Source organism: Vibrio sp. 1159, from assembly GCF_033340395.1.
Taxonomy (GTDB): domain Bacteria; phylum Pseudomonadota; class Gammaproteobacteria; order Enterobacterales; family Vibrionaceae; genus Vibrio; species Vibrio alginolyticus.
Map to the genome: position 1 here is coordinate 1 of NZ_JAWOWL010000027.1, position 57,671 is coordinate 57,671.

Below are 57,671 nucleotides of genomic sequence, written 5' to 3' on the forward strand. Positions count from 1 at the left end.
AAGAATTTGCTTGGCGACCATAGCGTTTTGGACCCACCTGATTTCCATGCCGAACTCAGAAGTGAAACGAAATAGCGCCGATGGTAGTGTGGGGCTTCCCCATGTGAGAGTAGGACATCGCCAGGCTTTAGTTTTATTTTCACTTTTTCGAAAAGTGAAGACAAAAGCGGACACTTGCTTATTAAAGCGAGTGATACCACTGCGGAGTGGTAGTTCAGTTGGTTAGAATACCGGCCTGTCACGCCGGGGGTCGCGGGTTCGAGTCCCGTCCACTCCGCCACTTATTTGAGGGTCGTCTCAATAAACACGAATTACAGGGGTGTAGCTCCAATTGGCAGAGCAGCGGATTCCAAATCCGCGTGTTGGGAGTTCGAATCTCTCCACCCCTGCCATACTCTGAAGCCTCAGCAGTAATGCTGGGGCTTTTTTGCATCTGAAGAAAAGAGAAGCTGACTAGTTGGAAGAGTTGTCGACTCCTCTGATACCAAAGTATCGGGGGATTGAAAGCTCATATCTCCGGGATATTGGTCCACTTCACCTATCCCCCATGTTCATAAGCTCTGGCTTAGGTCAGGGGCTCTTTTATTTCTAACGAATATGTCTTTTATTTCTAACGTATAGTTCCGATGTCAGGTGTATGTTTATCCAGCGAATATGGCATACCTTTGCTTCAGGTAGATTTATTTTCTAGTAATGTAATTACTAAATGTTGATGTATCGCTTTGTTCTTTCTGGTTTACCTTCGAATTTCATAACACTTTTTCTTCGTTATCGAGCACATCTGATTCACAATTTATTGAAAAGTTACTGGTTACATTGACTTGGATGATTACTGACTTGGTTCCTGTTATCATCATGCATTAATGCTAATAATTAGGAAGTAAGTTTATGCCACATTTTCGATTCCGTGCTGTAGAGCCACAAGCTGTTCAGGCATTATCAAAACCCCTTACGGATGAACTTCAGCCTCTAATGGACTGTCCGCGTGAGGATTTTACTTTTGAGTATATCTACACTACGTTTTTCAATGAGGGTGAGGTGAGTGCTGCATATCCTTTTGTCGAAGTGCTTTGGTTCGACCGTGGTCAGGAAGTGCAAGATGAAGTTGCCAAGCTTATTACGCAACAAGTGCGCGGTATCGCTGGTGCCGATATTGATGTTGCAGTTATCTTTTCCGCCTTATCTCCTAAAGCTTATTACGATAATGGCGAACACTACTAAAGGTTAAAGGCTATGAGGCAGAGTTTCATTGTAACTTTGGGTTTATGTTTCTCAGCTTCAGTATGTTCTACTCCTTGGGAGTCTGCGGTTAATCCTACCCGAAACTCTTCCTCCTCTATTGGTAGTTATGCTAACGGTTGTTTAGATGGTGCATTACCCTTGCCTCTCGATGGCGTTGGTTATCAAGTCTTACGTAGTAAAACGAAGCGCTACTATGGGCACCCTAAAACGATAGAGTTTATTGAAAATCTGGCGCTTAAAGCTCACCAAAATCTCAACACCACTCTGCTGATTGGTGATTTGTCTTTACCTAGAGGTGGAAGGTTCTCCTCTGGTCATTCTAGTCATCAAACCGGGTTAGATATCGATATTTGGTTAAGACTTGCTGACCAACCGCTTTCTTATAACGAATTACAACTTCCTAAGCCCATGAGTGTGGTGGATTTAAAAGGTTATTCCATACTTAATCATCGCTGGGAAGAACGACACTTTAAACTAATTCGGTACGCTTCAAAAAGTAAGGATGTTGCACGAATTTTTGTACATCCTGTTATTAAGGAGCAACTTTGCTTGCAAGAAAACGGCAAAGATCGTTCTTGGTTACGTAAAGTGCGTCCATGGTGGGGGCATCATTACCACTTTCACGTCAGGTTGTCTTGTCCTGATTCGAGCGACTATTGTGTTGATCAATCACCACCTCCAGTAGGCGATGGCTGCGGTGCTGAGCTTGCAAGTTGGGCCCCGAAAGCGAAACCTATTGATATCCCTCCACGGGTAAAAACAACCTCTAAGCCCAAACGAAAAAAAGTCGTTCCACCTCAATGCTTGCCGCTTATCAATCCTAATTAGTGTTACTCTTCAGGTTTATCTGTACTTGGTGATCTCTTTTATGAAACTGGAGAAACATCATACTTTTGTCTACATTGAATAGTACCAATACAAAAACTAACCCAATTAGTTTTGGGGACATATTATAGAAATCTAAATTAAACAAAGAGTTGTAGTATGGGGAAGTTGTAACTTCTCTGTTTAGAAAAAGATCTTTCGTCGCGATACTCTGGTTTCTTAGCAATATGTCTGTCAGTTGGCTAAAAAGCGATAACAACGCAGACAAGTGTGTAAGGCAGGGATATGCCCTTTTCCTGTTAGAAGAGTAAATCAAGGACAAAACCATGACTATGATTTGTGCAAAAGAATTTGCAGAGTGGTTAAGACACAGATTTAGCAGTGATACTAAAGGAGTCTCTTTGACTCGAGAGGATGTGAATCACCTGACTGGGCGTCAACGCCTTGATCCGGGTTTTGTTAATGATGTGCATTATGAGCTGATGCAATATGGAATGGCTTTCGTTACTGATACGAGCCGAGAAAACTTTTATTTAATACCTGTTTCTCAAGCGGAAAATTGGCGTGAGAGACTAGAGTATCATTTTGAAAAAGAGCTATTCTGCAATATTATCCCTATTGAAAAATCAGGTTGAGAAAAGGTTCAACTTTGATGTCAAAGTTGAACCTAATTGCTCTTATGCTAACCCTTGAATAATCACGAATTTTTCAAGCAACTGCTCTTCAGTTTCGACATGGTTCGGATCAGTGATTATGCATTTTGTAATTGGACACACTGACTGACAGGTCGGCTTTTCGTAATGCCCCTTACACTCTGTACATAGCGCTGGATCAATTTCGAAAATGCTCTCTCCCATACTGATTGCCCCATTGGGGCATTCGGGATCACACATGTCGCAGTTAATGCATTTATCAGTAATGAGCAAGGCCATGGTTACTTACCAGTCGGGTTACGGGTGTCCTGCCCTGAGTTTAGATTACGCATTAATAGGCCATATTCTAAATCTAGCTCTGCTGGTACTGGAATGAATACAAAGTGACCGTTTCCTTTCGCGTCTTCAATAGACTCTGATTTGCGGTTTTCCATTGCCTCTAGCGTGAAAACAATATTGCCTTTTGGCGTCATTAGCTCAAGGCTATCACCGACAAGAAACTTATTTTTTACTTCTACTTCAGCCATGTCACCACGACGTTTGCCAGTGAATTCACCAACAAACTGTTGAGCATCAGAGACTGAGTAACCGTAATCGTAGTTTTGGTAAGTATCGTGTGTATGACGGCGTAGGAAGCCTTCAGTGTAGCCACGGTGAGCTAGGCTTTCTAGTGTACCCATTAGGCTTTCATCGAATGGTCGACCTGCTACAGCATCATCAATTGCTTTACGATAAACTTGAGCGGTACGTGCGCAGTAGTAGAACGATTTAGTACGACCTTCAATTTTCAATGAGTGAACACCCATCTTAGTTAAGCGTTCAACGTGCTGAACCGCTCGTAGGTCTTTAGAGTTCATGATGTAAGTACCATGCTCATCTTCGTAAGCCGCCATTTTTTCTTCTGGACGGTGCGCTTCAGAAAGCAGAACTACTTCATCTGTTGGTTTGCCGCGACCAATTGTGGTTTCAGGGCGCTCGTCTTGTACTTCGACAGGCTGTGCTTCAGTCGGGTCGAATTTCTCTACGATATCACCAGCGTCGTTTTCTTTACCCTCTTCAACTTTGTATTCCCAGCGGCATGCGTTAGTGCAAGTGCCTTGGTTAGGGTCACGTTTGTTGATATAGCCAGAAAGTAGGCAACGACCTGAGTAAGCCATGCATAATGCACCGTGAACGAATACTTCAAGCTCAGTTTCAGGGCAATGCTCACGAATTTCTTCGATTTCTTCTAGAGACAGCTCGCGAGAAACGATCACACGTTCCACGCCATTCGCTGCCCAGAACTTAACGGTCGCCCAGTTTACAGCGTTTGCTTGTACAGAAAGGTGAATTGGCATTTCTGGGAAAGCTTCACGAACCATCATAATTAGGCCTGGATCTGACATGATCAATGCGTCAGGACCCATCTCTACGATTGGCTTAAGATCACGGATGAACGTTTTTAGCTTCGAGTTGTGTGGTTGAATGTTACATACCACATAAAGCTTTTTGCCTAGGGTGTGGGCTTCATCGATACCGATTTTTAGGTTCTCGTGGTTAAACTCGTTGTTACGTACGCGAAGGCTGTAGCGAGGTTGGCCAGCGTAAACTGCATCTGCCCCGTAGGCGAATGCGTAACGCATGTTTTTCAGGCTGCCCGCTGGAGATAGTAGCTCAGGCACGAATGCTTTCTCAGTTGTCATTGCTCAATTCTCTTTTATCTGATCACAAGTCAGGCCAATTCCACCTAATGGAAATGGGGCGCAAATTTTACGTCAAAATGTGAACTGTGACTAGGGTAATTGTGCTTCAGATAGAAAAACACCCTCAAAAAAAGTGAGGGCGTTATGGTTAACCTTTATACAATATTATGCGTTAGGATTCGGTAAGCCGCCTAGCGCGTCGTATAGGTTGGGAAGGAAAGCACTGAACTCTCCACACATTAGAGAGAAGTCTGCATCAAATCGAGCTGCTTGATCTTCACGTGGAATATCATCGTTTTGATCTTTCAATTCATCAGAGAATTTTAGACGTTTGATGCCCGCATCTTCCGTCATAATGAACTCAATACGATCTTGCCAATTAAGCGCAAGTTTCGTCACGACTTTATCCGCAGCGATGTGGTTGCGGATTTCATCAGTGGTTAGCTCTTGCTTCTTACAGCGAATCACACCACCTTCTTCAAGTACGGATTTTAGCTCAGCTTCGTCCATTATGCTGATACCTTGAGGTGTGTCACCGCTTTTCACCCACTCGGTTAGCGTAGTTTCAATCGCCACTTCTGGAATAGCAGGAACAACAGGTAGACTACCCATGGTTTTACGAAGCAATGCTAATACATCTTCTGCTTTTTTATAGCTGCTTGCATCAACAAGGATAAAACCTTCTTTTGGCATGATGAGCACGTGAGTGTGGCTGCTGCGGCTGAATGCGCGCGGCAGTAAATCCATTACGATGTCATCTTTCAGATTGTCTTTCTCTTTCTTCTTCAGAGGACGACCTTCTTGCGCTTCCATTGCTTCTACTTTTGCATTCAATGATTCTTTGATCACAGAGGTAGGTAGCATTTTCTCTTCTTTCTTGGCGCAAATCAGAATGCGGTTTTCTGACACGTGAGTCATCATATCGCCATGTCTACCCATTGCACTGACCCAGCCAAATTTCTGTTTGTCTTGACTGCCACACGGGGTGAATCGGAATTCAGACAGCTGAGTTTCTAGTTGTTCGGCGTTAAAAGTAACCTCGCGGTTAACGCGGTATACCAGACAGTTTTTAAACCACATAAATCTTCTCTAGGCTTGATGACAAGGGACTAATCATAGGGAATTTTTGTGCTGATGTCTTAATAGAAATGAAAAATATCCGAATGAACCTCAAAAGAAAGTTATATGAAAATTTGTTTTCAAAGGTCACAAAAGTGTCATAATTGGTAGTGATAATGCTTATGCAAAGAGAGGCGCTTTGTCTCTTAAATTCATTAGCTCAACGAACATAAGGTTACTCAATTATGTCTAGAAGGATTCTGGTTGTTGAAGACGAAGCTCCTATTCGCGAAATGCTGTGCTTCGTACTTGAGCAGAAAGGTTACCAAGCGGTAGAAGCGGAAGATTACGATACTGCAGTAACCAAACTGGCTGAACCCTTCCCTGATTTAGTTTTACTGGATTGGATGTTACCAGGCGGTAGTGGCATTAACTTCATCAAACATATGAAGCGAGAGGAATTAACGCGCAACATTCCAGTTGTGATGCTTACCGCTCGTGGTGAAGAAGAAGATAAAGTGCGCGGTTTAGAAGTCGGTGCGGATGACTACATTACCAAGCCATTCTCTCCTAAAGAGTTGGTTGCACGCTTAAAAGCGGTGATTCGTCGCGTTACCCCGACTGCACTAGAAGATGTAATTGATGTACAGGGATTGAAGCTTGACCCTGTATCGCACCGTGTTACGGCTAATGATGCGCCATTAGACATGGGTCCAACAGAATTTAAGATGCTTCATTTTTTCATGACGCATCAAGAACGCGTATACAGCCGTGAGCAGCTATTAAACAATGTTTGGGGCACTAACGTGTATGTCGAAGACCGTACGGTCGATGTTCACATTCGCCGCCTGCGTAAAGCATTGGAAGCTGCAGGGCATGATAAGCTGATCCAAACTGTTCGTGGTGCTGGATACCGCTTCTCGACGAAGGCATAAATGAACACGCAGCTTATCGGTACCATTTCTGGAGTTATGAGTGGTTGAAAGATTAACGTGGAAAAAGCTGGCTTGGGAGCTGGCTTTTTTTTACACCCCATGGGTGATAGTAGGTTGGATATTCGGTTATATGCCGTGGTTGCTTTTGGCTGCTACGGCATTGCAGCTTGTGTGGCATTTGCATAACCAAGTACGTTTATCTTCTTGGTTATGGGATGAAAAACGCCTCACGCCACCGTCAGGTAGCGGTAACTGGGAATCTTTGTTCAATGGGTTGTATCGCTTACAACAGCGCCAACGCCGCAAACGAAAAGAACTTACTAATCTTATTCGTCGATTCCGAAATGGTGCAGAATCGCTACCCGATGCGGTAGTGGTATTCCGTGCTGAAGGAAATATTGTTTGGTGCAACAAGCTGGCTCAGCACTTACTGGGCTTCCATTGGCCAGAAGATTCAGGTCAACCTATCTCCAATCTCATTCGTACACCTGATTTTATCAAGTACCTCAACAAGAAAGACTTCTCAGAGCCATTAGAAATGCGTTCACCACTCAACGTCGAACGCATGCTGGAATTGCGTATCGTACCGTATACCGAGGGTGAGCACTTGATGGTAGTGCGTGATGTGAGCCAATTAAAACAACTTGAGGGAATGCGTCGCAACTTCTTTGCCAACGTATCTCATGAACTGCGTACACCAATGACGGTGCTACAAGGTTATTTGGAGATGACTGAAGACCCTGATATGGTCGTGGGTCCAATGTGGAGCAAAGCTCATGGTGTCATGACGGAGCAGCTTAACCGCATGAACAGTTTGGTGAACCAACTACTGACACTATCTAAAATTGAAGCGGCACCTATGCATGAGCTTGAGGAAGTCGTGAATGTGCCCGCGATGCTTGAAGTGTTAGAAAAAGAGGCGGTTAGCCTTAGTGGGGACAACCAACATCAATTGAAATTTGATGTTGATGCTAGCCTACGCGTGCTGGGCGATGATGACCAGTTACGTAGTGCTATCTCTAACCTCGTTTATAATGCCGTCAAATACACACCACCTGGTGCGAACATTAATGTTCGTTGGTTCCAGACCTCTCAAGGCGCATGCTTAGAGGTGGAAGATAGTGGTGATGGTATTGAACCTCAGCACCTACACCGACTTACCGAGCGCTTTTATCGAGTGGATAAAGCAAGATCACGTGATACTGGTGGAAGTGGTTTAGGGCTTGCCATTGTAAAACACGCGCTGAGTCACCATGACTCTCATTTAGAAATTCACAGTGAAGTAGGCGTGGGTAGTAAGTTTTCTTTCGTATTGCCTGAGCGTTTGGTGGTGAAATAATGGCTTTACGATTGGCAAAAACATTCAGTTTATTCGCGCTTGTTTGTTCCTGTATGGCTGGCGCTCAAGATAAACCATTGCCGACTTATCATAAAACGACGGGGATTGTCGGGAACTTGCTCTCTGTTGGCTCCGATACACTTGCGGGTATGACAACGCTTTGGGTTGAAGAGTTTAAATCCATTTACCCGAATATTAATGCGCAAGTCCAAGCGTCTGGCTCTTCTACTGCCCCTCCAGCATTGACTGAACAAACAGCTCAGTTTGGTCCCATGAGCCGCCCTATGCGTTTAAGAGAGGTTGAAGCGTTTGAACGTGAACATGGCTACAAGCCAACGGCGCTTAGGGTAGCCATCGATGCAATCGGTATTTTTGTTCATCAAGATAATCCAATTCAAGGGCTTAACTTTAGTCAATTAGATGCTTTGTTTTCTGCCACGCTACGCTGTGGTGAAAGTCAATTTGTAACAAACTGGCAGCAACTCGGTCTTGAATCACAGTGGGCAAAGCGAAACGTCCAGTTGTTTGGTCGTAACTCCGTTTCTGGAACTTATGGTTACTTCAAAAGTAATGCATTGTGTGGCGGCGATTTCAAGACTCGAGTTAACGAGCAGCCAGGCTCCGCGTCAGTTGTGCAAGCTGTAGCGTCAACCATCAGTGGAATTGGTTATTCCGGTGTCGGTTATCGAGTGGCAGGCGTGCGCTTAGTCCCTGTGGCTAAAATGGGAAATGACTACGTGACTCCAACGCGAGAACATATTGTTAGTGGTAAGTACCCACTATCACGTTACTTATATGTTTACGTGAATAAGCACCCTGATTACCCATTAACACCAATTGAAGCTGAGTTTATTCGCTTTATCTTTTCTGCTCAGGGACAAGCGTTGGTTGAGAAAGATGGTTATGTGCCCATTACGGCAGACTTTGCAGAAGAAGAGTTAAAAAAAGTCGGCCTGTAAGCCGACTTTTTATTTAGGTATGAAGAGTACGAGATCAGAAAGTGAGTGTCCACTTCGCGCTGTCCCAACGTTCTTGTTCTTCCTGTAAATCCGCGTGAAGTAATTTATTGTTTTCTAGCCATGCTTCATCTGTGCATGTGAGAATCCATTCGTCATTTTTGATAGATAAGGTGATATCAGGCAATGGATCTTCATTACGCTGCCCATTTAATACGATAGAAAGTCGTAATATTTTGATGAGGCTTATAACGTCACTCTGTTTATAGAGGTTGAAATCTGGTAGTTCTTGCAATTTGAGCGCTTTACGCTGGAAGCGAGCTAATGTTGCAAGCACTAATTGCTGCTCACGGTTGAAACCTTGTAGGGTGGAGTGCAACAGAATATAAAAAGAGTGGCGATGGAAACTACGCAAGTTGATACTTAATCCGACTTCATGAAGCAACGCTGCCCATTCTAGTAAGTCAAATAACTCACTCTTTTTCTTAATGCCTAGTTCAGAGCGTACCTGACATAACATCTCACGTGCATGCCCCTTAACACGAGCGGCATGCTCTAAGTCGACTCGGTGCTTGTTGGCTAAATTTTCTGTGGTGCGCATGCGAATATCGGAGCGTGCGAAACGTTCTTCCATTTCGTACAACAGGCCTTCGCGTAGAGCACCATCGGAGAAAAACATTTGCTCAATGCGAAGCGCTTTGAAAATCGCGGACAAAATCGCTACGCCTGCTGCGAATACGGGTTTACGTTCTTCTGTTAGACCCGCCAGCTCAATATCTTCAATGGAATCAAATTTACACAGAGTTTCGATAAGTGTATCCAGTCGACTCGCTGTGATCAGGCCATCTTCAAAACCTAATCCTACTAGCACTTCTTGAATCGCCTTGATGGTTCCTGATGAGCCGAGGGCAATATCCCAGCCCTTTTTACGATATGTTGAAGCGATGGACTCGAGTTTTTGTTCGGCAGCTAACATCGCCTTGCTGAAGTTTTTTCCTGACAGTTTGCCGTTTTTAAAGTATTGCTCTGTAAAACTGACACATCCCATCTGTTTACTGTTGAGAAGCTCAGGCTCAAATTCTTGTCCAATAATCATTTCGGTACTGCCGCCTCCGATATCGATGACTAGTTTGGAGTTGGATTCTACTTGAGTGTGCGCGACGCCTAAGTAAATCAGGCGGGCTTCTTCTTCTCCAGGGATAATTTCTATCGGGAAAGGCATCACTTCTTTCGCACGCTCGATGAAAAGGTGGGCATTTTTAGCGCGTCTTAGTGTGTGTGTGGCGGCGATACGTACATTTGACTCATCAAGCCCTTGCAGCCTCTCAGCGAACATGGCTAAGCATTCTAGCGCACGCTCCATTGCGGCGTGACTTAAGTTCATTTCACTGTCGAGTCCTGATGCTAAGCGAACACGTTGTTTATGACGACTAACCAGTTGTAGGTCACTGCCAACAACTTTGGCCACCACCATATGGAAACTGTTTGAGCCGAGGTCTATCGCGGCAATGTAGCGAGTATCTTGTTCAAGTATTTGAGGCATCTGAATTTTGTTTTCTAGTTTGCTTTTCTATATTTTTAAGATAGTCATAGATAGCGATTTGAGAGCGAACTTTTTTGCGATTACCTCGTGGTACGTAAGCGTTACTCATTTCTTTATCTATTAAACGAGCCTTTACTGTATCGGTAAAATGGATATTCGTTATATCAATAATTCTCTGTTTCAAACGTGGATCACGGACTGGTACTGCTACCTCGATACGGTGATCAATATTTCTTGTCATCCAGTCTGCGGAGGAGATATAAACTTGCGGATCGCCATCATTGTGGGTGATCACCACGCGAGGGTGCTCAAGAAAGCGGTCAACAATACTGATGATGCGAATATTGTCGCTGATCCCCTCAATGCCCGGTACTAATGAGCACATACCTCGAATGATCATGTTTATTTTTACACCGGAAGTACTTGCTCCATAAAGCTTATTGACGATGCCTTTATCGACTAGGTTATTGACCTTGATCGTAAGAGCGGCTTTTTTCCCTAGCTTGGCATTCGCAATTTCATTATCAATTAAGCGGTAGATTTGGGTTCGAGAATTACGAGGAGATACCATAAGGTGATTGAACTTCACTGGTCGGTATGGATTCTCAATGTAACCGAAGACATTACGGACTTCATTAGTGATTTCTTGATCTGCCGTAAGCAGGGAGAAGTCGGTATAAATTCGTGCCGTCTTCTCATGGAAGTTGCCTGTGCCGATGTGTGCGTAGCGAATAATTTCTTCACCTTCGCGGCGGCTAATCATCAGTAGCTTTGAGTGAATCTTAAGACCAGGCGCACCAAAGATGACGTGCACACCCGCTTCGGTTAATACTTTTGACCATTCGATATTGGCTTCTTCATCAAAGCGAGCTTGCAGTTCGACGACCACAGTGACATTTTTGCCGTTGTGCACCGCATCAATTAAAGAGTTCATCAAGCGAGAATCTTTCGCGACGCGATAAATGTTAATCTTGATACTAAGTACTTTGGGATCGAAGGAGGCTTGGCGCACTAACTCACTAATATGGTCAAAAGTGTGGTAGGGATAATAGAGCAGAATATCTTTCGCTTTAATCGCGTCAAAGCTGTTGGCATAACCTTCGAAATCGGCACATTTCATTGGCGGGAGAGGTTTATTTTCAAGATATTCTCGTCCAACATTTGGAAAGCCGATGAAGTCTTTAAAGTTGTGATAGCGTCCGCCGGGGATAAGGTTATCGTAGTTAGAGATATTAAGTTTGTTACACAGAAACTCTAACATTTGAGGCGGCATATCGCGTTCGTAGACGAAGCGAACGGGCTTTGCTGTCAGTCGCTGATTGACACCCTCTGACATTTGTTCAAGCAAGCTGTACTCGATTTCATTGCGTAAATCGTATTCAGCGTCACGCGTCATTTTCATCGCATAGCCGCTAAGCTCATCATAATCAAAAAAGCCTTTGAACAGCTCGTCCAAACAGTGGCGGATAATATTATCAAGTAAGATGATGGTTTTTCGACGCTTTCCTTTCTGTTCTGGTACCATCACAAAGCGGGGAAGGTGATCGGTCGGAATTTCGATCAGAGCGTACTGGTAATGTTCTTCTTTACGCAGTTCTACGGCGATGTAAGCGTACTCGTCTTTGAGAAATTGCAGAACATCGATCTCGTCTTTCATTAGGAGGGGAGTGATATGCGGCATTACCTCTCTACGGAAGTATTTTGCGATCCACTTTTGTTGCGATTCATCCAGTTGTTGTTCGTTGACCAAGAAAATGCGACGTCGTGCCATTTCTCGAATCAATTCGCTGTAAAGCTCATCAAATTGTTCGTTAAGCTTTAGTGCTTTCGACTGCATTTTGGTTAACAGTCGTTTAGGGCTATCACTGCCACCGCGCTCTTGGCTGATTAGGATTCTGCGCTTCACGTCCGCAAAGCGTACTTTGTAAAATTCATCTAAATTGTTGGAAAAGATCCCAAGAAAGCGAATACGTTCGATCAAAGGGACGGTTTTATCGGCAGCTTCTTGTAATACTCGTTCGTTGAAAGACAACCAACTCAGCTCTTTTTCTATATATAGTTTTTCTGCGCTCATAACCTTACCTAGCCAAAAGTGAAGTAATACGTACTCATCTTGGAAAAATGGATGAGTGAGAACATTATGAGATTTTCATTACAGATTTATTTCATACCACGCATTGCATAAGAGTTGTATTCTTTTCAGGTGTTTAATGTGATCTGTAATATAATTGTCATCTTAACGACATATTCTAGTACTAAGTCAAAAAAGGTAGAGATTTAAATGGCACAAGCCGAGTTTTCATTGCAGGAAAAAGATAAGAAACGACTGATAAAAGATCGTTTAGTTCGACTTGCAGTGACATCCGGTGGTGTCGGCGTACTCGCGGCGCTTATTTTGATCTTTGTCTACCTCGCCATGGTGATCATTCCGCTTTTTTCTGATGCGGAGATCAAAACCAACCAAGCCATTCGAGCCACTCATATTGAAACACCACTTGCGATTTCAGTGGATGATTACGCTCAGCTTGCGTTCGTCCTAACCCAAAGTGGTGAGATTCAATATTTGTCGATGGACGATCCTACGAAACCTGCGGTGTATAAACAGCAAATCGTCCAGAAACCCGTCGCTTTCTCTCAATCTGCTCCTGGGCTAGGTTGGTATGGATTTGTTGATGGGCAGGGTAAAGCGAGCCTTTTCAAGCCAGAATTTAATGCCACATTGAGAGAAAATACACGTCCTCCGGAAGTGATTGAGCTAGACACCAGCATGGATCTGACACTAAGTACGCCTCAAGATCCTGTGACTCAGTTTGTATTTGCAGCTTCGACGCCCTTACCAACGGTTGTTTGGCAGACGCAAAGCGGTGAAGTGAAAGCTCGCTGGCAAGTGGCTTCGTCTTTGGGTACGTCTCCTACAACGATCGATTTTACGTTCTCTTCAGGCTTTAATACGCCTCAGCAAATGTTGTTGACACCTGACGGTGAAACGCTTTATTTGCGCGATGGCTCTGAGTTGATCGTGTTAAAGAAAACCGCACGTAAATTTGCTGTGCGAGAGGTGGTCGATCTCACTCAAGGTGATAAGAAGCATTCCGTTCGTACGATAGACTTATTGGCTGGTGCTTACTCGCTTTTGGTGACGCACAACGATGGTCGGGTGTCGCAATGGTTTGATACGCTGCAAGAAGAAAAACGCACGTTAACGCATATTCGTGATTTTAAATTGGCATCAGAGCTTAAGTATTTGTTGCCGGATTCTCATCGAAAAGGATTTTATAGCTTTTACACCAACGGCACGTTGCAAAGCCATTATACAACCAGTGAAAAACTGGTGTTGTTTAAGCGTGCGTACAATCAAGCGCCCGCAATCGCAGCAATGTCTAACAATGAACGCTACTTAATCACTTGGCAAAATAATGCGTTAAATGTTGCGGAAGTGGACAATGCCTATCCAGAAATTTCATTGTCCTCATTATGGCAAGAAGTGTGGTACGAAGGGTATCCTGAGCCTGAATTTGTGTGGCAATCGACTTCGGCGAGCGATAACTTTGAGGCTAAGTTCAGCCTAGTACCTATTGCGTTTGGGACGATAAAAGCGGCGATGTTTGCGATGCTGTTTTCAGTACCGCTCGCAGTGCTAGGTGCTATTTATACGGCTTACTTTATGTCGCCACGCATGCGTCGTGTCGTAAAACCGTCGATTGAGCTAATGGAAGCACTGCCGACGGTGATCATTGGTTTCCTCGCGGGGCTGTGGTTCGCGCCTATTGTCGAAGATCACCTGATTACGATCGTCGTTATGCTGTTTGTTTTGCCCTTGAGCACCATGATTATGGGCGGGCTATGGGCATTAATACCGCAACCTTTGCGGAATCGTCTGCCTAATGGTTGGCATGCTTTAGTGCTCATGCCTGTCATATTGGTACTGATTGGGCTTGGAGTGTGGATTTCGCCTACGATTGAGCAGACGTTCTTTGGTGGCGATATGCGCTTATTCTTAACCGAGCATGGTATTGGTTACGATCAACGCAATGCATTGGTGGTGGGGCTAGCGATGGGGTTTGCTGTTATCCCGACGATTTTTACCATTGCCGAAGATGCCATTTTCTCTGTACCGAAGCATTTATCGGATGGCTCTTTGGCATTAGGGGCCACGCCTTGGCAAACTTTAATCTATGTTGTCTTGCTTACTGCAAGCCCAGGTATTTTTTCTGCCATTATGATGGGCCTGGGACGCGCCGTTGGCGAAACCATGATTGTGTTAATGGCAACGGGCAATACGCCATTAATGGATTGGAATATTTTGGAAGGATTGCGCAGCCTGTCGGCGACCATCGCCGTTGAGTTGCCAGAGTCGGAAGTTGGAAGTTCGCATTATCGCCTGCTATTCCTAGCTGCATTGATTTTGTTTGTGTTTACGTTTGCAGTAAACGCGCTTGCGGAGTGGGTTCGTCAGAGACTGAGAGATAAGTACCGTGCGTTGTAACAATGGTTTGAATAAAGAGCGAGTAATAACGTGTTAAATTGGATTCGTTCTGGCGCACCGTGGATATGGCTAACAGGCGGTGCAGTCAGCATCAGTTTGTTGTCGGTATTAGGGTTGTTACTCCTTATCGGCTGGAAAGGCCTGACTTACTTTTGGCCAGCGCCCTTGTATCAGTGGAATGTTGCAGCGCTGACTCCTGTACAAGGTGAAGTGCTACATGAAAATACTATTCTGATTGGTCAAGTGTATGAGCGCAGCTTTGTACCGAAGAGTTATTTGCCTGAAAGCGCAGCACAACAGTTAGAAGACGATGAAGATTTTGCCACGCGACTCAACATCAAAATCGCTAACCGAGAGTTGTATCCCGCCGATTTTATCTCCGTATTGCAAATGCAGTTGGATGAGCCCACGACGCCAGAAGAGTGGGCGGTGATAGAGCGCAGTAGCGGTGGTTATTTCTTTGGTAAGCTGGTGGCGTTTCAAGATGGTGATAATATATACACCAGTGATATTCAATCGGTACTAAATAAAAAGCTTGATGATGCAGAAACTCTGCGCCATGAGATTGATTCTTTGGTGGTCGATCAGCTTAAAGAGCTTGGTTGGAAGCTAGAGCAGTTGCGATTAGAAAAGCGCAAGCATGAATTGAATGACACGCTGACAGAAAGCTTCTTAAACGAAAACCAGACGAAAAAAGAGCAGATAGAAAAAGCGCTTGCGACGTTAGATTTGCAACTTGATGGTTTACGACTTCAGCTCTCTGACTATGCCTTGATTGTCGAGGATATGACGGGGTCACAAGTATCGATTCCGCTCGAAGACATTTTGGACTACTGGTATCCAAACCAAATGTCACTGCCTGATAAAGTCATGCATTGGGGAAAACAGGTTTGGAAGTTTTTATCTGAAGATCCAAGAGAGTCTAACTCCGAAGGAGGCGTGTTCCCTGCGATATTTGGTACGGTTTTCTTAGTACTCATCATGTCGATCATTGTGATGCCACTCGGGGTGATCGCCGCTATCTATCTACATGAATACGCTAAGAATAACGCTCTAACCAGAGTTATTCGTATTGCGGTTATAAACCTAGCGGGTGTTCCATCGATTGTTTATGGCGTGTTTGGTTTAGGTTTCTTCGTTTATACGATTGGTGCCTCTATCGACAACGTATTCTATGCGGAGAAGCTACCGGCACCAACCTTTGGTACGCCGGGTTTGTTATGGTCTGCACTAACTCTTGCCGTGCTGACGCTTCCAGTTGTGATTGTGACTACTGAAGAAGGTTTAACTCGTATTCCGAGCTCAGTACGACATGGTTCTCTGGCGCTTGGTGCAACTCAGTTCGAAACACTATGGCGTGTGGTTTTACCTATGGCGACGCCAGCTATTATCACAGGTTTGATCCTTGCGATTGCACGTGCAGCTGGCGAAGTAGCGCCACTGATGCTGGTGGGGGTCGTGAAATTGGCATCCAGTTTACCGGTTGACGGACAATTCCCTTATGTGCATTTGGATAGAAAGTTCATGCATTTAGGTTTTCACATTTACGATGTTGGCTTTCAAACCTCCAACATCGAAGCGGCGCGACCATTAGTTTATGCTACCTCTTTCTTACTCGTGACAGTGATTGTCGGGCTAAACTTAACAGCAATCAGTATTCGCAATAATTTACGAGAAAAATACAGAACGTTAGGACAAGATTAAGTATGTTTAATTTTGATAGTACATTAGGTTATGAGCCACCATTGGACGTTCATAATTTAACGGATGAACAAACAGCCATCTCAATCGAGAACCTTAATCTGTTCTATGGTCAAACTCAGGCGCTGCATGATATTTCGATGCGAATTCCCAAAGGGCGAGTCACCGCTTTTATCGGTCCTTCAGGGTGTGGAAAGTCGACGTTATTACGTTGCATCAATCGCATGAACGACTTAGTGGAAGGGTGTCGAGTCACAGGCAAAGTGCGTCTCCATGGCAAGAATGTTTATCATCCTAATGTCGATGTTGCGACACTTCGACGCCGAGTGGGGATGGTGTTTCAAAGACCCAATCCATTTCCTAAGTCTATTTATGAAAATGTAGTTTATGGCTTACGCTTACAAGGTGTAAAAAACAGCCGCAGTTTAGATGACGCAGTGGAGCGATCCTTGCGCTCGGCGGCGTTGTGGGATGAGGTAAAAGACCGCTTGCATGAGAACGCATTTGGTTTATCTGGTGGTCAGCAACAGCGCTTGGTCATTGCGCGTGCGGTGGCGATTGAGCCGGAAGTCCTGTTATTGGACGAGCCAACATCAGCGTTGGATCCAATCTCAACTTTAACTATTGAAGAGCTTATCAATGAGCTGAAGACTCAATATACTGTCGTTATCGTTACCCATAACATGCAACAAGCGGCGAGAGTGAGCGATCATACTGCATTCATTCATATGGGTAAGTTAATTGAATACTCTGACGCGGACTCGATCTTCACTTCGCCAATGAAGAAACAGACCGAAGATTACATTACGGGTCGCTACGGTTAAGTCGCGACTCTATACGGAATAAGGAACATCATGCACTTTGGACGTCATATTTCAGGACAATTTAACGTAGAGCTAGAATCGATTCGTACTCATGTATTAACCATGGGAGGCTTGGTAGAGCAGCAGCTTTCGTATGCTATTCAAGCCTTGCATAAAGAAGACATCGAACTGGCGCGTAAGGTTGTGCGTGACGATCATAAAGTGAATGCGATGGAAGTCTCGATCGATGACGCCTGTACACGCATTATTGCTAAGCGTCAGCCAACGGCAAAAGACTTGCGCTTAATCATGGCTATCATCAAAACGATCACGGATTTAGAACGCATCGGTGATGTGGCGACACGCATTGCTTACGTTGCCATTGAAAGCCCATCATCAAAAGAACGACAATTCCAAGTGTCGTTAGAGCCTCTCTGCCGTCAGGCAATTAATATGCTGCATCAGGTTTTAGACGCGTTTGCCCGTATGGATGTAGAAGCGGCAGCAGAGGTGCACAAACAAGATGACAAACTAGACGCCGAGTATGAAGCGGTGATTCGTCAGTTGATGACTTACATGATGGAAGATCCAAAAAATATCCCTAATATTCTGCAAGTGATGTGGTCGGCACGCGCGATTGAACGCGTGGGTGACCGCTGCCAGAACATCTGTGAATACATTATTTACTTCGTGAAAGGGAAAGATGTACGCCATCTAGGTGATCAAAGTATTGATGACGTACTGAAGTAACTGACTTCAATAAATAGACCAGCTTTTAGGCTGGTCTATTTATTAGAGAGAAGGAAAGCACGTCAATATTTATCAGGAACGAAGGTCTGATCATCAATGGGCGCTCTGACGTAACCTTCTTTATTGAGTTCAGGTAATTCGATGGGTGAGTACTCAAGTGCTTTGTAATCAATCTGGCTTAGTAAATGACTGATACAGTTCAAGCGCGCTTTCTTTTTGTCATCAGAAGGGACGACCCACCAAGGGCAGCTTTTCGTGTCTGTATAGGCAAACATCTTATCTTTTGCTTCCGAATACTCCGCCCAGCGATGACGTGACTCCAAATCCATGGGGCTGAATTTCCAACGTTTGATCGGCGTATTAATTCGACCTAGAAAACGTTTTTCCTGCTCTTCGTCTGAAACCGAAAACCAATACTTAATCAGAATAATCCCAGAGCGTTGCAACATTCTCTCGAATTCAGGGCAAGAGCGTAAAAACTCCTCGTATTCGTCTGGAGTACAGAACCCCATGACTTTTTCGACACCTGCTCGGTTATACCAACTTCGGTCAAATAAAACGATTTCACCAGCAGATGGTAAATGAGCGACGTAACGTTGGAAGTACCATTGCGTTTTTTCTTTTTCTGTCGGTGCAGGCAGAGCTACTACGCGACAAACACGCGGGTTTAGCTTTTCTGTAATTCGCTTTATCACTCCGCCTTTGCCCGCAGCATCACGGCCTTCAAACAGAACCACCACTTTTAACCCTTTGTGTTTGACCCACTCTTGAAGTTTTACGAGCTCAACTTGAAGGTTTTTGAGCTCCTTTTCGTATTCCTTTTTCTTCAATTTAGACATACACCTTTCCTCACTCCTTGATAAACAATATGTTAGCACTCAAAAGCTATGCGCGTGAGGTTACGGTCGTCTATTTGAGAGCTGCTACGACATCGGTAATGGCTTGTGTACTTGTGATGGGGATTAAAAAATCATCGACATCGGATGCGCCCATTTTGCTTTGTTCAGCAACAAAGGTCATTTGGCTAGGGCGTGTGGTTTTGCCTGACAGATGGATTTCAGGAACTTGAGTGTCTTCTACTAACGCACGTACGTTACTCGCATTAACGCCAGCACCCGCCATGATTGCTATGCGTCCTTGGGCTTGCTTAACCAAAGCTCTAAGCACATCGATCCCTTGCGGTGCTGAAGGCGCAAGACCGGAGGTTAAAATACGTTCACAACCTAAGCTGATCACTTCTTCCAAAGCTTTTTCAGCGTCACGACACTGGTCAAAGGAACGATGGAAGGTCACGCCTAAGCCAAGCGCTTGAGCAAATTCACACAGCGCAGCCGCGTAAGGCATATGAATATCACCGTCTTGAGTGAGCACGCCGAACACGACACCGCTCAAGCCTGATTGGTGAGCTGCTTCAATATCCCAACGCATCATTTCGATCTCTTCTTCATTGTAGAAGAAGTCACCTTGGCGTGGGCGGATCATGGCATAAACTGGAACACTAGAAAGCTTAGCCGCTTGCTGCATAAAGCCATAACTGGGTGTTAGTCCGCCTAAAGCCAAAGAGGAGCAAAGTTCAATCCGAGTGGCGCCGCCAGCAATGGCGTAGTGCAGAGATTCAATATTATCAATACAGACTTCTAGGTGAGTAACCACGTTCATTTATCCTGCTAACGTTACAAATAAGTGTTGTGGCTAAGATATTAACAGGGCCAGTAAGCAGAATCTGTATGGAGGGGATGATAAATAGAGGTAAAGTTTACGCTAAAGCGTTACCTCATTTTGGCGGTTTATCTGAAGGAAAAAGAAAGCCCAGAGCAGAGGCTCTGGGCTTTGATAGGACTTTACTTAGACTGATTGGCGTTTGCGGTTTTCCGCATTAGCTTATTGCTTTATATACATCCAACCATCACACCCGTTGAGCTAGGGTGAAGGTCTATTATTTTTTGCCTAGGTCAGCTGCGTGCTCAGATAGGAACGCTGCAACACCTTTTGGAGATGCGTCCATACCTGCTTTACCTTCTTCCCATTGTGCAGGACATACTTCGCCGTGCTTCTGGTGGAAGTTAAGAGCGTCAACCATGCGTAGCATTTCGTCGATGTTACGGCCTAGTGGTAGGTCGTTAACTACTTGGTGACGTACAACGCCTTCTTCGTCGATTAGGAAAGAACCACGGAAAGCAACGCCTGCTTCTGGGTGCTCAACGTCGTAAGCTTTACAGATTTCGTGCTTAACGTCAGCAACTAGTGGGTACTTAACTTGACCGATACCGCCATCTTCGATAGCAGTGTTACGCCATGCGTTGTGAGAGAACTGAGAATCGATAGAAACACCGATTACTTCAACACCTTTAGCTTGGAAGTCAGCTAGACGGTTGTCGAATGCGATTAGCTCAGATGGGCAAACGAAAGTGAAATCTAGTGGGTAGAAGAATACTACTGCTTTCTTACCTTTAGTGAACTCTGCAAAGTTGAAGTTTTCAACGATTTCACCGTTACCTAGAACAGCTGCTGCAGTAAAATCAGGGGCTTGACGACCTACTAGTACCATTTTTTTGCTCCTAAAAAGTATGGTTAGCTCCAAACCGAATTCAGTTGTGTCGGTTTGGTTCGTGTTTGTACGAGACAAACTATAGTACAGATTGTAGTATTGAAAAAAGCGAAATAAATAGATTGAGTTAATCGAAAAAAACGATAATAACAAAACTCTTAACTCGATCACTGGAACGGCGGTAGATACAAATACAATTATGAATAAATGGCCCAGTTTGAAGCAGTTACACTATTTAGTCACACTGCATGAAACAAGACATTTTAGTGACGCTGCAGAGCGTTGTTTTGTCAGTCAGTCGACTTTAAGTAAGGGTATTCAAAACTTAGAGGAGTTGATTGGCTGTCCATTATATGAAAAGAAAGACAAGAAAAGTCCACTGGTTTTTACCCAAACAGGAGAAATGGTAGTAAAGCAGGGGCGAGAGCTGTTAGCAAAAGGGCAAGATTTGGTCGAGCTTGGACGTATGTGCCAAGGCGACGATATGCAAGGCCAGCTAAAAGTAGGATGTATACCAACAATTGCTCCGTTTTTACTGTGTGATTTGGTACAAGAGGTGAACTACCGTTTTCCACAACTGAATCTTTTATTAAGAGAAGACACGACGACAAACTTACTTCAAGCGCTCAGACATGGTGAGCTGGATGTGCTTATTTTAGCGTTACCAGTCGAAATTGATGGCATGGAAAGCCGAGTAGTGGGTAAGGATCCGTTTCGAATGGTTATAAGCGCTAATCAAGCCCAATCGGTCCCTGTGCCGATTCGTTACGCGGATTTACCTGACGAATCCGTCTTTCTACTAGAGAAAGAACATTGCTTAACGGAACATGCGGTATCAGCGTGTAAATTAACAGACAAAGAAAAAATCAATCCGTTTACGGCAACCAGCCTCCATACACTGGTGCAAATGGTTGCGAATGGTTTGGGAACAACGTTCATTCCTCAAATGGCTATCGACCATGGCTTGCTGCATAACCAGAATTTAGTCGTGATCGATCCTCCAGGTAAACAAGCTTATCGCGAAATCGGCTTAGTTTGGCGTCCGAGCTCGTCAAGAACGAAAACATTTAATCAACTTGCAGAAGTCGTTTCAGAGCTGCTTTAGCTATTAGTATTAGCCCTTACTTCTCCATTATTTATCTAAAAGCGCACTGGAAACAGTGCGCTTTCTAGTATTTTATTCTGCTGGTAAACTTTGACTTGTAAAATTTTACAGCTCTTCTTTGATGAAGCTTTCATAAAATAGTGAAATTTCACAATGTTAATTTTACACAAAGCCCTGCATGTCTTGTTTGACCCCTGTTTAAATCCATCTCTTCAGCCCTTGTGAATACAAGGTGTTTGTTTACCTGTCAATATTCATACGCTTGTTTGAAATTATAAAGCGACTTTAAATTTAATGTAATTTTATTACGTAATAACTTACAAAATAAGGCGCTTGATAGATGGTTTTTACCTTGCGGAATAAAACTTTGAATTTTCTGTTTTGTTTATATTAGGGGTTTCACTAAACCCTTTGTTGATATAGCTTATTTAAAGGCCGATACGACTTATGTCTAGATTGAAAATACACGTAGCATTACGCAATCTATCGGCATGGCTAGACGAGTTGAACACAAAGTTAAAGGATGTAATTTGTTGTTCATAACTTACAAATGTAGCTTTACGCTGACTGCCCAAGATTGATAAAGCACGTTAAGGATGAATGATTATGCTTGCTCAGACAGAACAAAAAACACAACAACTAAAGCAAACCCAAGGCATGCTTGAGGTGAATGGAGTCGTTGCTCCAGAACATCAAGCAATTTTCCCTGTTGAAGCCCAAACCTTTTTATCTCTACTGTGTGAAAAATTTGCCGGACGTGTTGAACAGTTGCTGGAAGCAAGAGAAGAGAAGCAAGCACGTATTGATGCTGGTGAGCTACCAGATTTTCTACCAGAGACACAAGACATCCGTGAAGGAAGTTGGAAGATCCTAGGAATCCCACAAGATCTGCAAGATCGCCGTGTGGAGATTACCGGACCAACTGACCGCAAGATGGTGATTAACGCACTGAATGCGAATGTAAAAGTGTTCATGGCAGACTTCGAAGATTCAATGTCTCCTGCATGGAGTAAAGTGCTGGATGGTCAAATTAACTTGCGCGATGCTGTTAATGGCACCATCAGTTACACCAATCCTGGCAATGGCAAACATTATCAGCTGGAAGATGACCCAGCGGTGTTGATCTGCCGTGTTCGCGGCCTTCATTTAAAAGAAAAACACGTTACGTGGCACGGTCAGATCATTCCAGGTGCGCTATTCGATTTCGCTCTGTATTTCTATAACAACTACAAAGCGTTACTTCAAAAAGGCAGCGGCCCTTATTTCTACCTTCCAAAACTGCAATCGCATCACGAAGCGAAGTGGTGGAGCGAAGTGTTCCATTTCACGGAAGACTATTTCGGTTTGGATACAGGCACCATCAAAGCGACTGTGCTGATTGAAACCTTACCAGCGGTATTCGAAATGGACGAGATTCTGTTCTCGCTTAAAGAACACATCGTTGGTTTGAACTGTGGTCGCTGGGATTACATCTTTAGCTATATCAAAACATTGAAAAAACACTCAGACCGAGTACTGCCAGATCGCCAAGTGGTAACGATGGACAAGCCATTCTTAAACGCTTACTCGCGATTATTGGTACGTACTTGCCATAAACGAGGTGCTTTCGCGATGGGAGGAATGGCCGCATTTATCCCAGCTAAAGACCCGAAAGAGAATCAAAAAGTATTAGACAAGATCCAGACTGACAAATCGTTAGAAGCTAACAACGGCCACGACGGTACTTGGGTGGCTCATCCAGGTTTGGCTGACACTGCTATGGAAGTCTTTAGTGCTGTGCTGGGTGAACGCACCAACCAGTTGGATGTGAGCCGTGCAGAGGATGCGCCTATTACAGCAGCTGAACTGCTTGAGCCTTGTGAAGGCGAGCGCACTGAAGGCGGAATGCGCCACAATATTCGCGTTGCGCTGCAATACATCGAAGCTTGGATTTCTGGCAATGGTTGTGTGCCGATTTACGGACTGATGGAAGACGCAGCAACGGCAGAAATCTCACGCGCCTCTATCTGGCAATGGATTCAACACGGCAAGTCGCTAGACAACGGATTAAAGGTCACTAAAGAGCTGTTCGAGCTCTATCTCAAAGAGGAGATTGAAGTCGTGAAGCAAGAAATTGGCGAGCAGCGCTACCATGCGGGTCGATTTGAAGAAGCAGCAGACTTAATGGCAAGGCTCACGACGAGCGATGAACTGACCAACTTTTTGACAGTTCCTGGTTATGACTACCTGGATTAATAAAGAATAACTGTAACACCAATAACGTGAAGGATTTTCAAGGCAGATAGGGAAGTACTGCCTGAGAACGGAAACTCAACGCACACGCATAAAGTGCAAATTATAAAGAGGGATAGACCAATGACTAACTTAACTCGCCGCCAACAAATTGAAGCTCTGGAAAAAGACTGGGCAACTAACCCACGCTGGAAAAATGTGAAGCGTACTTACACTGCCGAGGAAGTGGTGGAACTGCGTGGCTCTATGGTGCCTGCAAACACAATTGCACAACGTGGTGCAGACAAACTTTGGTCACTGGTCAACGGTAGTGCGAAAAAAGGTTACGTAAACTGTCTTGGTGCGCTAACGGGTGGTCAAGCCGTTCAACAAGCTAAGGCAGGTATTGAAGCGATCTATCTGTCAGGCTGGCAGGTAGCGGCGGATAACAACACCGCTTCGACGATGTATCCAGACCAATCTCTTTACCCAGTAGATTCTGTACCGTCAGTAGTAAAGCGTATCAACAACTCATTCCGTCGTGCAGACCAAATTCAGTGGGCTGCTGGTAAGACGCCTGAAGATGAAGGTGGTATTGATTACTTCCTACCTATCGTAGCGGATGCGGAAGCGGGCTTTGGTGGTGTGCTTAACGCTTACGAACTAATGAAATCGATGATCGAAGCCGGTGCCGCGGGCGTTCACTTTGAAGACCAGTTAGCATCGGTGAAAAAGTGTGGTCATATGGGTGGTAAGGTATTAGTTCCTACGCAAGAAGCTGTACAAAAGCTCGTTGCAGCTCGTTTGGCTGCTGACGTAGCGGGAACAACAACATTAGTTATTGCTCGTACTGATGCGAATGCGGCGGATCTCATTACTTCAGATTGCGACCCATATGATAAAGACTTTATTGAAGGTGAGCGCACTCAAGAAGGTTTCTACCGCGTTCGCGCGGGTATCGACCAAGCGATTTCTCGCGGTCTGGCTTACGCACCATATGCAGACTTGATTTGGTGTGAAACGGCTACGCCATGTTTGGAAGAAGCACGTAAGTTTGCAGAAGCAATTCACGCTGAATACCCAGATCAATTGTTGGCATACAACTGCTCGCCTTCATTCAACTGGGAGAAAAACCTAGATGCAGAAACCATTGCTAAGTTCCAACAAGAGCTTGCAGACATGGGCTACAAGTACCAATTCATCACGCTAGCAGGCATTCACAACATGTGGTTCAACATGTTTGAACTGGCACACGCTTACGCTCAAGGTGAAGGTATGCGTCATTATGTTGAGAAAGTTCAGCGTCCTGAATTCCAAGCGGCTGAAAAAGGTTATACGTTTGTTGCGCACCAACAAGAAGTAGGTACAGGTTACTTCGATAGAATGACCAATACTATCCAAGGTGGTAACTCTTCAGTGACAGCATTGACAGGTTCGACCGAAGAAGACCAATTCTAATTGGCAGAGAAACACTTCCTTAATCAGCGTCAGTAATGGCATTTTGAGCGGCAACCCTGCCGCTCTTTTTTCGTTTAACCGGTGTAAAAACGAAACTTACAACAAAGAGAATACGCTTGCGTACTATTCTTCCTGCTCGATTTCTTCAGGTTCCACTTCTTCTTGTAGTTCCAATAAGTTAATCGCAATCGTCACGAAGTCACTATCAGTAATAATGCCGACCAATCGACCTTTGGTGACAACAGGTAGACAGCCAACTTTATGCTTTTGCATATAGATAGCGCTCTCTTTGAGCCCCGCGATAGGCTCTGCCGTCATGATATTGGTGTGCATCATTTCGTAGAGCGGTGTGTCAAAAGTAAAAGATTGTTCAGCCTCATCTGGGTGCAAGCTCGATTCTTGAGCAGCAAGAATGTCGCGTTGAGTCACCAAGCCTTGTAAGTGGTTATTGGCATCAACAACCGGAATGTGTCGAATATCAAGCGCATCCATCATGCTTTTTGCATCACGCAAGGTGTGCGTGCGCAGTAAGGTATGAGGATTACGAGTCATCATGTCTTCAACCTTGATCATAGAGACCTCCAGCGGCATTGTCCTTCTCTTAAATATAGAGAATATTTTTCTGTATATCTGGGAGCTAACTCGTTTTTCATCAATTAAATAGCACAATGCTGATGGGCTGCGTAATCTGTGTTTTATTGGTGTTTTATTGGTGTTTTTATTAATTTGAATAAGTCGGTTTGTGTGCGAGTCAGTTGGCATTTTTAGTTGATATTGAATGTGTCCCCAAGGTAATCCAATGAATTGAATCGCACATTTTTATTCGCTGGATTTTCCAAGATTCTTCTCTCGAAGAAGATACGCCCAGGCTTACCAAATTGAAGACAGCAACCTAGATGAAACGAACAACGTGTAACAAACTTATTGCGCTGGCAGTGGCGGCATTCAGTGTGCCATCAACACAGGCGATTGTGTTAGGAGATGAACAAACCGATCCTGTTGACCGCGTTACTTTGCGAGCAAGTAATATGGCAGAGTTTCCGCTGTGTGGGGGAACGATGCTGACAGAGCAATGGGTACTGACTGCGGCGCACTGTGTGGTGATGGGACAAGGAACCAATGAAGCAACCTACTATGTGACCCCGCCGGGTGAGTTGTCGGTGAATGCGAATGTGTATGAACTTAATTCTGCAGGGCTTGATAACTTCTATCCGGTGTCTCACGTTGTGGTTCATCCGGATTACACCCGGATTTCAAAAGCTGAGGCCGACAGTAATGGCAACGTGAAACCTATCCAAACCGGTTTAGATTCAGACATCGCGTTGCTGTATCTCACGCGCCCAGTGGCAAACGCGAGCTTTGCTGACCTAGCGAGTAAAGTTGACATGGAGAGTATCGAAGCACGTTTGGCGGCGGATTGGAACGATAATTACCTGACCAATCAACGTGTCGAAAATGTGCAAGTGTTTGGATGGGGGGCTACTCAGCCGGATGCTTCTGAACCTTCTAATACGCTCAAAACCACCATTAGCACATTTTTACCCATCGACAAATGTTATGAGCGTTTAGAAATTGGCAGCAGTTTTCCGGGGATCATTGATTCAAGAGACAACCAAACCAAAATTTGTACGCTACCAACACAAAACCATGTATTGGAGCCAGATAGCCATACTCAATATGGCAACTCTGCATGTAAAGGTGACAGTGGTGGCCCGTTGGTCGATGTGGCGACCGGCAAACAAATTGGTATTGTTAGTGGCGGCCCCCTTATTCTACCAACGTGTGGCTCTTTGACGATCCCAAGTTTCTACACCAAGGTGAGCCACTATTACGACTGGGTACAGTCTTACATCACTGCCGATGCGCCACCAAGTCGTTACATCATTGCGCCGAATTTTATCAAAAGTGCTAACAATGAAAGTGGTGACAATAAAGAGTGTCACGATGGCATTGCGACCAATAACTGTGATTTCAAAGGCTCAGATGATGAAGGTGGCAGTCTAGGGTTTTGGTTATTGGGTTTATTCGTGCCGTTATTCTTGTGGCGAAAGCGTGAGGTTTGATAGGGCGATTGGAATGCCAAACTAATAAGCAGCGGTATACGCTGCTTTGCTTTTTTCATGTTCTCTCTTTGGGGCTCAAATTAAAAATAGTGCCAAGTAATCGAGGCTTTTCACGTTTTATTACACTCTTCACCATGGCTTTTACTGCTATATTCTGGTGATTTGCTTGCTATTGCAGCATGTAAACATATACTAGTCTGCTGCGAAAAACTCGTCGCAATTTTATCGTCGCCTAGACGTGATTTGACCAATAGATAAGACAAGTAACATGCAAGTATCAGATTTCCATTTCGACCTTCCAGATGAACTCATCGCTCGCTACCCTCAACCAGAGCGTACCGCTAGCCGACTGCTGCAAATGGACGGCAATACCGGAGAGCTCATTGATGGCACATTTACTGATGTATTGGGCCAAGTTCAACCCGGTGACTTAGTGGTGTTTAATAATACTCGTGTTATTCCTGCTCGTCTTTTTGGCCGCAAGGAATCGGGCGGTAAATTAGAAGTGCTGGTGGAGCGTATGTTGGATGAGAAAAGCATCCTCGCGCACGTTCGTTGCTCTAAATCACCAAAACCAGGTACAACCATTATTGTTGGCGAGAATGATGAATATTCAGCAGAAATGGTTGCACGCCATGATGCTTTATTTGAACTGAAATTTAGTTCTGATAAGACGGTACTAGAAATTCTGGAAGAAATCGGCCATATGCCGCTTCCTCCTTACATCGACCGTCCAGACGAAGATGCAGATAAAGAGCGTTACCAAACGGTATATAATCAAAAGCCAGGTGCGGTTGCGGCACCGACAGCGGGCCTTCACTTTGATGATGTTCTCTTGGAGAAAATCAAAGCGAAAGGTGCAGAGTTTGCTTACGTTACTTTGCACGTTGGGGCGGGTACATTCCAGCCAGTAAAAGTGGAAAATATCAACGATCACCACATGCATGCCGAGTACGTAGAAGTACCGCAAGAAGTCGTCGAAGCAATTAAAGCGACGAAAGCGCGTGGCGGACGAATTATTGCTGTTGGTACCACATCTGTGCGTTCACTTGAAAGTGCAGCGCAAGACGCATTGCAAAAAGGGACTGAGCTGGCCCCATTCTTTGGCGATACTGAAATCTTTATTTTCCCTGGTTACGAATATCAGCTAGTGGATTGCTTGATCACAAACTTCCACTTGCCTGAATCAACACTGATCATGTTGGTGAGTGCATTTGCTGGATACGAGAACACCATGAATGCTTACAAACATGCGGTGGAAAACAAATACCGTTTCTTCTCGTATGGCGATTCAATGTTCATCAAGAAGAAAACAGCGTAGTTAAAAATAGATTTACGAGTGCTAGCAGTAAGCTAGGAAATAAAGCATCCATTGCTTTGTCTCTCGCAAGGAAAAGCGACCGCTCCTTAAAGTAGGGTAGAGCCCTAAACACTCAGTCAGACTGTTTCTCTGACACCCGGAGGCATCGTGAAATTAAAATTCGATCTTAAGAAGAAAAACGGCAATGCACGTCGTGGTCAACTGACTTTCGAACGCGGCACTGTTCAAACTCCTGCGTTCATGCCAGTAGGTACTTACGGTACCGTTAAAGGTATGACACCAGAAGAAGTAAAAGGTACTGGTGCAGAAATTCTGCTAGGTAATACGTTCCACCTGTGGCTACGTCCTGGTCAAGAAGTGATGAAAATGCACGGTGACCTGCACGATTTTATGAACTGGCACGGTCCTATTCTTACTGATTCAGGCGGCTTTCAAGTATTCAGCCTTGGTAAGATGCGTACGATCACTGAAGAAGGTGTTCACTTTCGTAACCCAGTAAACGGTGACAAGATTTTCATGGACGCAGAAAAGTCGATGGAAATTCAAAAAGACCTGGGCTCTGACATCGTTATGATTTTTGACGAGTGTACGCCTTACCCAGCGACACACGATGAAGCGAAGAAATCGATGGAAATGTCATTACGCTGGGCACAGCGTTCACGTGACCACTTCGAGAAGCTAGAAAACCCGAACAACCTATTTGGTATTGTCCAAGGTGGTGTTTACGAAGATTTACGTGATGTGTCGGTAAAAGGTCTAACGGAAATCGGTTTTGACGGTTACGCGGTTGGTGGTTTGGCAGTAGGTGAGCCTAAAGAAGACATGCACCGTATTCTTGAGCATACTTGTCCTCAACTTCCTGAAGACAAACCTCGCTACTTGATGGGCGTAGGTAAGCCAGAAGACTTGGTTGAAGGTGTTCGTCGTGGTATCGACATGTTTGACTGTGTAATGCCAACGCGTAACGCACGTAATGGTCACTTATTTGTGACTGGTGGTGTGATCAAGATCCGTAATGCGAAACATAAAACGGATACAACACCATTGGATCCGCATTGTGACTGTTACACTTGTCAAAACTACAGCAAGTCGTACCTTCACCATTTAGAGCGTTGTAATGAAATCTTAGGCGCTCGCTTGAATACAATCCATAACCTGCGTTACTACCAGCGTCTGATGGAAAGCATTCGTAAAGCAATTGATGAAGATCGCTTCGATGAATTTGTTACTGAGTTCTATGAGCGTCGTGGCCGTGAAGTGCCACCACTAGCAAAAGAGCAGTAATTGAAAAACTAAAAGAATTAAAGCCTTTGGCATGTCGCCAGAGGCTTTTGCTAATAAAGTAGGCTAACGCACGTTATTTTTGAGAGAGCGATCTCTATTAGTTACTCTCAGACTTGAATCTAAAATGCGAAAGCCCAATTTGTTTGATTATCAATAAAATATAATGAGGATGTTTTAATGTTTATTTCTCAGGCTCACGCAGCAGCAGAAGGCGCGCCAGCAGGCGGTGGTTTTGAAATGCTAATCATGCTTGGCATGTTCGCAGTGATCTTTTACTTCATGATTTACCGCCCACAAGCGAAACGCGTAAAAGAACACAAAAACCTAATGGCTTCTATGGGCAAAGGCGACGAAGTTTTAACTAGCGGTGGCCTAGTGGGTAAAATCACTAAGATTGCTGAAGACAATGACTACATTTCAATTGAGCTTAACGCGAACAATGAAGTAGTAATCAAGAAAGACTTCATCACTGCAGTGCTACCAAAAGGTACGCTTAAGTCTCTATAAAACAGCTAAAGGATCCTCGCTGTGCTAAACCGTTATCCATTATGGAAGTACTTGATGGTGCTTTTTGCCATCATCACCGCTGCGTTATACGCACTTCCAAATATCTACGGTGAAGATCCGGCTATTCAAGTTACAGGGGCGCGTGGCGCCTCTGTAGATATGTCAACGCTGGATGCTGTCACTACTGCTCTTAACAAAGAGCAACTTTCTCATAAATCCATTGCTCTCGAAGATGGATCAATTCTTGTTCGTTTTAACGACACTGACACACAAATCAGTGCTCGTGATGTCATCAGCGAAGCGCTAGGCAAAGACACAATTGTTGCACTTAACCTTGCACCTTCTACACCCGATTGGCTAGAAGCGATTGGCGCGTCACCATTGAAGCTAGGTCTTGACCTTCGCGGTGGTGTTCACTTCTTAATGGAAGTGGATATGGATGCAGCGATGGAAAAGCTTGTTGGTCAACAAGAAGAAGCTTTCCGTAGCGAACTTCGTGACGCCAAGATTCGTTACCGTGCAATCCGCCCTTCTGGAAAAGAAGCGGTAGAAGTGTTGTTGCGTAACGAAGAGCAATTAGCAGAAGCGAAAGCAACGCTAGAAAAGAATCACCCGGACATGATTTTTGTCGATTCTGATTCAAATGGCCGTTACGCTCTTACTGCAACCTTTACTGAGCAACGTTTACAAGAGATCCGTAACTATGCTGTTGAGCAAAACATTACGATTTTACGTAATCGTGTCAACGAACTAGGTGTTGCGGAACCATTGGTTCAACGTCAAGGTGCTAGTCGCATTGTGGTTGAACTGCCTGGTGTTCAAGACACTGCTCGTGCAAAAGAAATTCTCGGAGCTACGGCAACGCTTGAATTCCGTGAAGTTGATGATAAAGCTGACCTATCGGCAGCGGCAAATGGTCGTGCGCCAGCAGGTAGTGAAATCAAGATGGACCGTGATGGTCGCCCAGTTGTGCTTAAGAAGCGCGTTATTCTTGGCGGTCAAAGCATCACAGATGCAAGCTCAAGTGTTGATGAATATGGTCGTCCACAAGTTAACATCTCGCTAGACAGCGAAGGTGGTAATAAGATGTCTGCGTTCTCTAAGAAGAACATTGGTAAGCTAATGGCTACCGTGTTTGCAGAATACAAAGACAGTGGCCGTCGTACGCCTGAAGGCAAAGTTATTCTGGATAAGCATGAAGAAGTCATCAACCAAGCAACGATTCAATCGGCTCTTGGTCGTAACTTCCGTATCACAGGTATCGACTCTGCTGCAGAAGCACACAACCTAGCACTTCTACTACGTGCTGGTGCACTGATTGCACCTATCTCTATCGTTGAAGAACGTACCATTGGTCCATCAATGGGCCAGCAAAACATCGATATGGGTATCCAAGCATGTATCTGGGGTATGGTTGCCGTAATGCTATTTACGCTGCTTTACTACCGCGGCTTTGGTTTGATTGCAAACATCGCTCTAATGGCAAACTTGGTGCTTATCATTGGTGTTATGTCGATGATTCCAGGCGCTACCATGACGCTTCCGGGGATAGCCGGTATCGTGTTAACAGTCGGTATGGCGGTTGATGCGAACGTACTGATCTTCGAGCGTATCCGTGAAGAAATTCGTGATGGACGTAGTCCACAACAAGCGATTCACCAAGGTTACGCGAATGCATTTAGCACGATTGCTGATGCGAACATCACAACACTAATTACTGCAATCATTCTATTTGCGGTCGGTACAGGTGCGGTGAAAGGTTTCGCAGTTACTCTATCTATCGGTATCTTAACTTCAATGTTCACCGCCATTATTGGTACACGTTGTATCGTGAACCTGATCTACGGTGGCAAACGCGTTGATAAATTGTCGATCTAAGGCTGGGAATTAATATGTTTCAAATTCTAAAAGCAGAGAAGACGATCGGCTTTATGCGTTGGTCGAAAGTAGCATTCGTTTTTTCAATTATAATGATTGCTGCTTCTATCTTCACTTTGTCAACCAAGTGGCTTAATTGGGGTCTAGATTTCACTGGCGGTACGCTTATCGAGGTCGGTTTTGAACAGCCAGCAAACCTTGAAGAGATTCGTGCAGCACTAGATTCCAAAGGCTTTAGTGATGCGACAGTACAAAACTTCGGTAGTGCTCGTGAAGTCATGGTCCGTCTTCGTCCACGTGATGACGTTTCTGGTGAAACGCTAGGTAACCAAATCATTGGTGCTATCAAAGATGGTACTGGCGAAAGCGTAGAAATGCGTCGTATTGAGTTCGTAGGTCCCAACGTTGGTGATGAGCTAACAGAAGCTGGTGGTCTAGCGATCTTGGTATCGCTGATCTGTATCCTGCTTTATGTATCGATGCGATTTGAATGGCGTCTAGCGGCTGGTGCGGTAATGGCATTGGCTCACGATATAATTATCACGCTAGGTGTCTTCTCGTTTCTACAAATTGAAGTTGACCTGACTATCGTAGCTGCGCTACTGACGGTTGTGGGCTACTCACTCAACGATACCATCGTTGTATTTGACCGGATTCGTGAAAACTTCCGTAAGATGCGTAAGGGTGAACCTTCAGACATTATGGACGCCTCAATCACTCAAACGTTGAGCCGTACATTGATTACATCTGGTACGACGTTGTTCGTGGTAATTGCACTGTTCATGCAGGGTGGTGCTATGATTCACGGCTTTGCAACCGCACTTTTACTCGGTATCACTGTAGGTACTTACTCTTCTATCTACGTAGCATCAGCACTGGCTCTAAAACTGGGTATCCAGAAAGAGCACTTGATGCCACCTCAAGTAGAAAAAGAGGGTGCAGAGTTCGACGAAATGCCATAAGGCAGATTGAGAACCGAAAACAAAAACCGCTGAACAATCAGCGGTTTTTTTATGCCTGATAGATTTGAAAGTTTCATTTTTTTTTGAGGTACTTCCAGCTTGAATTGTAGTTTTTTGATTGAGTTGAATATCGGAAGTATGTTCAACAATTTCGGGAGGAAATAATGTCAAGGCAAGCTGAAATAAAAGTACAGTTACTGAAGTTTGTAGAGATTTCTTACAAGCACAATAAAGGTGTTACCACCAAGCTAGTTACTGGAGGGAAAAGGTTCAAGTTAGCAGTTGATGAGTCAGGTAAAGTAACTTTATCTGGTGAGCTTGGATTTACTAAGTTTGAAGTTTCAAAAGAAATGGTTGAAGAGCTGGGCATAAAATTAAAAGCCGTTTCTGTTACTTTTAAAACTACTCGTGATGGTGTTTTGACATACAGTGGGAGTGTTTCTCTTTTTGGTGTTGTTTCCTTTGGAGTTACTGGGCAGGTAAATGTCCGTGAGCTTTTAGAGCAGTGCGAGTGGGGGCTTTGTAAGTACAGATTTAAGCCGAGTAAAATTGATCAAGCGCTCCGTGAAGCTGGGGTTTAGTTGGTTATGCTAAATAGAATTCTACCTATTCCGGTTTTACTAAGTGTTTCAACGCCCTGCATCGCAAGTCCACTCCACGATACTTACCTTGATATACGTAATAATTTATACAAGATGCAGTATATAGAGGTGGTAGAAGCTATGGCAGGACCAAATCTATCGATTGAAGAGCTGAACAGTATTAAGTCTCACCCAATAAAATTTGGTCATCAATTTCCATTTTTATCATCTATCCCATCAAGTTTGGTTACAGAGCTGTCTTACTTTGAAGAGTACAGTGAGGATGGAGGAGTTGGATGTCTTTCTGTAAACGGCTTTGGTGATGTATACCAGCCAGTCACGGTTTCGCTGCAGTTTTTAATGAAGGAACAAATATGGAAGGTTAAGCACGTAAAAATAGACCACTTATCTGACTACGACCGTTTCTACAAACAGGCTGATTGTTCGAAATAAAAAAGCCCCGCTCAATGAGCGGGGCTTTCTAAAGTCATCAGCGTGACGGGCTATATATGACTTTCAAATCTTACTTAAGGATCGCGCTGTTACCGTTTTCGCGGATGTGCTTAAGGATAGATTTTACGCCACGAGCGCTTGAAGCAACGATGTTACCAGACTTCATGTAGTCAGTGCCGCCAGCAAAGTCTGTTAGGATTGCGCCAGCTTCACGAGCAATAAGCTCACCTGCTGCCATATCCCAAGGTTTTAGGCCTAGCTCGAAGTAACCATCAACACGGCCAGCAGCCACGTAACAAAGGTCAAGAGCAGCAGAGCCGCTACGACGGAAATCAGCACATTCAGTGAATAGCGCACCAACGATCTTGATGTAAGACTCAGCGTGTTGTTTCTGCTTGAATGGGAAGCCTGTTGCTAGAACAGTACCTTGAAGGTCTTTTAGTTGAGCAACACGAATACGTGCACTGTTTAGTTGAGCGCCGGCACCGCGTTGTGCAGTGAATAGCTCGTTTTGCATTGGATCGTAAACACAAGCAACTTCAGTTTTGCCCTTAATACGAACAGCGATAGAAACCGCGAAAGTTGGGTAACCTTTTACAAAGTTAGTGGTGCCATCCAGTGGGTCGATGATCCATTGTACGTCTTTATCTTTACCTTCGATAAGACCTTGTTCTTCAGCAACGATACAGTGCTCAGGGTAAGACTGCTTGATAGTATCGATGATGATGTATTCTGCTTCTTTGTCTACGTTAGTGACAAAGTCATTAGTGCCTTTAAGAGTAGATTCTACTTTATCAGTGTTTTCTAATGATTTAGCAATATGATTGCCTGCCTTTCGCGCAGCGCGAATAGCAATGTTTAGCATTGGATGCATACGAATTTCCCAACGGATGTTAAAGAACAAATGAAAGCGGCGGCGAGTATACCAGAGATAATCAAAAAGGGAAGTGGTTATTTTTTGCTCTAATTGCGGACGGCTGAGTGTACAGATCATACTGCGGACGACAACAATAACCAAGAATGAGAAGAGAGGTCTGCTTGCCTCTAGGGTGTCTTAAAAAACTATGATAACATTCTGCGGTTTTAATTTAGGTAGCAAACACAGATGTTGGATCAAGTAAAAATTGTACTCGTAGGTACCTCTCATTCAGGCAATATTGGCTCAGCAGCTCGAGCAATGAAAGTGATGGGTTTAAACCAACTAGTATTAGTCGATCCACAATGTGAAGTGGATGAACAAACTCTTGCTTTAGCTGCGGGTGCTGGTGATATTGCTCAAAATGCAAAGATTGTCGGCACATTAGAAGAAGCTGTTGAAGATTGTGGCCTTGTTGTGGGTTCTAGCGCCCGCTCTCGTACATTAGAATGGCCAATGCTCGAGCCACGTGAATGCGGTGAGAAATTTGCAGTTGAAGGCCGAAAGCATCCGGTTGCGCTCGTGTTTGGCCGAGAAAGAACTGGTTTGACAAACGAAGAGCTACAAAAGTGCCACTACCATGTTTGTATTCCCGCTAATCCTGAGTACAGCTCGCTTAACCTAGCGATGGCTGTACAAACTCTCAGTTACGAAGTGCGAGTTGCACACTTGAACTTAGAGCAAAGACAGTTTTCCCCAAATGAATCGGAAGAATACCCGCGTCATCGAGAACTCGAAATGTTCTTCGAGCATCTTGAAAAGGTGATGGTTGAGACCCAGTTTATTAACAAAGAGCAACCTGGACAGGTGATGAATAAGTTGCGCCGTTTGTTCTCTCGTGCTCGACCAGAAACCCAAGAACTTAATATTCTACGAGGCGTTTTGACTTCGATAGAAAAGAAGTTCTGAGTGAATAATAACCACTTTAGGTGTAAGGATGAATACCTGAGTAAAATGGTCAAATAAATACTTGACCAAATTACTCAGGTATGGAAAAATCTTAACCATTACAAACCATGTGGATACGGTGTGGTATGAAACTTACATCTAAAGGAAGATATGCGGTGACAGCCATGCTGGATGTGGCACTGCATTCGCAACAAAACCCTGTACCTCTGGCTGATATTTCAGAGCGTCAAGGGATCTCGCTCTCTTACTTAGAGCAGCTATTTTCAAAATTGCGTAAAGCAGGTCTCGTTGCCAGCGTTCGTGGTCCTGGTGGTGGTTACCGACTTGGTGCCGACGCTCACAGTATCGCTATTGGTACCGTGATTGCTGCCGTTGATGAGTCAGTAGATGCAACCAAATGCCAAGGTAAAGGAGATTGCCAAGGTGGAACACGTTGCCTTACTCACACGCTGTGGCGTGACCTAAGCTCTCGCATTAGTGACTTTTTGAATAACATCACTCTTGGTGAGTTGATGACAGACAATGAAGTACTCGAAATTTCTGATCGTCAGGACATTGATCTGGCGGTAACCCATGGGCTATCAAACAAAAATACAACCGCCGCGCCCATCGGTGTAAACGTCCGCTCTTAGCGGTCAGCTTTTTACATTGGAGTAGAGAATGAAACTGCCGATTTATCTTGATTATTCCGCTACATGTCCAGTTGATCCACGTGTTGCTGAAAAAATGGTTCAGTACATGACAATGGATGGCACATTTGGCAACCCAGCGTCGCGTTCGCACCGTTACGGCTGGCAGGCAGAAGAAGCGGTCGATACTGCTCGTGAGCAAATTGCTGACCTTCTAAATGCAGATCCTCGCGAAATCGTATTTACATCTGGTGCGACAGAATCAGACAACCTTGCTATTAAAGGTGCAGCGCACTTTTACTCGAAGAAAGGCAAGCACGTAATCACTTGTAAAACAGAGCACAAAGCCGTTCTTGACCCATGTCGTCAACTTGAGCGTGAAGGCTTTGAAGTGACTTACCTTGAGCCAGAATCAAATGGCTTGATCGATCTAGAGAAGCTTAAAGCGGCAATGCGTGATGACACAGTGCTTGTGTCTATTATGCACGTAAACAACGAGATTGGTGTGGTTCAAGACATTACAGCGATCGGCGAATTGTGTCGTGAGCGTAAAATTGTTTTCCACGTGGATGCAGCGCAATCTGCAGGTAAATTACCAATCGACGTTCAAGAGATGAAAGTTGACCTAATTTCGCTTTCTGCTCACAAAGTTTATGGCCCTAAAGGCATCGGTGCACTTTACGTTCGTCGTAAGCCTCGTATTCGTCTTGAAGCGCAAATGCACGGTGGCGGCCATGAGCGTGGTTTCCGCTCTGGTACACTACCTACTCACCAAATCGTAGGTATGGGTGAAGCATTCCGTATTGCAAAAGAAGACATGCAAAAAGATTACGATCATGCTTTAGCGCTTCGTAACCGTCTTTTTGATGGCGTGAAAGACTTAGAAGCAGTGACGGTAAACGGTGACTTTGAGCAGCGTGTACCACACAACCTAAACATCAGTTTCGCATTCGTAGAAGGTGAATCACTACTAATGTCGCTTAAAGATCTAGCGGTATCTTCTGGTAGTGCTTGTACGTCTGCAAGCCTTGAGCCTTCTTACGTTCTTCGTGCCCTAGGCATGGATGACGAATTGGCTCACAGCTCGGTTCGTTTCTCGTTTGGTCGTTTCACGACTGAAGAAGAAATTGATTACGCAATTGAACAAATCCGCGTTGCAGTGACTAAGCTACGCGACATGTCTCCTCTATGGGATATGTACAAAGAAGGGATTGATTTGAGCACTGTTGAATGGGCTCACCATTAATCTCAGGGATTGAAATAGAGGATTCGAGGTAATTTATCATGGCATACAGCGAAAAAGTAATTGATCACTACGAGAACCCACGTAACGTTGGTTCATTCGATAAAGAAGATCCATCAGTAGGTAGCGGCATGGTTGGCGCTCCTGCGTGTGGTGACGTAATGAAGCTTCAAATCAAAGTGACACCTGAAGGTATCATCGAAGATGCGAAGTTCAAAACATACGGTTGTGGTAGTGCAATCGCATCAAGCTCACTAGTAACTGAGTGGGTAAAAGGTAAGTCAGTTGATGAAGCGGCAGCAATTAAAAACTCTGAGATTGCTGAAGAGCTAGAGCTTCCACCAGTGAAAGTTCACTGTTCTATTCTTGCTGAAGATGCAATCAAAGCAGCGGTTGCTGACTACAAGAAAAAACACCAAGAATAATTATTCCGTAATATAATGGGAGCTTTGACGCTCCCATTCCAATCGAAATTTAGACAGACTAAGGTGCAGTATGGCCATCACAATGACAGAATCAGCGGCAAGTCGCGTAAGAGCATTCCTAGATAACCGAGGCAAAGGTATCGGTTTACGTCTTGGAGTGAAGACGACTGGTTGTTCCGGCATGGCATACGTACTTGAGTTTGTTGATGAGCTCAATGAAGAAGACGAAGTATTTGAACTCTCTGGAGTGAAAATTATCATCGATCAAAAGAGCTTAGTGTACCTAGATGGTACTGAATTGGATTACGTGAAAGAAGGGTTGAATGAAGGTTTTGAATTCAACAACCCTAACGCGAAAAGTGAATGTGGTTGTGGTGAAAGCTTCAACGTCTAATTGATTGTCCTTCTGGGCAAACGAGTCCGGAAGGCTTTACTAGGACCCGAACTTAATGAATCACTTTGAATTATTTGGGCTACCAAGTCAGTTTAAGCTGGATGGTAGCCTTCTTTCTTCTCAGTTCCGAGAACTACAAAAACGCTTCCACCCGGATAACTTTGCAACGGGCTCAGAACGTGACCGTTTGATGGCGGTGCAAAAGGCGGCGCAAATCAACGATGCCTATCAAGTTCTGAAAAATCCTATTTCTCGCGCCGAGTATATCCTCGCAGAGCAAGGTGTTGAGATCCGAGGTGAACAGCAAACGATGCAAGATCCGATGTTCTTAATGGAGCAAATGGAACTGCGCGAAGAACTGGAAGAGATTGCTGACAACTCCGATCCTGAATCGGCGCTTTTTGACTTCGACTCTAAGGTCAGAAAAATGTACAAACAGCATCTGGCAAGCGTCGAGCAAGAGCTTGATGATGGTCTATGGGCTGAAGCCGCAGACCGAGTTCGTAAGCTAAAATTCATTGCCAAACTAAAGAACGAAATTGAGCTAGTCGAAGACAAACTCCTCGGCTAGTAAGCGTGACAAGGACCTATCATGGCACTACTTCAAATCGCAGAACCGGGCCAAAGCTCGGCACCTCATGAGCATAAGTTAGCAGCGGGTATCGACTTAGGTACTACCAACTCTTTGGTTGCTTCTGTACGTAGCGGCGATGCAACTCCACTTGCGGACGAGCAGGGCCGTACTATTTTACCTTCAGTCGTTAATTACGCTGAGGAAACGTTAACGGTCGGCCACGAAGCCAAAGCCAAAGCAGAGTTTGAACCAGAGAACACGATTATCTCTGTAAAACGTTTGATCGGTCGTTCATTAAAGGACATTCAGTCCCGTTACTCTTCACTTCCTTATCGTTTTAAAGAGAGTGAAAACGGCCTGCCAATTCTGCAAACACCTCAAGGTGACAAAAACCCGATTGAAGTATCTGCGGACATCCTAAAAGTATTGGGTAAGCGAGCTGAAGATACGTTAGGTGGTGAGTTAGCAGGTGTCGTTATTACCGTTCCTGCTTACTTTGATGACGCGCAACGTGCAGGTACAAAAGATGCGGCGAAATTAGCTGGTCTTCATGTTCTCCGTCTACTTAATGAACCAACCGCTGCGGCAATTGCTTATGGCCTAGACTCTGGTCAAGAAGGTGTGATTGCGGTTTACGATCTAGGTGGCGGTACTTTTGATATCTCTATCCTACGTTTATCGAAAGGCGTATTTGAAGTATTAGCAACAGGTGGCGATTCTGCATTAGGCGGTGACGACTTCGACCATCTATTTGCCGATTATTTAATGGAGCAAGCGGGTCTAGAAGCGCCGCTTTCTGCAGAAAAGAACCGTACACTGTTGAACATTGCTACTGAAGCTAAGATTGCTTTCTCTGAGCAAGACAGTGTTGACGTTGACGTTTTTGGTTGGAAAGGCACCGTGACTCGCGAGCAGTTCGAAGATCTGATTCGTCCGCTAGTGAAGAAAACCCTGATGTCTTGTCGTCGCGCATTAAAAGATGCGGATGTCGACGCAGATGAAGTACTCGAGGTCGTCATGGTTGGTGGCTCAACACGCACATTGCTTGTACGAGAAATGGTTGGCGAATTCTTTGGCCGTACACCACTGACAAGCATTAACCCAGATGAAGTTGTTGCAATCGGTGCGGGTATTCAAGCTGATATCCTAGCGGGTAACAAACCTGACTCTGAAATGTTGCTTCTTGATGTGATTCCACTGTCGCTCGGTATTGAAACCATGGGTGGTTTGGTCGAGAAGATCATCCCCCGCAACACTACGATTCCCGTTGCGCGTGCGCAAGAATTTACCACATTCAAAGATGGCCAAACGGCGATGAGTGTTCATGTGGTACAAGGTGAACGTGAAATGGTTGATGACTGTCGTTCACTTGCTCGCTTCTCGTTAAAAGGTATTCCTCCGATGGCAGCGGGTGCGGCACATATTCGCGTGACTTACCAAGTTGACACAGATGGCCTTCTTTCTGTTACGGCAATGGAGAAGAGCACTGGTGTTCAATCAGAGATTCAAGTAAAACCTTCTTACGGCTTAAGTGACAATGAAGTGGCGGATATGTTGCGTGATTCAATGACGCACGCAAAAGAAGACATGCAAGCTCGTGCCTTAGCTGAGCAGCGTGTTGAAGCCGACCGAGTGATAGAAGGTTTGATTGCAGCGATGCAAGCTGATGGTGATGACTTACTATCAGAACAAGAGAAACAAAACTTGATTAAAGCCATCGAAGCCTTGATTGAGCTGCGTAATGGTGATGATGCAGATGCGATAGAGCAAGGCATTAAAGATACCGATAAAGCGAGTCAAGATTTCGCATCACGCCGTATGGATAAATCGATTCGAGCTGCGTTGTCAGGTCAATCAGTAGACGATATATAAGAGATAAGTAGTTATGCCTAAGATTATTGTATTACCACACGACGATTTGTGCCCAGAAGGTGCAGTGTTGGAAGCAAACTCTGGTGACACCGTTCTAGACGTAGCGCTAAAAAACGGTATCGGTATTGAACATGCGTGTGAGAAGTCATGTGCGTGTACTACCTGCCACGTAATCATCCGTGAAGGTTTTGATTCACTAGAAGAAAGTGAAGAACTAGAAGACGACATGCTAGATAAAGCGTGGGGTCTAGAGCCTGAGTCACGCCTAGGGTGTCAGGCGAGAATCGCTGATGAAGACTTGGTGGTAGAAATTCCTAAATACACACTAAACCACGCTTCAGAAGATCACTAAAACTATCTTCCCAATATAGGGAAGAAGCAAAAGGAAGATGAGCAATGAAATGGACAGATTCTCGCGATATCGCGATTGAACTTTGTGACAAGTTTCCAGATGTCGATCCAAAAACAGTGCGTTTTACCGATCTTCATCAATGGATCATGGAGTTAGATGAGTTTGACGATGAGCCAAACCGTTCTAATGAAAAGATTCTAGAAGCCGTTATCATGTGCTGGATGGACGAAGCAGACTAAGTCTGTAAAACACAGCCTAGTTAACAATTCTTACTAAAAAAAGCGGACCTTTAGGTCCGTTTTTTTATCCAATTGACATTTTTGCCCTACATAATGCTAACATCCGTGAGTTATTAAAAAGAAGCAGCGTAGGCAACGCTGCTATAAGACAAGGAGAAACCATGTCTACACAGATGTCTGTATTTTTAAGTCAAGAGTCGGCAGCACCACATTGGGGTGAAAAAGCACTGCTTTCATTCGCTGAAAACGGCGCAACTATTCACTTAGGTGAAGGTTATGATCTCGGCGCAATTCAACGTGCAGCTCGTCAGCTAGATGGCCAAGGAATTCGTTCTATTTTTCTTTCTGGTGATAACTGGGATCTAGAGAGCGTATGGGCTTTCCACCAAGGGTTCCGTAACCCTAAAAAACATGGCTCAGTTGAGTGGGCTGCATTGTCTGATGAAGATCAAGCAGAGCTTCAAGCTCGTATTACTTCGACTGATTTTACCCGCGATATTATCAACAAAACGGCAGAAGAAGTTGCTCCTCGTCAGCTAGCGACAATGGCTGCTGAATTCATCAAATCTGTTGCGCCGAAAGGCACGGTGACAGCACGTATCGTCAAAGACAAAGACTTGTTGGCAGAAGGTTGGGAAGGTATTTACGCAGTAGGCCGTGGTTCTGAGCGTACTTCTGCGATGCTTCAGTTAGACTACAACCCAACTGGTGACGAAAACGCACCTGTATTCGCATGTCTTGTGGGTAAAGGCATCACCTTTGATTCCGGTGGTTACAGCTTGAAGCCTTCTACCTTCATGAGTGCAATGAAAGCAGATATGGGTGGCTCGGGTACTATCACTGGTGGCCTAGGATTAGCTATCTTGCGCGGTTTAAACAAGCGCGTAAAACTGATCTTGTGTTGTGCTGAGAACATGGTTTCTGGCCGTGCCCTTAAGCTTGGCGACATCATCACTTACAAAAACGGCAAAACCGTTGAGATTATGAATACCGACGCGGAAGGTCGCTTGGTGCTTGCAGACGGTCTTATCTACGCCAGTGAGCAAAAGCCTGAGTTAATCATTGACTGCGCGACGCTAACAGGCGCAGCGAAGAATGCGTTAGGTAACGATTACCATGCGCTAATGAGCTTTGATGATGAGCTATCGCATCAAGCGCTTACGGCGGCAAGCCAGGAAAAAGAAGGCTTGTGGCCGCTACCACTTGCTGATTTCCATCGAGAAATGCTGCCATCTAATTTTGCCGATTTATCGAATATCAGCTCTGGTGATTATTCTCCAGGTGCAAGTACTGCAGCTGCATTCTTGTCTTACTTCGTTGAGGACTACAAAAAAGGCTGGTTACATTTCGACTGTGCGGGTACGTATCGTAAAGCCGCTTCTGATAAATGGGCTGCGGGAGCAACGGGTATGGGTGTTCGTACACTTGCTCGTTTCCTCAATGAGCAAGCTGGAAAATAAGATTGATTGCAGCACTCTCTTGTTTGAGTGCTGCTCTTACCCAGTAAGTCACTTTAAAAGCACAACTATTATTACAAGTACAGAAAGGAAATTTTATGGCTCTAGAAAGAACATTTTCAATCATTAAGCCTGATGCTGTAGAGCGAAACCTAATTGGTGAAATCTACAATCGTATTGAAAAGGCTGGCCTACGTATCATCGCTGCCAAAATGGTTCACCTGACAGAAGATCAGGCAAGCGGCTTTTATGCAGAGCATGAAGGTAAAGAGTTTTTCCCTCCTCTAAAAGAGTTCATGACATCTGGTCCTATTATGGTTCAGGTATTGGAAGGCGAAAATGCGATTGCACGTTACCGCGAGCTAATGGGTAAAACCAACCCAGAGGACGCGGCATGTGGCACTTTGCGTGCTGATTACGCACTCAGCATGCGTCACAATTCAGTTCATGGTTCAGATAGCCCTGAGTCTGCCGCTCGTGAAATTGAGTTTTTCTTCCCTGAATCAGAAGTTTTCTCTCGCTAACTCGTTCATGCATCACTTTTGCGTGATGATCTAGTTCGTAATAACCTCGGAATTGTCCGAGGTTTTTTATTCCGCATTCTCCATTTCACCGGCGAGTTCATTCGTAATTATTCGCGAAGATGTTGGCTAATCTGAGCATCTTACAGGGGTGAAAGCTTAGTTACGTGTGTTTGTTCTCACTGTTTTCTCTGTACCACTTCTACGCTTTTGTTGTCGGTTGTCTAATCATTATTCTCACCGTAAAGCCTGATTAAAATTTAATCGTTTTTATTTTAATGCCTTAGCAAACTCAGGGTCTTACACCCCTTGTTGTAGCTGCATAAAGGCTGTACAATTCGCGCCCTTATTCTTGTTTCAGTCATTGAGAGGCAACATGACCACTGAAAAAATCAATCTACTCGACTTTGATCGCAAAGGCATGCGTCAGTTTTTCGCGGAAGAACTTGGCGAGAAAGCGTTTCGTGCCGATCAGGTTATGAAGTGGATCTACCATTTCGGTGTAGATGACTTCGAAAAAATGACAAACATCAACAAGAAGCTGCGCGAAAAGCTTTTACACAAGTGTGAAATTAAAGCACCAACTGTAGCAGAAGCTCAGCATTCTTCAGACGGCACGATCAAGTGGGCAATGAAGGTTGGTGATCAGGATGTAGAAACGGTTTACATTCCAGAAGATGATCGCGCAACGCTTTGTGTATCTTCTCAAGTAGGTTGTGCATTGGAATGTAAGTTCTGCTCAACAGCACAGCAGGGCTTTAACCGTAACTTGAAAGTTTCAGAGATCATCGGTCAGGTGTGGCGTGCTGCACGTGAAATTGGTCTTGAGAAAGAAACAGGCCGTCGCCCAATTACGAACGTCGTGATGATGGGTATGGGTGAGCCGCTTCTTAATATGAAGAACTTGATTCCAGCACTGGAGTTAATGTTGGATGACCTTGGCTTTGGTTTGTCGAAGCGTCGCGTAACCGTATCAACATCAGGTGTGGTTTCTGGTCTTGATCAGATGACGGGCAAAATCGACGTTGCGTTGGCGATCTCTCTTCATGCGCCAAACGATAAGCTGCGTAGTGAAATCATGCCAATTAACGATCGTTGGGATATTCAAGATTTCCTAGCATCCGTTCGTCGTTACATTGCTTCATCGAATGCAAACCGTGGCAAGGTAACAGTCGAGTACGTGTTGCTTGATCATGTGAACGATGACATGGACCATGCACGCGAGCTGGCTGAATTGATGAAAGACACACCATGTAAGATTAACTTGATTCCGTTTAACCCGTACCCAGGTTCACCTTACAAGAAACCAAGTAACTCACGTATTGATCGCTTCCAAAAAACATTGATGCAATACGAGCACACAGTTACGGTTCGTAAAACACGTGGTGATGACATTGATGCCGCATGTGGTCAGTTGGTCGGTGATGTAATTGACCGAACTAAACGTACGGCAATGCTGAAAGCGTCACGCGGTGCCGATACCATTGAAGTGAAAGCTGTATAAACGACCGGAATTCAAAAATAGCCAGAGCCATTCGCTCTGGCTATTTTGTTTATTGTTTAGGACATTTTCGCCAAGATTTGGGACTATCACTCTTCAACCTAAGGTTATTTGGGTATAATTTCGAATTCCTTTGTCAAAGTTTGGACAAAAGCTTGAGCTATCTGTTAGTTTGAGTGTAAAGAGTTTTTGTCTTCGTTGCGCATTCGCTTATCATGATATGTAACACTAACGATGACACCGATAATTCTCAGCACTTTCTCACATACGTTTTGCTGATTTTTGCAAAACGGGTATTCGCACTCAGATCGCTGAGAGTTTCTTAAAATTATTATTTTTGGTTAACGCGTTTTGGCTAGCTATCTTTAAAGAGGCTTAAGAAAAATAACGAAAATACATGACCACGTTAGCCACTAAAACAGATTAAATACCGCCATTATGACAGAACACGAAAATACGAATGAAGTGCCACTCTCTATTGAAGCTGGCACATTACTGAAAAACAAACGTGAATCCTTGGGAATGAGCCAAAAGCAAGTTGCCGACCGCCTGAGGCTTCGCATTTCTGTGATTGAAGATATTGAAAATAACCGATTTGAATCTCAACAAGTCGCGACATTTACGCGTGGTTACTTACGCTCTTACGCTAAATTCGTAGGTCTTGATGAGAAGGTGGTTTTGACGGCGTTAGAGCAGACTGCCGATGCTCAGCCTCAAGAGCAAGAAATTGAAATGCAAAGCTTCTCTCGTAAAACAAAAGACGAGAAGCACAATAGCCGTATTATGCTCCTTACTTGGGTTATCGGGCTAGTCATTATTGGCATTTCAGCTGCATGGTGGTGGCAAAACCAACAAGAGAATAGCCTAACTAAGGAAGTAACGGATTCAAGTGTTGAAGCGCCGCAGCCCACTGCTCAAGAATTAGCTGATATCGATTTGATGACGGCTGAAGAGTTAATCGCAAGCACTCCTGAAGAAGTTGCTTCAACTAATGAAGGTGTTGCTGAATTGACTGAAGCACCCGTTGAGCAAGGGGCGGATCCTTTGCTGACTGAAACTGAAAATACAACAAGCGTAGATTCTGAAGAACCTGTTGCCGTGATTGAAGCGGCGGAAGAGGAACAGCCTGCGCCAGTAGTACCTGAAGGCATGACACTTCTTACTATGAAGTTTAAAGCGGACTGTTGGATTCAAGTAAAAGACACCAATGGTAAAACGCTGGTAAGTGGTACTCATAAGCCAGGACAAGATGTAGAACTTACCGGAAAAGCGCCATTTAAAGTGATATTAGGCGCACCGGAAGGGGTTACAATGACATTTGCAAGTGAACCTGTCGACCTTTCTGGGTATACTTCAGGCAAAGTAGCTAGATTCACTCTACCGTTATAAAAAATTATGCAACACGAATCTCCAATTATTCGTCGTAAATCGACGCGTATTTATGTGGGTGATGTGCCAATTGGTGATGGTGCGCCAATTGCAGTACAGTCAATGACTAACACTCGCACGACTGACGTAGAAGCGACAGTCGCTCAAATCCGAGCACTAGAAAAAGTCGGCGCAGATATCGTTCGAGTTTCTGTACCTACGATGGACGCAGCAGAAGCTTTCAAACTGATTAAACAGCAAGTTTCTGTACCATTAGTGGCTGATATTCATTTCGACTATCGTATCGCGCTGAAAGTGGCGGAGTACGGAGTTGACTGTTTACGTATCAACCCAGGTAACATCGGCAATGAAGAGCGCATTCGCGCTGTTGTTGATTGCGCTCGCGATAAAAATATCCCGATCCGTATTGGTGTCAATGGTGGATCTTTGGAAAAAGATCTACAGATGAAATACGGTGAGCCTACGCCAGAAGCCTTGGTTGAATCGGCGATGCGTCACGTAGATCATCTCGATCGTCTTAACTTTGACCAATTTAAAGTTAGCGTGAAAGCTTCAGACGTTTTTCTTGCGGTGGATTCATATCGTCTGCTGGCGAAGAAAATCGATCAGCCTCTTCATTTAGGTATCACAGAGGCGGGTGGTGCTCGAGCTGGCGCTGTTAAGTCATCTGTTGGCTTAGGTATGCTGTTATCTGAAGGGATAGGCGATACGCTGCGTATCTCTTTGGCTGCCGATCCAGTTGAAGAAATCAAAGTCGGTTTCGACATCCTTAAATCTCTGCGCATTCGCTCTCGAGGCATCAACTTTATTGCGTGCCCAAGCTGCTCACGCCAAGAATTCGATGTGATTGGTACGGTGAATGCACTGGAGCAACGTTTAGAAGACATCATCACGCCAATGGATGTGTCTATCATCGGTTGTGTGGTAAACGGCCCTGGTGAAGCAGAAGTTTCTCACTTAGGTCTAGCAGGTAGTAACAAGAAGAGCGCATTCTACGAAGATGGTAAACGCCAGAAAGAGCGCTTTGATAACGATGACCTTGTGAATAAGCTAGAAGCTAAGATCCGTGCGAAAGCAGCTATGATGAATGGCGAAAACCGCATCGAAGTTAAAGTACAAGATTAATCTCAACGAGAATTACGGTAAGTATTGTGGCAAAAACAATTCAAGCAATTCGAGGCATGAACGATTGCCTCCCAACTCAGTCGCCACTGTGGCAAAAACTAGAAAACACAGTGAAAAATGTAATTAGCGCATACGGTTATAACGAAGTGCGCATGCCAATCGTTGAAGAAACAAACCTATTCAGCCGCGCTGTTGGTGAAGAAACAGACGTCGTTTCAAAAGAAATGTACACCTTTGATGACCGTAACGGCGACAGCCTAACACTTCGCCCTGAAGGTACGGCGGGTTGTGTACGTTCATGTATTCAAAACAGCCTTATCAACCGTGATGAACAGCGTCTGTGGTACATGGGGCCTATGTTCCGCCATGAACGTCCGCAGAAAGGTCGTTACCGTCAATTCCACCAGTGTGGTGTTGAGGTGTTTGGTCTAAATGGTCCAGATGTTGATGCAGAGCTTATCATGATGACGGCGCGTTTATGGCGTGAGCTAGGTATCAATGAACATGTTCGTCTTGAGCTGAACTCTATCGGTTCTCAAGAAGACCGCGCAGACTACCGTACTGCACTGGTTGCATTCCTTGAGCAACATATTGATGTGCTAGATGAAGATTGTAAGCGTCGCATGCACACGAACCCACTGCGTGTTCTGGATACGAAGAACCCAGACGTTCAAGCTATTTTAGGTGATGCGCCTCGCCTTTCAGATTACTTGGGTGAAGAATCTAAAGCACACTTCGCAGGTCTATGTGAACTTTTAGACGCTGCAGGTATCAAATACACAGTTAACGAACGTCTAGTTCGTGGTCTGGATTACTACAATCGCACGGTATTTGAGTGGATCACTGAGAGCCTAGGTGCTCAAGGCACTGTATGTGGCGGTGGTCGTTACGATGGTCTTGTAGAGCAATTAGGTGGTAAACCAACACCAGCGGTTGGCTTTGCAATGGGCCTAGAGCGTCTAGTACTGATGCTAGAAACGTTGGAACTGACAGACGTTCGTCGCAGTGTTGACGTGTACGTAGTCACAGCGGGTGAAGGCACCATGATGGCAGGAATGAAGCTAGCAGAACAGCTTCGCGAGTCTGTTCCAGGCGTTCGTGTGATGAATCACTTCGGTGGCGGTAACTTCAAGAAACAGTTTAAACGCGCAGACAAAGTTGGTGCTGTTGTAGCATTGGTTCTGGGCGAAAACGAAGTTGCGGATAATACCGTAGTACTGAAAGACTTAGCTGGTGGTGAGCAAGAGACTTACAACCAAGCAGAAGTTGCAGAAAAGATCGCAGCACTGATTTAAGTCTTTTAGTAATCTAACAAAATTACATCCTAGTTCGTAAGCTAAGGCTCCCAAATGTGGAGCCTTTAAACGAAATAGGAACAATGGCAGCTAAGCTGCCATTTACATGTTTTAAGAGGACAGGAAGTGGAACTTTACGATACTGAAGAACAACAAGTTGAAGCCATTAAAGACTGGTGGAAGGAAAACGGCAAAGCCGTCATCATCGGTGCGGTCGTTGGTTTAGGTGGTCTATTTGGCTGGCGTTACTACCAGGATTCTGTGATTCAGGCGAGTGAAGCAGCTTCTCAAAGCTACACGACAGCAATGAATGCTTTGCAAGACAAAGGCACTGATGCTCAAGCTGACGTGAAAGCTTTCATTGAGTCAAATGAAGTAAAAGAATACTCAGTATTGGCTGCGCTACAACTTGCTAAAGCACAAGTTGAAGCTCAAGACCTTTCTGCTGCATTGGAGCAACTGAAGTGGGCGCAAAGCAACATTCAAGATGCTGCGTTGTTACCATTGATTAGTTACCGCATTGCGCGTATTGAGACGGAAATGGGTAACTTCGACGCTGCAACGGCAGAGCTAAGTAACGTCACTGATACAGCATGGACAGGTCGTATTGCTGAACTTCGTGGCGATATTGCGATTCGCCAAGGTGACAAAGATGCTGCGTACGCTGCGTATACTGAAGCTCAGCAAGCGGCAGATGCAAGCCCGACACTACAAATGAAATTGGACGATCTGGCGAAATAAGGACCGCATTGGATGAAAAGAGTCTTTAAGAAAGCCTTGCTAGGGGCGTTAACAATGGGAGTACTTGCCGGTTGTGCAGGTGAGAAAGACACCATTGTAATGGCGCCACTACCTCAGGTAGACAGTCAGTTTACAACCAGTAGTGAGTGGAGCACATCGGTTGGCGATGGTGTCGGTCATTACTTTTCAAAGCTATCCCCTGTATTTGCGAATGATACATTGTTCGTGGCAAGTCGTGATGGCTTAGTAAAAGCGCTGGATCCTGAGAATGGTAAACAACGTTGGCAAACGGACCTAGAAGAAGATGTCATTGCTCGTCTCTCTGGTGGTATCACAGCGGCATACGGAAACCTTTACATTGGCTCTGAGAATGGTGAAGTCATCTCTCTTGACCAAGAAACAGGTGAAATTGTTTGGCGTGTAAAAGTTGGTGGTGAGGTACTGGCGAAGCCAGTTGCAGATTCAGGCCTTATTATCATCAATACTAGCCGAGGCATGTTGATTGCCCTTAATGAGAGTACAGGTGAGCAACGCTGGGCATTGAGTACAGAAGTGCCGAACTTAACTTTACGTGGCGACAGTACTCCAACTGCAATTGGCGGCGGTGTATTTTGGGGAACGGCAAATGGCCGACTCGCAGCTGCTATCGTTGAGCGTGGTCAGTTGATTTGGCAACAGCCTGTTGGTACGCCAAAAGGCGCGACAGAAATTGATCGTTTGGTTGACGTTGATTCATCGCCAATTGTGCTAGGCGGTACTCTTTTCACCATTGGATACAATGGTCAACTTATCGCCATTGACTTGCGTTCAGCGAACCCGATTTGGAAACGTAATTACTCATCTGCGACAGACATTTCTACAGATGGTAGTCGCATCTTTGTGATAACGGAAAAAGATCATGTTGTTGCCGTTGATTCACGAAGCGGGACTGAGTTGTGGGAAAACAGCTTGCTTGAGCACCGACAACTTACAGCGCCAGTTATTGTTGGCAATTATCTCGTTGTCGGTGACACGCTTGGTTACCTTCACTGGATGGATCGTTCAACGGGCGAATTTGTTGCGCAGCAGTTTGTCGATGATAGTGGCTTGGCAGTTGGCCCGACGTTATTGTCGGATGGTTATGTGATTACAACTCGCAACGGCGATGTAAAGAAACTAACCATTAACGAATAATATCGTGATATAATTCACATTCGGCTCCTGGCTGGTGACAGCTAGGAGCCGTTTTGTTGTTTGAATTTATTAACCCTGACGTGGTTATAGGTAAAAAGCTGGTTTGATTTGGCATCGAGCAAGTCGTTACCTATAACTACAGAAGAAAGATTATTGTAGAGGTTGTTATGGTACCTGTTGTAGCTCTAGTAGGGCGTCCGAACGTAGGTAAATCTACACTATTTAACCGATTGACTCGCACTCGTGACGCGTTGGTTGCGGACTTTCCAGGCCTAACGCGAGACCGTAAATATGGCCAGGCGAGACTTGGTGAAGAGCACGAATTCATTGTGATTGATACTGGTGGTATCGATGGCACAGAAGAAGGCGTGGAAACAAAGATGGCAGAACAGTCATTAGCCGCGATTGATGAGGCTGATGTTGTATTGTTCCTTGTTGACGGTCGTGCTGGTCTGACACCTTCAGATGAAGCAATTGCTGCGCATCTGCGTAAAATTGAAAAGCCAGCGATGCTGGTAGTAAACAAAATCGATGGTATTGATGCCGATGCGGCGTGTGCTGACTTTTGGCAGCTCGGCGTGGATGATATGTACCAGATTGCGGCCGCTCATGGCCGTGGTGTGACCGCTTTGCTTGAGCGTGCTTTATCTCCATTTTTTGATGATCTACTAACAAGTGAATCTGAAGAAGGTGAGATTGAAGACCTGACTGGATTCGAAGACGAAGAGCCTCTTGTTGAAGATTACACTGAAGAAGACGCAGAAGCAGAGTTCAAACGCCTTCAAGAGCAGCCGATTAAGTTGGCGATCATCGGTCGTCCTAACGTAGGTAAATCGACACTGACTAACCGTATTCTGGGTGAAGAACGTGTGGTTGTATACGATATGCCTGGTACAACGCGCGATTCTATCTACATCCCGATGGAGCGTGATGGACGCGAATACGTACTAATTGATACCGCAGGTGTTCGTCGTCGTGGTCGTATCAATGAAACGGTTGAAAAGTTCTCTGTTGTTAAGACGCTGAAAGCGGTAGAAGATGCAAACGTCGTTCTACTGGTGATTGATGCACGTGAAAATATTTCAGACCAAGACCTAAGCTTGCTTGGTTTTGCACTGAATGCTGGCCGCTCAATTGTCATCGCCGTTAACAAGTGGGATGGTCTAGACAGTGACGTGAAAGAAAGCGTGAAGAAAGAACTGGACCGCCGTCTAGGATTCGTCGACTTCGCGCGTATCCACTTTATCTCTGCGCTGCACGGTACTGGCGTTGGTCACTTGTTTGAATCTATTCAAGAAGCATATAACTCGGCGACAACGCGTGTGGGTACGTCAGTACTGACGCGTATCATGAAGATGGCTGTGGATGATCACCAACCGCCAATGGTTCGTGGTCGTCGTATCAAACTCAAATACGCACACGCAGGTGGTTACAACCCACCGATCGTTGTTATCCACGGTAACATGGTTCGTGAATTGCCAGATTCGTATAAACGTTATCTGATGAACTACTTCCGTAAGTCTCTGGAAATTATGGGAACACCGATTCGCATTAACTTCCACAACAGTGATAACCCATACGAGAACCGTACGAATAAGCTTACGCTATCACAAGAGCGTAAACGCAAACGTATGATGTCGATGGTGAAAAACCGCAATAAATAATGAAATTCGAATACCCAAGTTTCTACTTGGGTATTTTTTTATCAAAAGTAATCGTAAAAATGACTATCACAGCAACAAAGACTCGTTTTTGTCATCAAACATGGCAATTAGAAGCACAAATACAGCTCGTTCAATCTACGGAAGAAGTGACTTACGTTATTACAGATGTCACGCCGTTCCATCCCGTTAGTCACATATGGCCGGATCACCCTGCAGATAAAGGAACGTTGAAGGTGAATGGGTCTGAGCATGACGTAGTAGATTGCCAAGTTGGAGCAGTGGAGCAGGAGAGTGGTGCTTTGTATGTGGGTAGTGACATCTCTGTAAAGCGTGATGCTGAAGGTTGGGTGTTTGTCGTCGTGCATGTTTTATCACGTACGGAATCATTTGCAATTAATGACTTGGTAACATTAGCGGTAGATAAAGACTATCAAAATGCTGTGAGTCGAGGCCACACTGCAGGACACTTAGCGTATTTGGCGTTGAATAAAGTACTATCGGAAGACTATTGGCGAAAAGACGCAGACCGCAAAGACCCACATGGTTATTATGACTTTAATAGCTATGCGCAAGTTACTAGTTATGTCACTCCAGACAAGTGCCTCGATACGTACCGTTTAGGCAAAACACTCCGTAAAAGAGGATTAAACAGTGCAGATATGCTGAATGACCTCCAGGCGATTGCAGAAAAAGTGAATGGCCAACTGGTTGAATGGCTTCAAAGAGATGCGATGATCACCATGGAATGCCACGGTGACAGATTAACGGATTCTCGCTATTGGAAGTGCGATTTAGGGGAAGGTCAATTAGCGGTAATCCCTTGTGGTGGAACGCATGCGAGCCATTTAAATGAGTTTGCTTTTATCCAAGTTAAACTCGTTAAGCTCGACGCTCAAACTATCGAAATGCACACCAATGTAAACACTGCTTTTTGAATAAGATCTTTTTATTAAATTCTGATTTTTCGTTTAATTAAATCTCTTTAAGGTTTTTTATTCTATATTAAATTGGAATGCAGAATATGTAACTTATGCTTTCGGTGTGTGGTTATATAAATATTCTTTTAAGGGGTGATCGCTGATCAAGGAGTAAATATCAGACGATCAGTATAAGATCCTACGTATCAAGTATGGTTAACGCCTCGTGAAACTTGTTGGGGCGGTGATGAAGATCAACATACTTGTTCGTTATTTTGAGTAGCATGCGTTACTCGAAATTGCTTAGTTTAGAGAGAGGAACGGGATATGCAGCAGAACATTTGCCCGACTTGCAATGTCGAACTGGAATGGACAGGACAATACCATTGTGCACAGTGTGAATCGGATTTTAAAAAAGTAGGTTTTTGCCCTGATTGTGAGGCGGAGCTGGAGAAGCTGCAAGCATGCGGTGCTGCGAGTTACTTTTGTAATGTGTGTAATGAACTCAAATCAAAATCACGTGTCCGATTTGAGTTCCAGAAAATCAGTTAACCAGAGTTTGTATTCAGTTAACGGTAGAGCGAACGTCGCCTTCGGCTAATCGAGTAATCAATACATCTCCCGATTTTACATCTGAAGATTGAGTAATCACTTTACCTTGCTCAGTTTGAGTAATTGAGTAACCTCGTTTCAATGTCGCTAGTGGGCTGACGGTGTCTAATTTCTCTGCAGCAATCGCGAGTTGATGGCGCATAGTCAGTAATTTGCGATCCATTGCATCCATGAGCTTTTGCTCAACACGTTCTAGCTTCGACTTCTGCTCGGCAAGGCGTGTTACAGGAGAATTTAATTGCAGCCGATAATGTTGACGCTCGATTCGCTGTTGACGCAAGGCAATAAAACGACTCATCGCTCGCTGTAAGCGCATGTCCAACTCATCTAACTGTTGCGTCTGACGTTGCAAGCGATAGCTTGGGTGCTGTCTCTCTAGACGGTGCACTAATTGAGCAAATTGCTGCTTTTGTTGTGCTAGGTAGTAACGCATCGCGCTCGCTAACTTATGCTGGCGGGTAACTAAAGCTTGATCTTTGTGGCTGTTATCACGGCTTACTAGCTCAGCGGCTGCTGATGGAGTAGGCGCGCGTACGTCGGCGACAAAATCAGCTATTGTCACGTCAACTTCATGTCCAACGGCGCTAATAATAGGAATTTGGCTTGCTGCAATCGTGCGAGCTAATATCTCGTTGTTAAAGCACCATAAGTCTTCTAATGAACCACCACCTCGGCCCACAATTAGTACATCACATTCATCACGGCTGTTAGCGCGACCAATGGCTTGTGCAATTTGAATGGCTGCGTCCTCACCTTGTACCACTGTCGGATAAATCACAACAGGTAGGGAAGGATCACGACGTTTCAATACGTCTAAGATATCGTAAAGCGCGGCACCAGTTTTCGATGTGATGACGCCAACACGTTTAGGGTGCTCAGGCAAAGATTGCTTATTGATTTGCGCGAACAACCCTTCTGCTGCAAGCTTCATTTTCAGCTCTTCAAACTCTTGTTGAAGACGGCCATCACCTTCCGGTTGCATGCTTTCGATGATCAATTGGTAGTCACCGCGAGGCTCATAAAGAGACAGACGAGCTTTTACTAGGACTTGATTACCGTTAGCGGGTTTGAAAGTAACGCGGCGATTGTTACCACGAAACATGGCACATTTAACTTGAGCGCGAGAGTCTTTAAGAGTGAGGTACCAGTGACCAGAGACAGGAGCTGAAAAGTTGGATATCTCTCCGACGAGCCAAACGATCCCCATTTCGTTTTCAAGGAGTAAACGAACTTCTGCGTTGAGACGAGAAACAGTAAAGATGTTTTGATTGGTCTTGGAGAGCACAGCTAATCTCTTAGACGTGAGTATGGAAATTAGCGGCAATATAATACATAGCAAGGGGGTAATTGCAAGAAAAAAATTAAAAAATTTGTGGTCAAGCGATTGCGTTAACCGTATAATCCCTCCGCAATATCTAATCCAAATGTAGCTAGTTGCTAACGCAGGTTACCCTCATTATGCGAAACGATGAGATTGGATTGTTCTTTTTACTCCTCTAATTGTGAGATATTGCAAATGCTAAGAATTGCCAAAGAAGCGCTGACATTCGATGACGTACTACTTGTGCCAGCACACTCCACCGTTCTCCCAAACACAGCTGATCTTCGCACTCAGCTAACTAAGAACATCACCCTAAACATCCCAATGATTTCAGCGTCTATGGACACTGTTACTGAAGCTCGTCTAGCAATTGCGCTAGCGCAAGAGGGTGGCATTGGCTTTATCCACAAGAACATGTCTATTGAGCAGCAGGCAGCCGAAGTTCGTAAAGTTAAGAAGTTCGAAGCTGGTATGGTAACTGACGCGGTTACTGTAAACCCTGACGCGACCATCGCTGATGTTGTTGCACTCACTGAAAAGCATGGTTTTGCAGGTTTCCCTGTTGTCACTGAGAGCAATGAGCTTGTTGGTATTATCACTGGTCGTGACGTTCGTTTTGTGACGGACCTTTCTAAGAAAGTATCTTCAGTAATGACGCCAAAAGAGAAGTTGGCAGCAGTTAAAGAAGGTGCAACACGAGAAGAAGTGCAAGAGAAAATGCACGAAGCTCGTGTAGAGAAAGTATTGGTTGTGAATGATGAGTTCCAACTAACCGGTATGATTACTGCGAAAGACTTCCACAAAGCAGAACGTAAACCAAACGCATGTAAAGATGAGCGTGGTCGCCTACGTGTTGGCGCAGCAGTTGGTGCTGGTGCGGGTAACGAAGAGCGTGTTGCTGCTCTAGTTGAAGCAGGCGTTGACATTCTACTTATCGACTCTTCACACGGACATTCTGAAGGTGTACTAAACCGCATCCGCGAAACTCGCGCTGCTTACCCAGATCTAGACATCATCGGTGGTAACGTAGCAACAGGTGCTGGTGCTAAAGCACTAATCGAAGCTGGCGTAAGCGCAGTGAAAGTGGGTATCGGCCCTGGTTCTATCTGTACAACTCGTATTGTAACGGGTGTGGGAGTTCCACAAATCACTGCAATCGCAGATGCGGCAGAAGTGGCTAATGATTATGGTATTCCGGTTATTGCTGACGGTGGTATCCGTTTCTCAGGTGATATCTGTAAAGCAATCGTAGCTGGCGCATCATGTGTGATGGTTGGTTCTATGTTTGCAGGTACTGAAGAAGCGCCGGGTGAAGTGATTCTATACAACGGCCGTTCTTACAAGTCTTACCGTGGCATGGGTTCTCTTGGTGCTATGTCTCAAGGTTCTTCTGACCGTTACTTCCAGTCTGACAACGCAGCGGACAAGCTAGTACCAGAAGGTATCGAAGGTCGTATCGCATACAAAGGCCGTCTAAAAGAGATCGTACACCAACAAATGGGTGGTCTACGTTCAAGCATGGGTCTAACTGGTTCTGCAACTATCGAAGATATGCGTACGAAAGCTGAATTTGTACGTATCTCTGGTGCTGGTATGCAAGAGTCTCATGTACACGATGTTCAAATTACTAAGGAAGCACCGAACTACCGTCTAGGGAACTAATTACCTAACGGAAACGTTTGCTTTTTCCTTGAAGCATTAAGAAGAGGCGAGTACACTCGCCTCGGTTTTAATCACTTAGCCTTAAAAAGACTGCTCAAAATGACTAAAAATATCCATGACCAACGTATTCTGATCTTGGACTTCGGTTCTCAGTACACTCAATTAGTAGCACGCCGCGTACGTGAAATCGGCGTTTACTGTGAACTATGGAGCTGGGATGTAGAAGAAGCGGATATTCGCGAATTCAACCCAGATGGCATTATCCTATCTGGCGGTCCAGAAAGCGTAACGGAAGAGAACTCTCCACGCGCGCCTCAATATGTGTTTGATTCTGGTGTTCCTTTGCTTGGCGTATGTTACGGCATGCAAACCATGGCGGAACAGTTAGGAGGCAA

At 44.8% G+C, this 57,671-nt stretch carries 53 protein-coding genes, 2 tRNA genes, 1 rRNA gene and 2 pseudogenes (1 of these 58 running past the window's edge); 47 read left to right on the forward strand and 11 right to left on the reverse strand.

Going from position 1 to position 57,671, the window contains the following annotated elements; translation table 11 throughout:
- Positions 1-9: 9 nt before the first annotated feature.
- The 6 genes from rrf (at position 10) to R7127_RS18640 (ending at position 2,702) form a co-directional block, all read left to right on the forward strand.
- A 5S ribosomal RNA gene (gene rrf, locus R7127_RS18615) occupies positions 10-126 on the forward strand.
- A 77-nt stretch (positions 127-203) separates the two neighbouring features.
- Positions 204-280, forward strand: a tRNA-Asp gene (locus tag R7127_RS18620).
- A 35-nt stretch (positions 281-315) separates the two neighbouring features.
- Positions 316-392 (forward strand) — tRNA-Trp (locus R7127_RS18625).
- Between the two features lie 496 nt (positions 393-888).
- Positions 889-1,221, forward strand: a complete 333-nt coding sequence (locus R7127_RS18630) for a DUF1904 domain-containing protein (protein ID WP_005381768.1) — start codon at positions 889-891, stop codon at positions 1,219-1,221.
- A gap of 12 nt (positions 1,222-1,233) precedes the next feature.
- Entirely contained in the window at positions 1,234-2,070 is an 837-nt protein-coding gene (gene mepA, locus R7127_RS18635) for a penicillin-insensitive murein endopeptidase (protein ID WP_064376922.1), read from the forward strand.
- A gap of 323 nt (positions 2,071-2,393) precedes the next feature.
- Positions 2,394-2,702: a hypothetical protein gene (locus tag R7127_RS18640; protein WP_005381765.1), complete on the forward strand. Its 309-nt coding sequence runs from the start codon at positions 2,394-2,396 to the stop codon at positions 2,700-2,702.
- 42 nt (positions 2,703-2,744) lie between these two features.
- Here the strand turns inward: R7127_RS18640 and R7127_RS18645 are convergent, their stop codons facing one another.
- The 3 genes from R7127_RS18645 to rdgC all read right to left on the reverse strand — a co-directional run bounded on the left by R7127_RS18645 (position 2,745) and on the right by rdgC (position 5,482).
- Positions 2,745-2,999: a YfhL family 4Fe-4S dicluster ferredoxin gene (locus R7127_RS18645; RefSeq protein WP_005381763.1), complete on the reverse strand. Its 255-nt coding sequence runs from the start codon at positions 2,997-2,999 to the stop codon at positions 2,745-2,747.
- A gap of 2 nt (positions 3,000-3,001) precedes the next feature.
- A complete protein-coding gene (gene yegQ / locus R7127_RS18650) occupies positions 3,002-4,402 on the reverse strand; it encodes a tRNA 5-hydroxyuridine modification protein YegQ (RefSeq protein WP_064376921.1) in 1,401 nt (466 codons plus the stop codon).
- A gap of 165 nt (positions 4,403-4,567) precedes the next feature.
- Positions 4,568-5,482: a recombination-associated protein RdgC gene (gene rdgC, locus R7127_RS18655; RefSeq protein ID WP_064376920.1), complete on the reverse strand. Its 915-nt coding sequence runs from the start codon at positions 5,480-5,482 to the stop codon at positions 4,568-4,570.
- Between the two features lie 224 nt (positions 5,483-5,706).
- On the opposite strand from rdgC, the gene phoB reads away from it, so the two are divergent.
- From phoB to R7127_RS18670, 3 genes are read left to right on the forward strand one after another with little or no spacing between them, the layout of a single operon-like run.
- Positions 5,707-6,396 carry a phosphate regulon transcriptional regulator PhoB gene (phoB, locus tag R7127_RS18660; RefSeq protein WP_005381752.1) on the forward strand — a complete coding sequence of 230 codons (690 nt, stop codon included), beginning with the start codon at positions 5,707-5,709 and terminating at the stop codon, positions 6,394-6,396.
- A gap of 40 nt (positions 6,397-6,436) precedes the next feature.
- Positions 6,437-7,735, forward strand: coding sequence for a phosphate regulon sensor histidine kinase PhoR (gene phoR / locus R7127_RS18665; protein WP_172563366.1), 1,299 nt, complete (start codon positions 6,437-6,439; stop codon positions 7,733-7,735).
- Positions 7,735-8,694 carry a PstS family phosphate ABC transporter substrate-binding protein gene (locus R7127_RS18670; protein ID WP_064376918.1) on the forward strand — a complete coding sequence of 320 codons (960 nt, stop codon included), beginning with the start codon at positions 7,735-7,737 and terminating at the stop codon, positions 8,692-8,694. The genes phoR and R7127_RS18670 overlap by 1 nt, the downstream gene beginning before the upstream one ends.
- A 34-nt stretch (positions 8,695-8,728) precedes the next feature.
- Here the strand turns inward: R7127_RS18670 and ppx are convergent, their stop codons facing one another.
- Both ppx and ppk1 read right to left on the reverse strand, forming a co-directional pair.
- On the reverse strand, positions 8,729-10,234 hold the full coding sequence (gene ppx / locus R7127_RS18675) for an exopolyphosphatase (protein ID WP_064376917.1): 1,506 nt from the start codon (positions 10,232-10,234) through the stop codon (positions 8,729-8,731).
- Positions 10,218-12,308, reverse strand: coding sequence for a polyphosphate kinase 1 (gene ppk1 / locus R7127_RS18680; protein ID WP_005381748.1), 2,091 nt, complete (start codon positions 12,306-12,308; stop codon positions 10,218-10,220). Before ppk1 ends, ppx begins: the two co-directional genes overlap by 17 nt.
- Positions 12,309-12,515: 207 nt before the next feature.
- Between ppk1 and R7127_RS18685 the strand changes: the two genes are divergently transcribed.
- The 5 genes and pseudogenes from R7127_RS18685 (at position 12,516) to phoU (ending at position 17,974) form a co-directional block, all read left to right on the forward strand.
- Positions 12,516-14,720 (forward strand): ABC transporter permease subunit, encoded by a 2,205-nt coding sequence (locus R7127_RS18685; protein ID WP_318142061.1) that lies wholly within the window; start codon positions 12,516-12,518, stop codon positions 14,718-14,720.
- Positions 14,721-14,750: 30 nt separating this feature from the next.
- A pseudogene (locus R7127_RS27080) lies at positions 14,751-14,982 on the forward strand (phosphate ABC transporter, permease protein PstA); the annotation flags it as partial.
- A gap of 65 nt (positions 14,983-15,047) precedes the next feature.
- Positions 15,048-16,424 (forward strand): annotated as a pseudogene (gene pstA, locus R7127_RS18690) (phosphate ABC transporter permease PstA); the annotation flags it as partial.
- Positions 16,425-16,426: 2 nt separating this feature from the next.
- Complete coding sequence (gene pstB / locus R7127_RS18695) at positions 16,427-17,245, forward strand: phosphate ABC transporter ATP-binding protein PstB (protein ID WP_005381745.1); 819 nt, start codon at positions 16,427-16,429, stop codon at positions 17,243-17,245.
- A 30-nt stretch (positions 17,246-17,275) separates the two neighbouring features.
- A complete protein-coding gene (gene phoU / locus R7127_RS18700; RefSeq protein ID WP_005381744.1) occupies positions 17,276-17,974 on the forward strand; it encodes a phosphate signaling complex protein PhoU in 699 nt (232 codons plus the stop codon).
- Between the two features lie 62 nt (positions 17,975-18,036).
- Here phoU and ppk2 read toward each other — a convergent pair whose 3' ends face one another.
- The 3 genes from ppk2 to R7127_RS18715 all read right to left on the reverse strand — a co-directional run bounded on the left by ppk2 (position 18,037) and on the right by R7127_RS18715 (position 20,522).
- Positions 18,037-18,813, reverse strand: coding sequence for a polyphosphate kinase 2 (gene ppk2, locus R7127_RS18705; protein ID WP_047102160.1), 777 nt, complete (start codon positions 18,811-18,813; stop codon positions 18,037-18,039).
- A 70-nt stretch (positions 18,814-18,883) separates the two neighbouring features.
- Positions 18,884-19,627, reverse strand: coding sequence for a copper homeostasis protein CutC (locus R7127_RS18710; protein WP_132937069.1), 744 nt, complete (start codon positions 19,625-19,627; stop codon positions 18,884-18,886).
- A gap of 283 nt (positions 19,628-19,910) precedes the next feature.
- Positions 19,911-20,522 carry a peroxiredoxin C gene (locus R7127_RS18715; protein ID WP_005381738.1) on the reverse strand — a complete coding sequence of 204 codons (612 nt, stop codon included), beginning with the start codon at positions 20,520-20,522 and terminating at the stop codon, positions 19,911-19,913.
- A 199-nt stretch (positions 20,523-20,721) separates the two neighbouring features.
- Here R7127_RS18715 and R7127_RS18720 point away from each other — a divergent pair, with 199 nt between their 5' ends.
- The 3 genes from R7127_RS18720 (at position 20,722) to aceA (ending at position 25,296) form a co-directional block, all read left to right on the forward strand.
- Complete coding sequence (locus R7127_RS18720) at positions 20,722-21,627, forward strand: hydrogen peroxide-inducible genes activator (protein WP_005383681.1); 906 nt, start codon at positions 20,722-20,724, stop codon at positions 21,625-21,627.
- Positions 21,628-22,233: 606 nt separating this feature from the next.
- Positions 22,234-23,862, forward strand: coding sequence for a malate synthase A (aceB, locus tag R7127_RS18725; protein WP_017820561.1), 1,629 nt, complete (start codon positions 22,234-22,236; stop codon positions 23,860-23,862).
- A gap of 120 nt (positions 23,863-23,982) precedes the next feature.
- Positions 23,983-25,296: an isocitrate lyase gene (gene aceA / locus R7127_RS18730; RefSeq protein ID WP_005381733.1), complete on the forward strand. Its 1,314-nt coding sequence runs from the start codon at positions 23,983-23,985 to the stop codon at positions 25,294-25,296.
- Positions 25,297-25,419: 123 nt separating this feature from the next.
- On the opposite strand, the gene R7127_RS18735 is transcribed toward aceA, so the two are convergent.
- Positions 25,420-25,869 carry a CBS domain-containing protein gene (locus tag R7127_RS18735; protein ID WP_152560889.1) on the reverse strand — a complete coding sequence of 150 codons (450 nt, stop codon included), beginning with the start codon at positions 25,867-25,869 and terminating at the stop codon, positions 25,420-25,422.
- 323 nt (positions 25,870-26,192) lie between these two features.
- On the opposite strand from R7127_RS18735, the gene R7127_RS18740 reads away from it, so the two are divergent.
- The 8 genes from R7127_RS18740 to R7127_RS18775 all read left to right on the forward strand — a co-directional run bounded on the left by R7127_RS18740 (position 26,193) and on the right by R7127_RS18775 (position 34,345).
- Complete coding sequence (locus R7127_RS18740; RefSeq protein ID WP_033905798.1) at positions 26,193-27,359, forward strand: trypsin-like serine protease; 1,167 nt, start codon at positions 26,193-26,195, stop codon at positions 27,357-27,359.
- Positions 27,360-27,627: 268 nt separating this feature from the next.
- Positions 27,628-28,680, forward strand: coding sequence for a tRNA preQ1(34) S-adenosylmethionine ribosyltransferase-isomerase QueA (gene queA, locus R7127_RS18745; RefSeq protein WP_005381728.1), 1,053 nt, complete (start codon positions 27,628-27,630; stop codon positions 28,678-28,680).
- 147 nt (positions 28,681-28,827) lie between these two features.
- Positions 28,828-29,964 (forward strand): tRNA guanosine(34) transglycosylase Tgt, encoded by a 1,137-nt coding sequence (gene tgt / locus R7127_RS18750; RefSeq protein ID WP_005381727.1) that lies wholly within the window; start codon positions 28,828-28,830, stop codon positions 29,962-29,964.
- Positions 29,965-30,141: 177 nt separating this feature from the next.
- The gene (gene yajC / locus R7127_RS18755; protein WP_005381725.1) at positions 30,142-30,471 is read left to right on the forward strand and encodes a preprotein translocase subunit YajC; all 330 of its coding nucleotides are present in this window, start codon (positions 30,142-30,144) and stop codon (positions 30,469-30,471) included.
- A 21-nt stretch (positions 30,472-30,492) separates the two neighbouring features.
- The gene (secD, locus tag R7127_RS18760) at positions 30,493-32,349 is read left to right on the forward strand and encodes a protein translocase subunit SecD (RefSeq protein WP_005381724.1); all 1,857 of its coding nucleotides are present in this window, start codon (positions 30,493-30,495) and stop codon (positions 32,347-32,349) included.
- 14 nt (positions 32,350-32,363) lie between these two features.
- On the forward strand, positions 32,364-33,311 hold the full coding sequence (secF, locus tag R7127_RS18765) for a protein translocase subunit SecF (RefSeq protein ID WP_033905800.1): 948 nt from the start codon (positions 32,364-32,366) through the stop codon (positions 33,309-33,311).
- 164 nt (positions 33,312-33,475) lie between these two features.
- Entirely contained in the window at positions 33,476-33,892 is a 417-nt protein-coding gene (locus tag R7127_RS18770) for a hypothetical protein (RefSeq protein WP_017633921.1), read from the forward strand.
- A 141-nt stretch (positions 33,893-34,033) separates the two neighbouring features.
- Positions 34,034-34,345: a hypothetical protein gene (locus R7127_RS18775; RefSeq protein ID WP_017633920.1), complete on the forward strand. Its 312-nt coding sequence runs from the start codon at positions 34,034-34,036 to the stop codon at positions 34,343-34,345.
- Positions 34,346-34,415: 70 nt separating this feature from the next.
- Here R7127_RS18775 and suhB read toward each other — a convergent pair whose 3' ends face one another.
- A complete protein-coding gene (gene suhB / locus R7127_RS18780; protein WP_005381722.1) occupies positions 34,416-35,219 on the reverse strand; it encodes an inositol-1-monophosphatase in 804 nt (267 codons plus the stop codon).
- Between the two features lie 231 nt (positions 35,220-35,450).
- Here suhB and trmJ point away from each other — a divergent pair, with 231 nt between their 5' ends.
- The 20 genes from trmJ to R7127_RS18880 all read left to right on the forward strand — a co-directional run bounded on the left by trmJ (position 35,451) and on the right by R7127_RS18880 (position 54,233).
- Entirely contained in the window at positions 35,451-36,170 is a 720-nt protein-coding gene (trmJ, locus tag R7127_RS18785) for a tRNA (cytosine(32)/uridine(32)-2'-O)-methyltransferase TrmJ (protein ID WP_025768861.1), read from the forward strand.
- Positions 36,171-36,295: 125 nt separating this feature from the next.
- On the forward strand, positions 36,296-36,802 hold the full coding sequence (gene iscR, locus R7127_RS18790) for a Fe-S cluster assembly transcriptional regulator IscR (protein ID WP_005381720.1): 507 nt from the start codon (positions 36,296-36,298) through the stop codon (positions 36,800-36,802).
- A 28-nt stretch (positions 36,803-36,830) separates the two neighbouring features.
- On the forward strand, positions 36,831-38,045 hold the full coding sequence (locus tag R7127_RS18795; RefSeq protein ID WP_025768862.1) for an IscS subfamily cysteine desulfurase: 1,215 nt from the start codon (positions 36,831-36,833) through the stop codon (positions 38,043-38,045).
- A 38-nt stretch (positions 38,046-38,083) separates the two neighbouring features.
- The gene (iscU, locus tag R7127_RS18800) at positions 38,084-38,467 is read left to right on the forward strand and encodes a Fe-S cluster assembly scaffold IscU (protein WP_005381718.1); all 384 of its coding nucleotides are present in this window, start codon (positions 38,084-38,086) and stop codon (positions 38,465-38,467) included.
- 70 nt (positions 38,468-38,537) lie between these two features.
- On the forward strand, positions 38,538-38,861 hold the full coding sequence (iscA, locus tag R7127_RS18805) for an iron-sulfur cluster assembly protein IscA (RefSeq protein ID WP_005381717.1): 324 nt from the start codon (positions 38,538-38,540) through the stop codon (positions 38,859-38,861).
- A 55-nt stretch (positions 38,862-38,916) separates the two neighbouring features.
- Positions 38,917-39,432 carry a co-chaperone HscB gene (hscB, locus tag R7127_RS18810; RefSeq protein WP_064376912.1) on the forward strand — a complete coding sequence of 172 codons (516 nt, stop codon included), beginning with the start codon at positions 38,917-38,919 and terminating at the stop codon, positions 39,430-39,432.
- 21 nt (positions 39,433-39,453) lie between these two features.
- The gene (hscA, locus tag R7127_RS18815; protein ID WP_213895536.1) at positions 39,454-41,307 is read left to right on the forward strand and encodes a Fe-S protein assembly chaperone HscA; all 1,854 of its coding nucleotides are present in this window, start codon (positions 39,454-39,456) and stop codon (positions 41,305-41,307) included.
- Positions 41,308-41,320: 13 nt separating this feature from the next.
- A complete protein-coding gene (gene fdx, locus R7127_RS18820) occupies positions 41,321-41,659 on the forward strand; it encodes an ISC system 2Fe-2S type ferredoxin (RefSeq protein ID WP_005381713.1) in 339 nt (112 codons plus the stop codon).
- A gap of 44 nt (positions 41,660-41,703) precedes the next feature.
- A complete protein-coding gene (gene iscX / locus R7127_RS18825) occupies positions 41,704-41,898 on the forward strand; it encodes a Fe-S cluster assembly protein IscX (protein ID WP_005381711.1) in 195 nt (64 codons plus the stop codon).
- Positions 41,899-42,059: 161 nt separating this feature from the next.
- A complete protein-coding gene (gene pepB / locus R7127_RS18830; RefSeq protein ID WP_064376911.1) occupies positions 42,060-43,358 on the forward strand; it encodes an aminopeptidase PepB in 1,299 nt (432 codons plus the stop codon).
- A 95-nt stretch (positions 43,359-43,453) separates the two neighbouring features.
- On the forward strand, positions 43,454-43,879 hold the full coding sequence (gene ndk, locus R7127_RS18835; RefSeq protein ID WP_005381702.1) for a nucleoside-diphosphate kinase: 426 nt from the start codon (positions 43,454-43,456) through the stop codon (positions 43,877-43,879).
- Between the two features lie 373 nt (positions 43,880-44,252).
- Positions 44,253-45,380: a bifunctional tRNA (adenosine(37)-C2)-methyltransferase TrmG/ribosomal RNA large subunit methyltransferase RlmN gene (locus tag R7127_RS18840; RefSeq protein WP_017633913.1), complete on the forward strand. Its 1,128-nt coding sequence runs from the start codon at positions 44,253-44,255 to the stop codon at positions 45,378-45,380.
- Between the two features lie 435 nt (positions 45,381-45,815).
- On the forward strand, positions 45,816-46,766 hold the full coding sequence (gene rodZ, locus R7127_RS18845; RefSeq protein WP_005383707.1) for a cytoskeleton protein RodZ: 951 nt from the start codon (positions 45,816-45,818) through the stop codon (positions 46,764-46,766).
- A gap of 6 nt (positions 46,767-46,772) precedes the next feature.
- The gene (gene ispG / locus R7127_RS18850; protein WP_005381699.1) at positions 46,773-47,891 is read left to right on the forward strand and encodes a flavodoxin-dependent (E)-4-hydroxy-3-methylbut-2-enyl-diphosphate synthase; all 1,119 of its coding nucleotides are present in this window, start codon (positions 46,773-46,775) and stop codon (positions 47,889-47,891) included.
- A gap of 26 nt (positions 47,892-47,917) precedes the next feature.
- Positions 47,918-49,186: a histidine--tRNA ligase gene (hisS, locus tag R7127_RS18855; RefSeq protein WP_005381698.1), complete on the forward strand. Its 1,269-nt coding sequence runs from the start codon at positions 47,918-47,920 to the stop codon at positions 49,184-49,186.
- A 126-nt stretch (positions 49,187-49,312) separates the two neighbouring features.
- The gene (locus R7127_RS18860) at positions 49,313-49,927 is read left to right on the forward strand and encodes a YfgM family protein (protein WP_064376909.1); all 615 of its coding nucleotides are present in this window, start codon (positions 49,313-49,315) and stop codon (positions 49,925-49,927) included.
- Positions 49,928-49,939: 12 nt separating this feature from the next.
- Complete coding sequence (gene bamB / locus R7127_RS18865; RefSeq protein WP_005381696.1) at positions 49,940-51,100, forward strand: outer membrane protein assembly factor BamB; 1,161 nt, start codon at positions 49,940-49,942, stop codon at positions 51,098-51,100.
- Positions 51,101-51,267: 167 nt separating this feature from the next.
- Entirely contained in the window at positions 51,268-52,764 is a 1,497-nt protein-coding gene (gene der, locus R7127_RS18870) for a ribosome biogenesis GTPase Der (RefSeq protein ID WP_017820569.1), read from the forward strand.
- Between the two features lie 59 nt (positions 52,765-52,823).
- The gene (locus tag R7127_RS18875) at positions 52,824-53,699 is read left to right on the forward strand and encodes an alanyl-tRNA editing protein (protein WP_318142059.1); all 876 of its coding nucleotides are present in this window, start codon (positions 52,824-52,826) and stop codon (positions 53,697-53,699) included.
- Positions 53,700-54,008: 309 nt separating this feature from the next.
- Positions 54,009-54,233, forward strand: coding sequence for a zinc ribbon domain-containing protein (locus R7127_RS18880; RefSeq protein WP_012842112.1), 225 nt, complete (start codon positions 54,009-54,011; stop codon positions 54,231-54,233).
- A 13-nt stretch (positions 54,234-54,246) separates the two neighbouring features.
- On the opposite strand, the gene xseA is transcribed toward R7127_RS18880, so the two are convergent.
- Positions 54,247-55,578, reverse strand: coding sequence for an exodeoxyribonuclease VII large subunit (gene xseA / locus R7127_RS18885; protein ID WP_213869537.1), 1,332 nt, complete (start codon positions 55,576-55,578; stop codon positions 54,247-54,249).
- 231 nt (positions 55,579-55,809) lie between these two features.
- On the opposite strand from xseA, the gene guaB reads away from it, so the two are divergent.
- Both guaB and guaA read left to right on the forward strand, forming a co-directional pair.
- Positions 55,810-57,276, forward strand: a complete 1,467-nt coding sequence (guaB, locus tag R7127_RS18890) for an IMP dehydrogenase (RefSeq protein WP_017633908.1) — start codon at positions 55,810-55,812, stop codon at positions 57,274-57,276.
- A gap of 99 nt (positions 57,277-57,375) precedes the next feature.
- Positions 57,376-57,671, forward strand: partial view of a glutamine-hydrolyzing GMP synthase gene (guaA, locus tag R7127_RS18895; protein WP_005383721.1) — the 5' end (the start) only. The gene runs 1,258 nt beyond the window's last position; the window shows 296 of its 1,554 coding nt (coding positions 1-296); its start codon is at positions 57,376-57,378; its stop codon lies off the right edge, out of view.

Bases quoted from the DNA above. Each gene is read 5' to 3' on its own strand.
- R7127_RS18630 (WP_005381768.1), top strand. From the start codon at position 889: ATGCCACATTTTCGATTCCGTGCTGTAGAGCCACAAGCTGTTCAGGCA.
- mepA (WP_064376922.1), top strand. From the start codon at position 1,234: ATGAGGCAGAGTTTCATTGTAACTTTGGGTTTATGTTTCTCAGCTTCA.
- R7127_RS18640 (WP_005381765.1), top strand. From the start codon at position 2,394: ATGACTATGATTTGTGCAAAAGAATTTGCAGAGTGGTTAAGACACAGA.
- R7127_RS18645 (WP_005381763.1), bottom strand. From the start codon at position 2,999: ATGGCCTTGCTCATTACTGATAAATGCATTAACTGCGACATGTGTGAT.
- yegQ (WP_064376921.1), bottom strand. From the start codon at position 4,402: ATGACAACTGAGAAAGCATTCGTGCCTGAGCTACTATCTCCAGCGGGC.
- rdgC (WP_064376920.1), bottom strand. From the start codon at position 5,482: ATGTGGTTTAAAAACTGTCTGGTATACCGCGTTAACCGCGAGGTTACT.
- phoB (WP_005381752.1), top strand. From the start codon at position 5,707: ATGTCTAGAAGGATTCTGGTTGTTGAAGACGAAGCTCCTATTCGCGAA.
- R7127_RS18670 (WP_064376918.1), top strand. From the start codon at position 7,735: ATGGCTTTACGATTGGCAAAAACATTCAGTTTATTCGCGCTTGTTTGT.
- ppx (WP_064376917.1), bottom strand. From the start codon at position 10,234: ATGCCTCAAATACTTGAACAAGATACTCGCTACATTGCCGCGATAGAC.
- ppk1 (WP_005381748.1), bottom strand. From the start codon at position 12,308: ATGAGCGCAGAAAAACTATATATAGAAAAAGAGCTGAGTTGGTTGTCT.
- R7127_RS18685 (WP_318142061.1), top strand. From the start codon at position 12,516: ATGGCACAAGCCGAGTTTTCATTGCAGGAAAAAGATAAGAAACGACTG.
- pstB (WP_005381745.1), top strand. From the start codon at position 16,427: ATGTTTAATTTTGATAGTACATTAGGTTATGAGCCACCATTGGACGTT.
- phoU (WP_005381744.1), top strand. From the start codon at position 17,276: ATGCACTTTGGACGTCATATTTCAGGACAATTTAACGTAGAGCTAGAA.
- ppk2 (WP_047102160.1), bottom strand. From the start codon at position 18,813: ATGTCTAAATTGAAGAAAAAGGAATACGAAAAGGAGCTCAAAAACCTT.
- R7127_RS18715 (WP_005381738.1), bottom strand. From the start codon at position 20,522: ATGGTACTAGTAGGTCGTCAAGCCCCTGATTTTACTGCAGCAGCTGTT.
- R7127_RS18720 (WP_005383681.1), top strand. From the start codon at position 20,722: ATGAATAAATGGCCCAGTTTGAAGCAGTTACACTATTTAGTCACACTG.
- aceB (WP_017820561.1), top strand. From the start codon at position 22,234: ATGCTTGCTCAGACAGAACAAAAAACACAACAACTAAAGCAAACCCAA.
- aceA (WP_005381733.1), top strand. From the start codon at position 23,983: ATGACTAACTTAACTCGCCGCCAACAAATTGAAGCTCTGGAAAAAGAC.
- R7127_RS18735 (WP_152560889.1), bottom strand. From the start codon at position 25,869: ATGATCAAGGTTGAAGACATGATGACTCGTAATCCTCATACCTTACTG.
- R7127_RS18740 (WP_033905798.1), top strand. From the start codon at position 26,193: ATGAAACGAACAACGTGTAACAAACTTATTGCGCTGGCAGTGGCGGCA.
- queA (WP_005381728.1), top strand. From the start codon at position 27,628: ATGCAAGTATCAGATTTCCATTTCGACCTTCCAGATGAACTCATCGCT.
- yajC (WP_005381725.1), top strand. From the start codon at position 30,142: ATGTTTATTTCTCAGGCTCACGCAGCAGCAGAAGGCGCGCCAGCAGGC.
- secF (WP_033905800.1), top strand. From the start codon at position 32,364: ATGTTTCAAATTCTAAAAGCAGAGAAGACGATCGGCTTTATGCGTTGG.
- R7127_RS18770 (WP_017633921.1), top strand. From the start codon at position 33,476: ATGTCAAGGCAAGCTGAAATAAAAGTACAGTTACTGAAGTTTGTAGAG.
- R7127_RS18775 (WP_017633920.1), top strand. From the start codon at position 34,034: ATGGCAGGACCAAATCTATCGATTGAAGAGCTGAACAGTATTAAGTCT.
- suhB (WP_005381722.1), bottom strand. From the start codon at position 35,219: ATGCATCCAATGCTAAACATTGCTATTCGCGCTGCGCGAAAGGCAGGC.
- trmJ (WP_025768861.1), top strand. From the start codon at position 35,451: ATGTTGGATCAAGTAAAAATTGTACTCGTAGGTACCTCTCATTCAGGC.
- iscR (WP_005381720.1), top strand. From the start codon at position 36,296: ATGAAACTTACATCTAAAGGAAGATATGCGGTGACAGCCATGCTGGAT.
- R7127_RS18795 (WP_025768862.1), top strand. From the start codon at position 36,831: ATGAAACTGCCGATTTATCTTGATTATTCCGCTACATGTCCAGTTGAT.
- iscU (WP_005381718.1), top strand. From the start codon at position 38,084: ATGGCATACAGCGAAAAAGTAATTGATCACTACGAGAACCCACGTAAC.
- iscA (WP_005381717.1), top strand. From the start codon at position 38,538: ATGGCCATCACAATGACAGAATCAGCGGCAAGTCGCGTAAGAGCATTC.
- hscB (WP_064376912.1), top strand. From the start codon at position 38,917: ATGAATCACTTTGAATTATTTGGGCTACCAAGTCAGTTTAAGCTGGAT.
- hscA (WP_213895536.1), top strand. From the start codon at position 39,454: ATGGCACTACTTCAAATCGCAGAACCGGGCCAAAGCTCGGCACCTCAT.
- fdx (WP_005381713.1), top strand. From the start codon at position 41,321: ATGCCTAAGATTATTGTATTACCACACGACGATTTGTGCCCAGAAGGT.
- iscX (WP_005381711.1), top strand. From the start codon at position 41,704: ATGAAATGGACAGATTCTCGCGATATCGCGATTGAACTTTGTGACAAG.
- pepB (WP_064376911.1), top strand. From the start codon at position 42,060: ATGTCTACACAGATGTCTGTATTTTTAAGTCAAGAGTCGGCAGCACCA.
- ndk (WP_005381702.1), top strand. From the start codon at position 43,454: ATGGCTCTAGAAAGAACATTTTCAATCATTAAGCCTGATGCTGTAGAG.
- R7127_RS18840 (WP_017633913.1), top strand. From the start codon at position 44,253: ATGACCACTGAAAAAATCAATCTACTCGACTTTGATCGCAAAGGCATG.
- rodZ (WP_005383707.1), top strand. From the start codon at position 45,816: ATGACAGAACACGAAAATACGAATGAAGTGCCACTCTCTATTGAAGCT.
- ispG (WP_005381699.1), top strand. From the start codon at position 46,773: ATGCAACACGAATCTCCAATTATTCGTCGTAAATCGACGCGTATTTAT.
- bamB (WP_005381696.1), top strand. From the start codon at position 49,940: ATGAAAAGAGTCTTTAAGAAAGCCTTGCTAGGGGCGTTAACAATGGGA.
- der (WP_017820569.1), top strand. From the start codon at position 51,268: ATGGTACCTGTTGTAGCTCTAGTAGGGCGTCCGAACGTAGGTAAATCT.
- R7127_RS18875 (WP_318142059.1), top strand. From the start codon at position 52,824: ATGACTATCACAGCAACAAAGACTCGTTTTTGTCATCAAACATGGCAA.
- R7127_RS18880 (WP_012842112.1), top strand. From the start codon at position 54,009: ATGCAGCAGAACATTTGCCCGACTTGCAATGTCGAACTGGAATGGACA.
- guaB (WP_017633908.1), top strand. From the start codon at position 55,810: ATGCTAAGAATTGCCAAAGAAGCGCTGACATTCGATGACGTACTACTT.